Source organism: Mycobacteroides franklinii (genome assembly GCF_002013895.1).
Classification (GTDB): domain Bacteria; phylum Actinomycetota; class Actinomycetes; order Mycobacteriales; family Mycobacteriaceae; genus Mycobacterium; species Mycobacterium franklinii.
Genome location: NZ_MAFQ01000005.1, coordinates 458,193 through 515,161, shown reverse-complemented (window position 1 = coordinate 515,161; position 56,969 = coordinate 458,193). Strand labels below are relative to the sequence as shown.

The following is a 56,969-nucleotide window of genomic DNA, read 5'->3' as shown; positions in this document are numbered from 1 at the left end:
ACCTGTTCGGGCTTGTTTCAGCCTGGTCGAGATGCGGCTGCGATTGTCGTAAATGATCGACATCTGCAAAAGGGGGTCGACAGTGGAAGCGGGCACCCAGTACAGCGCGTCATCGGTCCATAGCGCCTCCCACGCGTCGTAGTCCGCCTCGTCGGCGTAGCGGGCTTCGCGGTACAGGAACTGCTCCACTTCGCAGCGGTCCAAGCTGTCCGGGACGGGCAATAACTCGGCAGAGACGGCGAGCGACATAGACATGGCGGCTAATCCTTAGTTATCAGGGACTTGTAGTGGGTCCAGAACCCACGCATGCCGGTTTCGTCTGTCGCCGAACCGATCGTGAAACCGTCGGCGTCCACCGACTCTCGATTCAAACCGCGTCGCACATCGAGCCATTCCGGGGACAGCGCGGCGATGCCGTGCTGGTTACGTTCGTACATTTCCGTATCGTCGGCAAGCAGCATGCCCGCGGGGCCCACCGAGCCGATGCACTGGGACACCATCCGCCGGTTCAATTCCGGGGCACCGGCAAGCTGAACCGCTGTCGAATACTGCACGCATTCATTGACGGCGACCGGCTGGATGTTGAACACCTGAATCTCCGCGATGAAGAGGTTGGGGAAGATCATCACGTGCGGCGCACCCTCAATGAGTATCTGCTCAGCGTCCTTCCCGTGCAGCTTCCGCATCGCCGCCACATAGTCGGGCACCCGCGATTCACTGGTACCGAACCACCGCATGGGCTGGCCGAACTTACGAAACTCCGGCCGCAGATCGTTCTCGCTGTGCCCCCCACCCAGGTCGCGAGTGACCGCGGTCGACGAATCGCTGTACAGCGGGGCTATGGTGCTGCCGGTCACTCCGAATATCGACCCGTGCACAAACTGCGGGTGATATCCGTCTGTTTCATTCTCTGCCAGCAATTTCCAGTTAGCATGCGTACGGTGCTGTAGCCACCCCGCGGTAAGTTCGACGCGTCCTTCTGGCGACAAGCGGGTAAGCCGATCAATCTCACCGGCCGCGGCACCAAGATGCTCGATCAGGCTGGGGCCATCGGCAGCGAAGCTGCCGAAAACAAAACCCCCATAGGAGTCCACCCGCGGAACCGTCCCCAGACCGAGGTCAAGCTTGCGGTCCCCATATCCCTTGAAGTAAGGAAAGCCAACCAAATCCCCGGTGTTGCGGAATGTCCACCCGTGATATGGGCAACGGAAAGTGCTCGAGTTGCCCTGATAGTCGTCACACACCTGGTTGCCACGATGTGCGCACCTGTTCAGCAATAGCCGTATCTCACCATCACGGTCGCGCGCCATGATGATGTCCTGCGGCCCAAGCTTTTTCCGGACATAGTCATTGGGTTCTGACACCTCGCTTTCGTGCCCCACAAAGACCCATGTTCGGTACCAGATCTTCTCAAGCTCCTCGGCGAAGATCGACGGATCTGTGTAGAGCGTCCCGTGGACCTTGTCAGGCCTGATCAACCGGTCGTAGCGGCTGGATGTCCCCGGGGTATGGGGGGCGATCGATGTCATGACACAACTCCTGGTCGTTGACCGAATCCGGGACTACGCCCTTCACGGAAGGCGGCGACTCCCTCCGCGAAATCTTCACTGCCGAAGAGCCTTGCCTGATAGTCCGCTTCCTGGTCGAGAACGTCGAATGGGCTGAGCGAGGGCGCTACGGCAAGCAAGGTCTTGATGACGCCCAGTGCCTTTGCCGGCCGTTGGACAAGGCGACCAGCGTCTTCCATCGCCACCGTTAGCGCCTCACCAGAGTCCGCCAACGCATCCACCAAACCCCATTCGAACGATGTTGTTGCACTGACTGGTTCAGGGATCATCAGCATCTGACGCGCACGTGCCAAACCAATCCTGCGCGGCAGCGAGACGTATGCACCCATGTCACCGGCGAGCCCCACATTGGTGAACGTTGCCGCAAAGCGGGCGTCACGCGCGGCGACAACACGGTCACAGGCTGCGGCCAGCGCTGTTCCCGCGCCGAACGCGGCCCCTTCCACGGCCGCTATCACGGGCTTCGGCGTAGTCCAGATAGCACGAATTACCCTCTGCGCCATCTGTGCCCGTTGCGCGGCCGCCTGTACTTCCATCACTTCCATGGTGGAAATATCACCGCCGGAACAAAAGACACTTCCAGCGCCGGTGAGCACAATGACACGGACCGCCGGCTCGGCATCGGCAGCTTCCAATGCCTCGGCGAGTTCCACGCGCAGGGGGATATCGATCGCGTTGCGCCTTGTCGGCCGGTTCAGAGTGACAGTACGGACCGCATCCTCATCACGCGTAACGACATTCATTAGCCAAACCTCGGCGATCGACGCTCGATTACAGCGCGCAGCCCTTCCAGGGCATCGGCAGTCCCCGACAACTCGGATACGATCCGCGCCTCTTCCGCCAAACGCGCCTCAACCGATGCGCCAAGGCCCGCCCAGACGAGCCGCTTGGTGGCTGAGAGTGCTTGCACTGGAAGTGCCCTCAGCTGGGCGGCGAGTTCCTCGGTGCGCGCAGTCAACGCCCCATCCTCGACCACCTCCGTGATCAATCCCATGTCCGCCGCTTCGTCCGCCCCCAAGGTCGGATTGGTAAGCAGAATGCGCAACGCCTGCCGAAGCCCCACCAGCTGCGTCAGTGTTACCGATGAGCCTCCATCCGGCGCCATACCCACCCGGACCGCTCCGGAGAAGAACTTGGCCGACCGGGCTGCCACGACGATGTCCGACGCACAGACAAGACCAAGGCCCCCACCGCCCGCCGCGAATCCTTGAACAGCGGTTACCACAGGGACTCGCAGTTGGATCAGAGCCGCCGTAGCGAGCTGGAGCCAGGCTGTGGCTTCCCTCAGATAGTCAGGCAACGCCGAGCCCTTTGATTCAAACGTATGGATATCGCCACCAGCGCAGAAGTTGCGGCCCGCCCCCGACAGCAGCACTACCCGCACGGCGGGATCCGCGTGGCACACAAGTACTGCCTCATGAAGCGCTCTGAGCGTTTCAACGTTGAGCCCGTTCGATGTTTCGGGGCGATTGAGCTGGATTCGGGCAATACCCGCAGCATCGACCTCACTGACGACAGCTGCCTCAACGGTTGTGGTCATGCGCGAACCTCTCTGTTCTTAAAGGATGCGACGCCGTCGTGGCCAACCGGGCTGCAAATGTGCTCGACCACGGCGTCGGTCTCGTTGGTCAGTGCCCGGCTCATCGAATAGGTCAGTCCCTCTTTGACCAGCTGCTTGATCGCCGTTACTGCGGAAGGATCGCGCCCCGCGAGCCTGACAAGAAATGCCTCGACCCCTTCGTCGAAACTCTCCGACGGAAAAGACCTGTACGCCAGGCCGCGTGCAACGGCGTCATTCCCGGACAGCCGCTCACCCGAAAGCAACAGCGCCATAGCCAACTGCTTGCCCACGATCCGGGGAAGACGAGCGGAACTGCCTCCTCCGGGGATCATGCCGAAGTTGATGTGATTGTCAGCGATCTTCGCGTCATCACGGACCAGCACGATGTCGGCGGTCTGCATCAGCTCGAATCCCCCGGCCATGGCCACCCCCTCAACCGCGGCAACCACCGGCACTCGGGCATTCTCGACGGCCTGACACGCGCAGCGAAAGGCCGCGAACAGCGAGTGCAAAGCAGTCGGGCCCTCGGCCTTCAGGCGCTGCACCTCATCAAAATCCCCTCCCGCGCAGAAGTTTCCGCCCGATCCACGAATAACCACCACCCGTACGTCACGGTGATTACCGACAACGCGGACGGCTTCTCCAAGTTGACGGGCCAGTGAAACGCTGATCGCATTCATCCGGTCGGGGCGATTCAACGTGATCCGCCCGATGGCTCCGTCGATCTCATGGTGAACGTTGCTCACATGTACCTCCCGCCACCGACTTCGATAACCGAGCCAGTGATGTAGCTGGAAAGCTCAGAGGCCAAGAACACCACCGCGCCCGCTACTTCAGCAGGTTCGCCCGCACGCTTCATGGGGACTGCGGCTTCTCGTTCGGCGAAAACCTCTGGTGACATCGCCGCCGTCATTGGGGTGCGGATCAGACCGGGCTGTATGGCGTTGATCCGAATGTTGTGGTGAGCCACTTCCTTGGCCGCCGCCTTCGTCAAGCCAACGATGCCGGCTTTGGCTGCGCTGTAGTTGGTCTGGCCGGGGTTGCCGGACTTACCTGACAGTGACGAGATATTGACGATGCTGCCGGACTTCTGTTCGCGCATCACCGCGGAGGCCTCGCGAACCCCCAACCAAGTTCCTCGTAGGTGCACGGTGATTACCGCGTCGAAATCTGCGACGCTCATCTTTCTCAGCGACTTATCTCGGGTGATGCCCGCGTTGTTGACGAAAACATCGAGATGCCCGTGCTCCCCCACTGCCCCCTCAACCAGGGCACGCACCTGTTCCTCCGATGTCACATCGCAGGCGACACCCGAGCAGTTTCCCTTACCTCCGTCGATCTCTGCAGCTGCCCGCTGCGCGGCGTCACCGTCCAGATCAGCCAGCACTACTCGCGCGCCCTGGTCATGCAGCGCCCGTGCGATCTCCTGCCCAATGCCCTGAGCTGCGCCGGTCACCACGGCAACCTTGTTGGCCAGTAGTGGCTGGGTCATCGGCGGCAACTCCCATCACATCGAGTGATAAATACGTTTAATCTAGATTTCTAATCTAGGTTAAACCAATAAACCTGTGGTCTCAACCACTTAGTCAGAAAGGCCGTTATGGATCTAGGACTGGCAGGCGCCCGCGTGGTCGTGACCGGTGGAGCGTCCAACATCGGGCGAGGCATCGTGCATGAATTCGCCTCCGAAGGCGCGCGAATTGTGTTGAACGACATTGACGAACCTCAGGCCAACCAGGTCCGCGAGGAAGCCCTCGAGCTGGGTGCAGCGGCTGTCGAGGTATCGATCGCAGACCTCACCACACCCGACGGCGCCGATTCCGCCATAGGGCGTGCACTTAAGTGTTGGGGTGGTGTCGACGTGCTAGTCAACAACGCCGGATGGAGCGTGCCTGGTTTTGTCGCAACCGATACCGACAGAGTCAAGTGGCAGCGCACCATCGAGATCAATCTCTTCAGCGCCATCGCGGCTACGCAAGCAGCAATTGGTCCGATGAAGGACAACGGCGGTGGCACGATCGTGTTCATCGCCAGTGAGGCCGCGTTCGGGCAGATCCGCCAAGCCATCTACGGTGCGTCGAAGGCAGCCATGGTCGCACTGGCCCGAACCACGGCTCGCGAGCACGGCCGACACGGGATCCGTTCGAATATCGTATGTCCAGGCCTGGTGATACCGGACGGCCCTGATGCCGTCGGGCAGAGCAGCCTGTGGTCCGTGGGACAAGACAACGTCTTCAACGACAAGCAGATCGACTTCATGCTCAAAGACACCCCGATGCGCAGGCTCACAACCGCCGAAGACGTGGCGCGCGCCGTACTCTGGTTCGCCTCCCCGTTGGCCTCGCGCCAAGTCACCGGCCAACTGATCTCGGTCAGCGGCGGGTACACCATGCCGTAGTCAGGCCATTCCGGCACCACCAGTCGACGGGAGACAGACATGATTTCGACGCCTGACGGAACCTCGACACTCGCTGATACTCAATTGCCACAACCGCTCTCGGACTTCTTCACAAGCTGGGGGGTGTCCTTCGACGAGCTGCTTGACTCCTTCGATCTGCTCACCGACCGGTGCCAGTGGATTCAACGCCCCATCCCGACGCTGACCGGGCCGCACGCGGCGCGCCGCTTCCTGCGGCTCGCACATCGCATCCTGAGCCTGACAACTATTGACGTCGACATTCTGCGGACCTCGGTCAACGGACACACCGTATTCGTTGAGCGGATTGACCACCTGCGGCGCGCCGACGGCAGCACTATTGCGTCAGCGCCCGTTGTGGGGATCATCGAATTCGTCGACGGACAGATCGTCCACTGGCGCGAGTACTTCGACAGCCTTGAATTCGCCTGCCGCGCGATGCAGACCGGCGCGGTGCACAGTGCTGGAGGTCTCGCACGACGTGTCACCCAGCCGTGGAAGTGACGCTCGGCAACGCACCCATCCAAGCTCGTCGACGATCAATTGACCTGCGCATCAACCAATCCGACTCACTTCCTGGGCCGGGGCCCGCCAATACCACTCAGTGACGTCACAGTTTCAGCCTCTCTCCAAATCTCAACGTGGACACTGAATGAATAAGTTTTCATGATTGAACTTCCACTCAGGTCCGGCTAGCGTTGCATCAGGTGATCCGGGTCACCGAATGAATCGGATTGTCAGAGAGGACATTTACCGTGGCATTGCAGAACGTCATCGATACCGAGCTGGCCGCACACCGGCTCACCGAATGGCTGGGCAAGAAGCTTGACGGAGCTCAGGACCTAAATGTCATTGATGTCAGTGTGCCCAAGGCTGGGGGCCTATCCAACGAAACCGTGATGTTCACCGCCACCTGGACTCAGGACGGTCGGCACACGACACGCCACATGGTGGCCCGGGTCCAGCCTTCCGGCCCGGGCGTGTTCCCCGAGTACAACCTCCACAAAGAGGCCCGAGTTCTCTCGGCACTCGCCAATCATTCGACCGTCCCGGTGCCGCGGGTCCATTTCGCCTCCGACGACCCATCTGTCTTCGGTGCACCATTTCTCATAATGAGCAAGGTCGACGGGCGCGTCCCGGCCGACGATCCGCCATTCACCTCGACGGGTTGGGTGCTGGAGGAGTTGAGCCCAGAGCAACGGAGACTCATGTGGCGCAACAGTATTGACACGCTCGCCGCGATCCACGCCGTCGACTGGCGGACATCCGGACTTGAGTTCCTGGACACCCAAGAACACCACAGTGGCCTGGACGCCTGCCTGGGCTTCTGGGAACGAACCTTCCAGTGGGCGGCCGAGGGCGAGCCGAACCCGACGATCGACGCCGCGTTGACGTGGCTGCGCAGCAACAAACCCAACGATGCATCGTCGCTCGTCCTCAACTGGGGAGACGCGCGTGTCGGCAACATTCTCTACGCCGGCGATCTGAACCCCACCGCGGTATTGGACTGGGAGATGGTCGAATTGGCCAGCCGCGAGCAGGACCTTGGTTGGTGGCTGTTCATGACCAGGTACTACAGCGAAGGGCTCGGTCTGGCGCTGCCGCCGGGTGTACCAGACCGAGACGAAACATTGCATTACTACGAACACATCACCGGCCATACCGTGCAGGACATCGACTACTACGAGACATGGGCAGGAACCCGACTGTCCATTCTCATGGTTCGTGCCGCACACATGATGATCGAGGCCGGACTCCTCCCGCCTGACGCACAGATGGCCCAGAACAACCCGGCCAGTCACTTGCTAGCGCGGCTTCTCGGGTTGCCCGCACCGGACGGCGCGACCACCAGCTTCGTCGGAAACCGGGAGTGAGAACAGCATGAGCAAGCAGTACGACGCTGCCGATGAGGGCAGCCACGATCCAGCCACCGACGACGCGGACTGGCAGGAGAGTGTGTTCGTGCACTGGTACGACCGCAACGCCGGGATCGGCGGGGTCAGTCGGATCGGCCACGAACCCAACCGTCCCGGTGGCGGCCGGTCAGCTCTGCAGTGCTTCGTGGCGACAGGACGTGGCATCCGGTTTCGGCGCAACGACTTCCAGCTCCCCTTCGTCGAAGCCTCCACCCCACGCGGATTTCGCGCGGGAGGATCGCAGTGGCACGTAGACAGCGGAGCACCTCGGCTGGTCATCGACGAACCCGGGTGCAGTGTCGACCTCACGATGGACAATTTCTATCCGCTCACTGATTTCTTCCCATCCGCCAGCAGCATGGCGCAGGATTTCGCCAAGGACCACTACGAGACGTCTGGGCGTATCCGGGGCATGGCACGCATTGACGGACGCAGCTTCGAGGTTGACGGTATGTACCACCGCGACCACTCCTGGGGCGTGCGGAAGACGATGACGCTCAAGAGCCACCGATGGATATCCGGGACGTTTGGGCCCGACCTGTCCTTCGGGTCAATACTGTGGCACGCATCGGACGAGTCATTGGTCAAGGTCGGATATCTAGTGCGTGACGGCGAGATTCACTACGCGACCGATGTCGATGCGATCACCTATCTCGAACCCGATGGACTCACACATCGGGGTGGCGAGGTCACCTGGTCCATGCCCGACGGCGAGGTCCTCACTCTGCAGGCTGATGTCATGGACGCAGTGGTCGCACATCTGCACAACGTGTACTACGTAGACTCAATTTGCGATGTCCGCCATCCCACCACCGATCAGCGTTGGGGAATATGCGATTTCGAGATCAGCAACAACGCGCGTCTGGGCACGAGTCCTGCCCTCACCGCGATCAACGCCGCTCTCGATGAGGGAATCACCAAACGCGCCTAGCGCTCTGGACCGCGGCCCCTCGTGCCCTGAGTATTTTCCAACTGAGACTGACGATTCTCGTAGCACGCCAGACAGACCGCAACCACCGAACACACACCGAACAGAACCGCATTGACCCAATCCGTCGCCAGCACCGACCCGACGCACAGTGCCACCGCCGCAAGAACAACGCCCCAAGGCGCACATATGAAGAAAAGACGCGTCACAGACCTCCTATCCGGGGTGACGACAGCGTCCACCCCGCCCGGCACCGGAGCAATGCCCCAGCCTTTCAGGACGATATGGCGGATACCCTGCTCAGCGATAGCACGGACCGCCGCCCGGGGGGCTGCAGGAAGCCGGCCCCAGCTCCCGCCAGCTCTGATCGGTCCAGGATGCCGACAGCCAGGTCTTGGTGGACTCGATGACGAATCGAAGGGGGCCACGTTCGCAGTAGGTACGGCCATCCGGCGTTGCCGCACAAGTCGTTCCTTCGTGGGTGATCTTGCTGCGTGGTGGCAGCGGCTGTTGACCTTGCGCGGCAGGGAATCTGGCCGCCACCGACCAGTCATAGTGCACTGCGCGATCCCCGTCAATCCAGCCGATGTGACTGACTCCAGGTGGAGCTCCTGGGACGTCACCCGCACAACCGAAACTGCCCAGGCCCCAGATGCCACAGTTTTGACCGGTCGAAGCCGTAAACCACACGCCACCGGGCTGCACGAAGTTTCCGGCATCCAGCTGGTCGTAATAACGGATGTCGGGATACGGATTCACGGCCGCATCCGAGGGCGGCGGGTCTGTGTGCGCCGTCGCGGCGCCGCCCAGGGCCACCACCACAGAACTCGCTGCCGCTATCGCACAGTGCAGAGAACTCATCGCCTATCTCTCCATCTCCCGAATTCACTCTGAATGACGTTGTACTGCTAGGTGATACGTCGAGTGATGCCGTAGCACGTCGCGTTGCCTAAATCCAAGGTGTTTTGGCAGATGACTTTTCCCTGGTAGATGATCCGTACAGTCACCCACTTACTGGGGGCTGCGCGCGTGTGCCAGTCGGCGCGGATCTGGCTGCCTTCCGGTGGTGCGCCCCGCGCGCTGCTCACCACCGCGTCCATTCGCCACGGGAGCGGCACATCCTCAATCAGGCTCCGATTGGCAGTACCCTGGTATTCGATACTGGCACTGTGGATATCGTCGGAGACGACTTCGTAGGTGACCAGGTCCTCTGCCCGCGCAACACTCGGATGTATCAGCGTCAGCATGCAGGCCGTACCCGCAGCCGCAGCTGCAGCTGCCGTCACAATGGATCTCATCACGCCCCCGCCAAGACCACAACTATAAGGGTGAAGCCTGACTGCTCCTCATACAGAAGGCTGGAGCCGAACTCGGTGTAGGAGCAGTCCGGGATATCGTCACGGCCCTCTAGAAGTACGCCTTTCAGCGCGTCAGCCTCATTGTGCCCTGCTCCCTGCAACGAGGTGACCTTGCTGCCTGCAATGCCAAGGTCCTTGGCGATCGCCGTGGGATGCGGCTCGTCGGCCGGCACGTTCTCGGCAGTGTGGTTGAGGAAGGCGTAGGTGGAACGGTTGACGATATCGGCCGCGCGTTCCACAGTCGGGTTGTATTGCAGCGGGCCACACTGTGCCGCGCTACGTGCCGAGGACACCGCCTGCTCGACTACGAGAGCACGGTCAGCCACCGCCGGCGGCGCGAACAGAACACTCACCAGCGGCAACGCCACCGCGACACCTGTTACAGCCCTCATCGCCCTCAGACATCTCACCGAAGGGAGCCCCGCCATGAGCACATCATCTCCTCGTTTTCTGTGGTGGCAGCGATCTCAGCCGCACACGTGCGAACGGTGAATCTTGCTTCCCCAGTGCAGCATCCGCTGATACGACGGCCCGGTGAACCACGTTGGCTGACGGGCCTTGATGCCGTTGCCGACATTGGACATCTGCTGCCACAGACCGAAGAACGCATCGCCCTGGTATATGGGGAAATAGATGTCTCCGGCACGGTCGCTGCTTTGAGTAAGCGCCTGCGCGCGTGGGGTCAAGAAGTCCAGTGACTGGTCGATATTGGCGGTGACAATATCGGTATTCTGCTGGACTTCGTCAGCACCGAAGTTGCCGTTGTTGCGTATCACAAGGTCGTTGAGCCCCTCGATCTGCCGCTTAAGGTCCTTGTATTGCGCGTTGTACCACTGGCACATCTCCCGCTCAGCGTTGATATCGGCGTCGGTGACCTCGCGGCGCAGCTGGTCATACGGGAAAGGAGATATCGGCTGCCAGTTGCTGGGCGAGGGCGCCACCACCGGGAGTCGTTGCGGGCGATCGTAGTGTGCAACCGGATCGTACGGCTCACGGTCACCATCGGGATCTGCACCCGCAGAGCCGCTTACGGCCAACGCGCACATGAAAAACGCGACTGCGCCAGCCATCGCCAAGACACCATGAAGGCGAAGCGAACTATGCCGCAGCTTCTTCAACATCGAATCTCCACTGCTGTGCACCTCTACTTGCCCAACGCGGAGTCGATACCGCCGACGTCGGTGATCTGCCAGTTGTTATTGCTGTCAATCGTGATGCTGTACGTGGCGGTCGACTGCAGGCCCTCGGGGGTTTGCATCGTCTTCGTCAACACGCTGACGAACGAGTCGACTACATAGACCCCACCGGCGTTCGATCGGGTCTTCGTGGCCAGTGGTTTGGCTGTCGATTTCCACTGCATCGGGGTCAGCACCTGTTCCATGGAGTCGGCCGCCTTCCCCAGCTTCTCCTTCAGTTCCGGCGACGTACCCTTGACCAGCTTAACTTTCCACGCGTTGAAATCCTGGTAGTCCATCTCCGCGGCATGCACCGCGTAATCGGCTGCGATGCCCTCGGCCCGCTCACTGTAGCCTGCTTGCCTGGTCGCAGTATCCAACTGGCCCTGCGCATCCGCGTACAGCCATCCCAGCACCCCGGCTGCAACAGCCAACAGACATATCACCGCCGCCACAACCACAGTGCGCAGGGAGAATGTCATCTGCCGGCGGGCCTTAGACGAATCTCGATCCGAATCCCCGGATTTCGACTTTGAGTCGGCGTTCCCGGACGCCGCTCCGTGGTCGTCACCCACCACATCTTCAACCAAGTCTTCTGTGTCGATCGCAGTCATCGAATTTCCTCTCTACAGGTGATCAGGGCGCATCCCCGGCCTAACGATCGGGGATACGGACATGCAATGTGATCGCGCCCTCCTCTGGTATGCCAGACAGTGCGTTCGAAAGAATTTGGGCGGTGTCAAAGTTCATCAACGCGCCACCGATACCTTGGAATTGCGGCAACAGAGCCTGCGTGATGACCTTGATATCAGGCCCTCTAGTATCCAAGAAATTCTGTATACGAACCAGAAAATTTCCAAAGAGCTTGATATTTTTGGGATTATCCCAAGCGATGGTGTTCATCATTCCCATGAAGATGTGGGATATGTTGGGGCCAGCGTCCCTGAGCGGCTGATCCGTCGCCGCAAGTGTAGGTCCGACCCAGCCTGCGTTCTGCAGCAGAACTTGGAAGTTGTCGAGTACTTCTCGCCCCTTTCCATGCATGCCCGCCACCATGTTTCGCGACAGCAGACTTGCCCGCGACAGGTTCGGCAGCACTTGCCCAGGGTCGGGCAAACCTGCATCAGCCTCGTTGAGGATCCGTTTGAGCTGCCCGGGGTCCATCTGGTTGAGCACCCGCACCACCGTGGTGGCCAACTGTGAAATCGACGGTGGCACAATGACCAATTCCGCTGCAATGTGCTGGCCGTCAGTCAACATCGGCCCCTGATCGGTACGTGGCAGAAATCCGACATACGTCTCCCCGAGGGCCGACAGGTTGTCCAGCCGCACATCACTGTCGACAGGGACACGCTGATCGGCGTCCACGTAGAAGCGGATATTCGCATCGCTCAACGATGCCGAGATGCCGGTGACCTTACCGATCGGAACACCACGCAAGAGAACACTCGAGCCGACCACAAGACCTTTGACATCGGGAACTGCCATCGAGAGATTGATGCGGTGCTCGGGCGGGCCAGCGTGCAGACCGAAGGATCCGATGTATACCGCAGCGACCGCAATGATCGCCGCGAATGCCCCGAACGATAAGACATTCTTCGCCGTCCTCATGGCGTCGCTCCCAAGATCCGCAGTACGTCCTGCACGTTGTTGACCATTTCTCGGCCATCGGGTCCGGTGATGGACGTGATATTGATCGCCGGGTTCTTGTCCACCGGAAAGAAGTCCTCCAGGAACAGTTTTCGCCACTTGGGCGCCTCAGCTTCGACATCCCATTTAGTCTGTTGCACCGCGCCCACCGCGTCGGCGAGCGAGTTGAGCAACGGAACCAACCAGAACCCGCCACTGTAGATGCTTCCAATCGAGGGCAATACCGTGCCGATGTAGCCCCCAGTGATGGTCGCCCGGTCGAAACCCGTCATACCTGCCGGCGAGAACCAATACCGATACACGTCAAGGTTACGATGCACGACGTCCACAGTGCCCGATACTCCGTCAAGCCACGTGTCGACGGTGTTTATACCGTTGGACAAGTCCGACAGATCGGTTGTGACCTGACTGACCATGGCTCGCAAGTCTTCTCGTTTCCTTGGCGTGACGTTGTTGATGCCGATGATGGTGTTCTGCGCACGCTGGACCGCACCGCTGCCCGCGAAGTTGGCCAGGTTGGCGAGCGTGTCCTCCAGTTGAGGTGGAGATGTCGTCTGCGCCAAAGGAATTCTGCCTCCAGCACCCACCGCCGCCACACCGGCCGCACTCGGACGTTCCATGGACAGATAGGTGTCTCCGAGCACGGTGGATTGCTGCAGCGTGGCGCGCGCATTCGCCGGCACTGACACCGACGAATCGATCTGCGACGTGACATCGACATGATCGTTTCTCAAATCTATGCGCGTCACAGTGCCAACCGCGGTGCCGTCCATGACCACCTTCGCGCGGTCGGGCAAGTTCAGGACATTCGCAAATTCGAGCACAATCTCGTAGCTCTCCGAGGAGCCGCGGCCAGGTTGGGGCAGCGAGTTCACCGATATCGAGGCGCATGACGAAACCAGCGTGACCATCGCGACGCTCACTGCCAGGAATATGCTGCGGTTCATCTGCGACTCGCTTCCTGGAGCACGTACTGCAGCAGCGCAACATCGACCGCGTAGGGCTGACCGTTCACATCGGCGCAGCTGCCCGGCATCGATGCATTCATCATGCCGCACAAGGCAAGTCCGTTGTGTGTCGGGACCCGGAACAGAGGTGGCCGATACGCGATGTTAAAAATATCGAAGTGCTTGTTGTTGTCACGATTCGCCATACCGTTGATCCACCAGGGCACTCCGTCGAACAGACCAGCCAGAGCGTTCGCGTGCGGGGCCACCTTCCTGACCGCGGCGCTCACCGAATCCAACGTGATCTGTGTTTCGTCCCCCAGTCTGGTCTCCAACACGGCAACCGTCTCAATCAACGGGCCCAACGTTCCATACCCAAACGGACCAGCAAGTCGCGAAGCGCCATTGATGGCGTTCACCAGATCGGGGGTAGTGGTCGGCATGTCATGAAGAATCTCTTTCATCGGCCCCCGCATTTCCTTCAAGGCAGTGGTGAGCTGTGCGGTGTTCTGGACGATGGAGCCAATATCGCTGACTGCTTGATCAGGGCTGTCAAGCAGGGCCGACGACACCGACAGCAGATCTCCAGCACGCCGGCCGTTATTGTGCGCCAACCGGTCCAGCCCACGAATGGTGTCGGCGACATTGGCCGATCCGCTGGAGTTGATGGCATTGAGGAAGGTGTCCGCCGACCCGATCACCTCCGACAGCGATTTCGGCGACATCGAACGAGTCAGCGGGATACACCCGCCCCGTTCCAGCCGTGGGCCATCGAAGTAGTTGCCCACCAATTCGAGGGACCGATCGGCCAGGATCGTGGGCGATCGGATGACCGCTTTGACGCTGTCGGGCAGTTCGCGCTGCTCGGTGACCGAGAAGTCAACTCGGACATGCGTCGGGGCCGGTTGTATCTCCGTGATCTTGCCAATGGGATAACCCATCTGGGTGACCGGGTTGCCGACATACAGTCCGACGGTGTCAGGCACGAATGCACAGTAGGAGGCATCCGGGCGGCTCGCGGGCGCGCAGGAGGAACCGATACCCATCACCGTCGCGGCCATGACGGCAGTCATGCTGGAACGAAGAATGCGGTCAGCGATACGTGTAGCCATCAGCAGGGGCTCCCCGGCATCGGGATGCACAGGTCGGTGGCGAGCAGTTCCGGACGGGCGTTCTGCGCATCCAGGACCCGTTCGATCTTGTTGCGTACGCTGCGCAGGCGGGGCACTAGCCGGCTGTTGTTGTCCACCCACCGGCGGACGCGGTTCTGCCATTCACGCACCCGCTGGATGAACTCCTCGCGGTGGTTCACCCAGAACTTGCCGAATGGCTCCAGGAATGCCTCACCGATATCGCCCATGCCGCCGAGCGCACCCGCGAATCCCTTGCCGTAGAGAACAAGAGTCTGCTCGAACACCGAAATCTTCGAGACGAGCTCTCTGAGTTTGCCTCGATAGTTCGCCAACGATTCGATGTATTCGTCAGAGAGATTGAGGATCTGGGAGATCTGGCCGCGTTGTCTGTCAATGGTGGATGTGAGCGCGTTGCCCGCATCGATGGCAGCCGTCAGGGTGTCCACGTTGGTCCCGTTAAGACCGGCTTGAATCTGATCCAGCGATTCGCGGATCGGCTTCGCGTTGATGCGCTCAGTGATCTTTGTTGAGTCAGCCAACGTTTTCATCAAGTTGTAGGGCATGGTCACCCGCTCTATCGGTATGGCCCTCGATCCCAAGGGTTTATCGCCAAGAGACACCAGGTTCACGTAGTAACCCCCGACCACGGTGAGCATCCGCACCTGGATCTGCGACTGGTCTCCAACGAATGCATCGTCGTCCACGGTTGCACGAACTTTCACCTGATTCTGCTCGATCGCGAGGCTTTCCACCTTTCCTATCGTGATGCCAGCTATGCGCACACCGTCGCCGGGCTTCACCGCCGCGGCGTCGTCCGTGAAGAAGACGACTGCTCGCTGCCCGGGCGGCCGCACATAGACGGCAGCAGCTGTAAGTGCCAGTGCACCTACCAGCGCCAGCACCGCCACACCCCAGAACATTTCACTTCTGAGCATCTTCATCGGTTGCACAGAATCACCCGCTGTCCATTGAGTAACACGTCCATGGATTGAGGCAACTGCGCCCGCCCCCGTGAACAGGGCAGCGGCGTCCCCGGTTCAGCAGGAGGTTCAACGTTGTCCCAGAACACCGGCACGCGTTTGAACGCATCACTGTTGTCATCGAACACGGTGATCGCACGGTCGATGCCTTTGTCCATGTCTGCCTTGCCCGGCACAAAACCGGCGTTGTGCAGCAGCCGCACCGCAGCGGCGGTGAATCCGGGCCCATACAGTTCCGACTTCCGGAATTCGTCCATCACCGAGATGGCCGCATCGATCGGCCGGTTCATCCACTCCAACACTTGCACAAGATCTTTGGAATGACCGCCGAAAACATCGGCGATCGCCGACAGGTTATTCATCAATGTCGCGATCACCTGTTGGCGATCAGCGACGAACTCTGTCAGCTTGTGAATGCTCTCGAGCATCGGCCCCAGGCCTCCGCCGTCACCCTGAAAGAACGACGCAGCGTTCTCGGTGAACGTGTCGATATCGTTGGGGCTCAAGGTCGCAAGAACGGGCTGAAGACCATTGAACAGTGTTGTGATATCGAAGGACGGCTGCGTCATGCTCAACGGAATATGAGCCACCGGATCCTTCCCGGATGCCTGTTCAGCAGGATTGGACACATCGAGGTAGCGCAACCCAGTCAATGCCTGATACTTGATCGCCAACCTTGTAGCCGACACCACCGTATAGCGCCTGTCCAGGCTCAAATCGACCTCCGCGAGGCTCTGGCCTGCCCGGCGCACCAGCCGCAACTCCTTGACCTTGCCCACCCGCACCCCGCGGACGCGGACGTCAGCGTCGATATGCAGACCCGAGACATCAGTGAACTCTGCTGTGTAGGTACGTGTTTCGGCAGCGACCGGCTGCTGCAACACATTGACTATCAATATAAGAACCAGCACGCCAAACACGCTGGCCGCCGTAAAGCGCCACAACGCAGCTCTAGGCTTGATCACGGTATGCCCCCCATCGCCAGCACCGGCGCCTGCACACCCGGAATCTGATCGAGCACGAGGTGCACCTGCAGTGCCCGCTGCTCCGGCGACCCTCCGTACAGTTTTTCAAAACGAGAACGCAATTCCCCCATCATGTCGTTGATGCCCACCGGCGTGACCAGTCCGGGGACAGTGTCGCTGATGGTCTGAACCAGGTTCACTGCCGGAAGCAGATCACTTGTGTGGGAAGACAACACCTTGCCCAGAGCGCCAAAGAATGAGTTCGCAAGCACATCCAATGTTGCCCGCGACCGGTTCTCCCAGAAATCCTCGGTGTGTGGTTGTCCTGGCTCCGGGACAACATCTTGTCCAGGCATGGCATCCTTTCCGGACACATTGAACGTCACAAATCCAGAACCTTGGTTAAAGCCATATCCCGCAGTTGTCGCAGCATCGACGAATCCGGGGAACGCCACGCTGATCCCGGTGGCGTTCCTCATCAGTTGGTCAGTGCTGACCCTCTGCACCGCCGCCACCGACTCCGAAGTGGTGACCATCGTTTCTATCAACGGGTTGAGGCCATCGGTGTACTGCGTGGCCCGGTTCATCACATCAACCAGCTGAGGTGTCACAACCCCACCGGTGATCTCCCCCATACGGGACAGCAACGCCTGGAGTGTGAAGTTTCCACTCGGTGTCGTGGTGATCTGCGTGCCATTGCGCAACGGTTGCCCGCCCTGCCCCGCAGTCAGATTTATGCCGGTGACACCAAAGTAGTTGGCTGGCCGGAAGTCAACTCCCAGTGTGTCAGTGAGCCCTGCGGTGGGAGCGGACTCGAGATCGGCACTGAGCCGAACCGTGCCGTTGGCGAGGCTCGCCACCGATGTCACCTTTCCCACGGTCACACCGTGCATCACCAGCGGCGAACCGACGGAGACTCCCTGCCCGACGTAGGGCATGTCCATGACGACCGAAAGTCGGTTAACTTGTTTATCGGCAAATGGATTAAAGACTATGAGCAGAGCTGCCACGGCGAAGCACAGCATCACCGACAGCCCAATGATGGTCAGCCTGCGCGCCTCGGCTTCGGCCGACATTCGGAATAACAGCACTGCTCTCCTACCCTCTGAACACGAACTGTGGCCGCAGGCCCCACAGCATGATCGTGGTTGCCAAGTCCAAAACCATGATCGTCACCAGACTGGATCGAATGGCGCGGCCCGACGCCTCGCCGACACCCACCGGCCCGCCGGAAGCGAAATAGCCGTAATAGCAATGGATCACCGTCACCGCGGTGCAATACACCGTCGCCTTCAGCAGCGATGCTCCGATATCGGCGGGGGTCAGAAACTGAACAAAATAGTGGTTATAGGTGCCCTCCGGCTGATGATAGAAAGTTCGGATCACGATGCCGCATGTCAGAAAGCTCACTACCAGGGTCAGCAAGAATCCCGGTATCACGCACATCAATCCGCCAACGAGTCTGGTACCGACCACGAACGGTATCGACCGCAAGCCCATCGCCTCGGTGGCATCAATCTCGTCAGCAATCCGCATCGAGCCAATCTCGGCAGTCATGCGGCACCCAGCCTGTGAAGCGAAGGCAACCCCAGCCACTAGCGGCGCCATTTCTCGAACATTGCCCCATCCGCTGATAATTGAGGACAGTGCTCCCAACCCAATGAGGTCCAGCGTTGCGAAGGCCTCGATAGCGACGATCGCCCCCACCGTGACACCCAGAATTGCCAACACACTGATCGAACCACCGTCGACGATGAGCGATCCTCGACCCCAAGCCAGGTTGTTCATCACCTGGAGCGTTTCCCGCCGGTAGCGGCGCACCGTGATGGGCAGCAGCCAAAAGGTCTGCCCAATGAACGCCGCCCATTGCCCTGTCGCCCGAAACGGCTCGCGCAGAAATCTCATGGCCTTCGACACGGTGCTGAAATATGTTGAGGGAACCGCGCTTCGATGTGACTTGGTCGTCATCACGCCACCGCCATCGGGAAGAACATCGTCTGCAGCTGGGTCACCGCAAGATTGACAACAATGATGGAAATGACGTTCAGCACCACCGATGCGTTCACCGCATCGGCCACACCCCGCGGTCCACCCTTGGCTTCCATACCGCGCTGGGCAGAAATCACCGCCACGATCGCTGCGAAAAGAAAGCCCTTCCCCATGGTGAACCAGAGATCAATCAACTTCGCAAACGACCCAAACGACAGCCAGAAACTACCCGGCGTCACGTCGTTCACCAGGGTGGCAATGAGGAACGCGGCGCCCACCCCCATCGCGATGACAATCACCACCAAGATCGGGGTGATCAGCAACAATGCCAGGAAGCGCGGCACCACCAACCGCCGCACCGGATCAATCCCCAACGCCCGCAGCGCATCCAGCTCCTCGCGAATCGCCCGAGCCCCAAAGTCCGATGCGATCGCCGCCGCCGCCGCGCCACCCATCAATAGACCCGCGGTCACCGGCGCACCCTGCCTGAGCACAGCCACACCTGTCACCGAACCCACCAGCGAGTTGGCTCCCACCTCGTTGACAAGGCCGGAAATCTGCACGGCCACCATCGCACCGAAGGGAATCGCCATCAGCACCGCCGGCAGCGCCGTCACCTTGAGCAGGGACCACGCCTGGACGATGAGCTCGCCGAACGCCAACCGCAACGTCAGCGTGTCAATCACCGCATATCTGAACACCGATGCCGCGAGAATCGCCGCGCGCCCCGCCGTACCCGCACTGCGCGTTGGAATGGACACAACCTTCGAGACGGCCTTCGTTCCTGCGGCGACCGCCCTAGCCGGGATGGCCCACACCCCGTCGCGTTGCGTCTTGTCATCGACAACACGACGACGGTCCGCCTCGCTTCCGTCGTCAGGATTCACAGGAAGCGAGGAGCTGTCCCACACACCCTCATCATCGGAGACGTGGACATGCCCGCCGACTGGAGTTGATTCGTCGAGCTCTTGTTCGATGCGCCTCGTCAAGTTCCAACCTCCGAACGGCACACCAGCGCCATCCGTTGGCGGCAACACGCGGCCGAGGCCTGGAGCGGGAGAACCCAATCGTCATACATTGTCATAGCGGCAGACCCATACCAACGCTCTGCGCTATGGCTGAGATGTTGATAGTCAAAACCTTCTCCTCTTGACACCAGAACGCACGACTGCCCGGCGATCGGCCAGTCCGTCCTGGACATCATGGACCATCCGACACCCATCCGGGCCGATTTATGAAAATTGATTCAAAAAAATTAGTGAATCGCGATCACCGCCCGAACTCCGGCCGGTCACCTCCCTGAACAATCGGCCCACTGGCCGATATATCCCGTTTTTAAGCCCAATTCAACAAACATCTGGAGTATCGCCGTGCACCACAACCTCGTGTCGTGCAGCTATTTATCTGACGTTCGAAACATCGGTATCGCGGTGCGACACGCACGCCAGACACACCGTCCGTGACGCCGTACGAACGCCCGGGCGCGATCCACATCCCAAGTCCGCCAGCCCACCCATGCACTCATTACCGCAACCCAACAGTCGCGGGAAAATGCGCCCGAGCTGGTCGCTCGAGTGAACGACGTACATCTCTGCGTCCTCAAACGACGCCCACCAAAGTCCGAGGGCAGGCCCATGACGGGACTGCCCTCGACGTCTTCCCTGACCGCTTCCTCAAAGCCTCAGTTAAACAACCACGTGCATGGCTACTTTGCGCTCACGTCAACGATTTCCGATGAACGAAGTGGTGACCCCCTGCGGGGCAGGCAGGCCGAGCATCTTGGCCAGCAACTGACTGGCCGGATTGCTCAGAGCCATCGGCGCATCCGCGGGCAGCAGACCCGCAGCGATCATCATGTGTGCGGCGCGCACCATGATCGCCGAGAGCTTCGTGGCGGCCAGAACCTCGTAGTAGTCAAGATTTTCGGGTGTATGGCCGGTCACCGACTCGTAATAGGCGACTGTGGCGGCGCGGTCGGGGACACCTTCGGGAAGCGGCAGGCCGATGCCCTCGGTGTGGTGCCTCATCAGGAACAGCCACCAGCCCAGATCAACCTCGGGGCTGGCTAACGTCACCATCTCCCAGTCAAGCACAGCAGATGCACTGAGATCCTCGGCAAAGAGAATGTTACCGACCCGAGCGTCACCCCAATTGAGGACCTTCTTACCCTCGCTGGCCGGCCGGTTGGCTAACAACCAGTCAAAAGCGCGCTCAATGGTTGGATTGGCCTCACCCTCGGCTGCCCAGTCAAACGTCTTGCGCCAGTTAACAATCTGCGCATCCAACCCGCTATGATTGGCATCGGTGTCCAGGAAATCCAGACCCAACGAACTCCAGTCCACGGCGTGAATCCCGGCTAGAACTTCGATACTGTTCTGCCACATCAGCTTCCGCTTCTCTGGCGTCAGATCCAGAACCCAGCCGCCCGCTGTAAACGGAGGATCGTCAGAAGGTACGCGGCCCTCGACACGAGACATCACCAGGAAGGGTGATCCGAAGACAGCCGGATCCGTTTCATAGAAGTAGATCTCAGGAACGGGCACATTGGTGTGCTCATGTAGTGCGCTGATCACGCGCGCCTCCTTGCCGAGATCATACGAGGGGAACACACCAGCACCATCCGGTTGCACTCGCGCGACCATGGCCCGCGTCTGTGGCTGCCCATCCTGTTGCCACGCGGCACTGAACAGCACCGTCTCATTGGAAAGACCGGCAGATGCAGGCGCCAGGAGGTCGGTTACCTCAACCTGCTGCGCACCATCGATTTTCGATTCGAGCCACCTAGCCAGCCGAACAGCTGCAGCCTCCGTGTCGATCTGATTCTTCAAGGCCATGTGTTTTTCTCCCTACTATCTCGGTTCAGAATGTGAACGGTTAGCCATCGCACGTTGATAGGTGTCGAACCAGATCTCCTGGTAAGTACTGTGAGTCACCCGCCCCTGCTCGTCCTCCCAGCGGTAAACACTGTCGCGGAACGACGCATTGGGCCATGAGGGAATGGACGCACTCGCGATGGCCTCTCCCCTGAATCGATAGGTCTCGCCTTGGTCGTCACGCGCGGTGATCTCTTGGCGCATCGCCATATGCAGGCGCGGGTGGTACTCGAGTACATTCCGCTCGACCGAAGTTATCGACCTGGTCTCGTCGCCTCGCTGGATCCAAGCGAAGTGGTGCGATGGGCGGTCCCCCACCTCGTACAGGCCAGCCCAACGCGGACCGGTGTCAAGAGATTCGAAACTGATCTGGTTGAAGATGAGGTCAGGGCCAAAGTACATGGGCGACCACCCAACTGGAGGAGTCGGAACCGCACCGCGCTGCTCCACTCGAATCTGCCGCCATGATCGGTCTCTCGGTGCGTAGCAGTCGATATCGTACGTTGCACCGTCCAACTGCAGCTTCCCAGTGACGTGCATGAACTGCTCGCTGCCGCCCGGCCTCAAGGACTTGCCATGGTGGTCCTCTTCACCTGGCATCACGTGCCCACGCGCCAACAAAGGCGTGACGCCCTCGGCAAGAATGTCGAAGGACATCCGTCCGTCAGACGCCGCGTATGAAAGCTTCGCCGTCTTTCCCGGTTCGAGGAACTCCACTGACATCCCGTTGTCCGTGGTGATGAGGCTGCCGTCAACCCGCGGCCAAGGCATCGTGATCTCGTAGTCCAGATAGGCCATATCCGTGTACTCGACATTGTCGTTGCCCTGGAACAAGCACACCCCGCCCTGCGACAACGGGAACGCGGGCTGGTATCGGATGTACAAAAACGCACCAATAGCGGCTTCCGGGACTGAAAAGCCGAAGTAGTGGGTGTGAATCAAATGCGGATCCCACTGTTCCCCGGGTTTCGGCAACGGCAGCAGCAGATCGGTGTCACCGTAATGGACACCCAGACGGGCTGCGACGGGATTCGAAGTCACTAGTACCTCCATATCGTGAGCCAGCTCACTGCCGGCGATCTCAACGTAACGCGACATGAATGAGAGATCAAGTCTGAAAATATTTTCATTTTGAGATAATGGTTCAGTGACTTCAGACGACAAACAGATGACCCGTACAGAGCGTCAGCGTCGGCGCACCCGACGTCAGTTGTTGGACGCCGGCCGCACCCTTATCGCCGCTAAAGGCGTTCCGGGACTTCGCATTCAGGAGATCACCGACGAAGCCGACATAGCCCTGGGCTCGTTCTACAACTACTTCGACTCCAAAGAAGCCTTCCTGGAGGCGGTGATCACCGAGAGCCTTTCCGAGCTGGCGGCAGCCATCATCGGCGACGCCGACAACGAGACAGATCCGGCAGAAGTCGTAGCACTCGCCTGTCTGCGAGTGGTCCGCCTGGCCCATACCGAACCCGACTTCGCCCGGCTGATCGTCAACATCAGCCACTCCGAAGCCGTGTTCGGTGGCGCCCTGCACCCCCACGCACGCGTAGCCGTTGAGCGCGGCATCGACAGCGGCCGATTCATCGTCGCCGATGTTGAAGTTCTGTTGACCACCGTGATTGGAGGAGCATTCGCCTTGATCGGCCAGATCCTCGACGGAAAACACGGCGCGCGTGCCGAGCAGGCCTTCACCCGGCACGCGCTCGCCTCTCTTGGAGTAAATCCTCAGGAAGCTGAAGCCGTCGTCACTAAATTGGTTGATTCCGAACAGCTTTGAGCCCGCTTGCGCGGAACTAACCGCGCGAACCGGCCATTGCTGGCGGGCCCTGTGCGCCCGCACCGAAAATCGCGGCTTTGAGTACCCCAACTTTGGACTTGATGAACACCTCGTCGTCAGGCCGCGCTACCACAAACGAGAGAATCCACACCGATGTCAGCGCCAAGCCCAACGTGACAAGCCATGCCAAGTGCGTAACCAACAACGGCGCATCGAGATTCAGTGCCGTCCACACTGGCCACGCCGTGGCGCCATTGGCAATACCGTCCGCCATCGGAATGAATGCGATGACCATCGCCAGCCGCCAACCCGGAAGATGCGGACTCAGGCGATAAATCAAGGCTCCCGCAGTCATCGGCATCACCGGATTGACGCACACCCACCACAGCGGCAGCCCCCAGAAATTCAACGGCTGCGGGCCGTAGTACTCGTACGCACCCATCAGCACACCCGGACTCTCGAGCCAGATGTTGATGAACACGTCGATCACATAGAGCTGAAATACCGCCTTGCGCGTCACACCGGTTGAATAGATCCGGTACGCAAGGTAGGCCAAGCCGCCTACGTACCAGATGTAGACGAAGTTGATGAAGACGGGAAAATCGCGGCCCATGGACGAGAACGTCGTCATGACCGCTCCCTCCCGGATGTAGCAGAGGCCCAAGGTGTCAACGATCGGCTCGAACAGACACGCGATGCCGCCGCCGATAAGGCAATAGGCCAGCAGCGGACCGCGCCCGGTGATCAGGTGCTTGATCGCAAAGAACACACCGATCACGACCGGGATGCCCAGGAAGATCGTGAACAGCACCTCAGGCATAAACGGCATCGGCGTAGTTGGATGCGCCGGTATGTGCGGCGCTGCCAGCACATGGTCGAGTGTGGTCATGCTTCCCCTTCATCATCGTGTTTTCCGCCCTCGGACATGAGCAAGCGGTCTCACGCCAGGCGGGAGCATGGCGTGAGTCAGATCACTCGCACGCTACTCCACAATGAACGTATGCTCAAGTATGAAACATCATTCATTCTGTCGATGGGAGGCTCGAACCTTCCAACGGCGTGCATTGCGACTGCAGCAGAACAACTCTCGCGCCGACGGCGGTCCAGCCCTATCAATCGTCGACCAACCGACAACGTGGCACCGACCTTTCGTCGCGGCAACGCAGCGGCGCTGTCGGGGCCGGTATCGGGTCGGCAACCGTGACGGAGACTCATCTCGCACTCATGCCGGACACGCGTTCAACGTCCGGAGCCATTGGCGGACGACTGCGCGGCAATACGCACCATGGTCAGCGGACCCAGACCATCGGGCGCCTCGCCGAAGAGGCTTTCGCCCAACGGGATACCGAAAACTCGATTGATTAATCGATATTGATTTTTAATTCAGTTTAGGCAACCATCACAGTATGACTTCCAACACATCGACACTTCCGAGCCCCATCCCCGACGCTCCCGACTACGTGGTCATCGGCGCCGGTCATAACGGGCTCACCGCGGCTTGTTACCTGGCACGCGCCGGCCACAGGGTGGCCGTAGTGGAGGCTTCACCGTCGATCGGCGGGATGACCACCACCAATGCGATTCTGCCGAAGGCTCCTCAGCATCTGTTCAACGAGGGTGCAATTCAAGCAACGGGCATCTTCGGGCTCTCCGGTGTGACCGAGGATCTAGAACTGCACAAGTACGGGCTGCAGATGATCCCCGTCGATCCCGCGCACGTTCAGCTTGCGCCTGACGGAAGCTCGCTCGCGATTTGGAAGGACGCGAGTAAGACCGCCGACGAACTCCGGCGGTTCTCCCCGAACGATGCGCGTGCGTGGCTGGACTTGGCTAACGCGTTAGATCCGGCAATGGATTTGGTTGTGGCATACATGAAGGCACATCCCCTGCGCCCGTGGACCAAGGAGATGGCTTCCGCGGTGGCAAGGGCGGTACGCCACCCCAAGCGGCTGTGGTCGTTGCGGCACTTCGCCACCGCATCGCACACCGAATTCCTCGAAGAAACCTTCGAATCAGAGCTTCCCAAGGGCGCACTGGCGGCAATGGCCGCGTTCTCACAGATGCGCCTGGACATGACCGCATGGGCGATGATCTATCTCGGAATCGTCCAGAAGACACCCAATCTGATGCCCGTCGGCGGCACCATTTCGCTGCCGGCAGCGATGCACCGATGCCTCATCGCGCACGGAGGAACGGTGCACACCAGCAGCCGCGTTGCCGAGATCGTCGTCTCCAATGATCGCGTCACCGCATTGCGTCTCGACAACGACAAAGTCGTCCGTCCACGCCTCGGGGTGATCAGCACATGCAACCCGGTCATCACTCTCAACGAGCTGTTGCCCGAAGGCACACTTGGCCGGAAACTGGCCATCCGTGCCAAAGACATTCCGATTCGCAAGACTCACGCCACCTCACTGAAGATCAATGTCGCACTCAAGGGTCACGTCTCGATGGCCCGCCATGAAAAGTGGCGCGGCAACGATATTGACCTGCGGCGTCACCTGGTTGCCTGGCACACGTTGGAGGAACAGGACGCCGCGTGGAACGCGGTAGTACGTGGCGAATGGCCGGACCCCGTTCCGGTGAGCTGCTCGATGATCCCGTCGGCGGTCGATCCCTCTCAAGCGCCTGAGGGCGGCAGTACGTTCTACCTCTGGTCCGGAGTCATTCCCGTAACTCCGAACGAACCGTGGGAAGACGTGCGCGACAAGGTCGGCGACTCTGTCCTTCGCAATTGCGCGGAGTATTACGAAGGTATCGACAGCCTGGAGATTGACCGCGCAGTCCTTGGCGGACCCGACATCGAGGAGCGCTTCAACGCACCTGCCGGCAACGTGTACCACGTCGATCCCCTGATCACCCGATTCGGCCCACTGAAGCCCGCCCCCGGGCTCGGTGCGTACAAGACTCCCATCGACGGCCTCTACCTCAGCGGAGCCGGCACACACCCGGTGGGCGGTGTATGTGCCCTGCCCGGAAAGTTGGCAGCCCAGACAGCACTGCGCGCGCAACAGTCGCGGAAACGGTGAAATCCCCTCGCCCCCATGACAAGTAATGCCTGTTCATCGATGCACCCGTATACGATCCCCTCCCTATCTTGAGGGCACGCAGACGGCGGTCTCGCATTTCGTAGGTTTCGCAGCGGGCGACAGGGCACTCGCCCGCTGTGAACGACGTCAAGATCTACGAGTCAAACACCGCAAACATCTCACGATGCGCAATCTGATGGGCCTCCTCGGCATCGAGCCCGAACGAACGCAACATCATCTCCGCGCCGGCACTCTCGGTATGGGCCCCCGGCGAGATCCGGCCGGACAAGATCGCCCTGATTGCCGACATGGCCGACGCTTCTAAGGTCGTCAGACAGAGTTCGATTTCAGGAATGGTGAACCGACCAGATTCATTGCCACGCAACAGTATATCGCGCGCCCATGGCTGTATCGCCGCGTCGAACCTGCCTTCCGCGCCGTCGAGGGCGACCAGAATGCTGGCGAGCTCCGGCTCATCCTGCCCGAAGCGCAGAAACCTTCGGTACGACATCGCCGCACCCTCAGCCGGATCGGATTCCTCCTGTGCTGCACCGCCAATCGCCGCAGCAAGCGTCTTCAGCACTTCGCCCACGACCGCTTCCACCAACGCATCTTTGGTATCGAAATACGTATAGAATGTCCCGAATCCCAGATCAGCACGGGCAGTTACGTCACTGATGCGCAAACTGCGCAGCCCGGTGTCCGCGATCACCTCGCGTGCAGCAGACATCAGTCGCTCTCGCGCTTCAGCTTTCCTGCGCTCACGCCTGCCCAAGGGGGCTGATTCTGCACTCATCGCCCGAGTATCCCATCACCGCGGCTAAGATCATCACGATGCCTAGGCCAGGCTGATGAATACTGTTAGAGCATTACAATTTTGGCTCACTTCCACCGTCTCCTCAAACAGCACAAGGTCGATGACCCCTCCAGGAGCCACCGACCTTGTGCTGCCGAAGCTAGACAGCCACCGCTTGCGAGGCCCGGGCCTGATTGGCGTTGTTGCCGACGAACGTGGGTCCAACGATCAGAGCCTGCGACGGGTCCTCAGGGTCCGTCGCCAGCCCATCACCGGCCTTGACCCCTCCTTCCTCACACATCTTCTGCCACATGGCCGCACGCACCGCGCGGGAAGGTGTGAACTTGCCATAGGCGAAGACACGCCAGACAGTCCACTTAGGAGCCGCCAACGAGGCGGGGCGCCCAACGAGCCGGTGCAGGATCACCATCCACCCGATCATCATTGCCATCATGACCGCGGTCGCGACCCAGCGCATCCAGACCGGAATGGTCGAGTTGAGCGCAAGGATGTGGATCGAGCCGACACCGAAGTAGGCGACCATCATCCCGAACGGTGCGGCCAAGAGCAGCAACAGCTTCCGGGCGCCCTTCAATCTCGGAACCGCGTATGCCAGGACGGCGCCGACTGTCACGAACGAGCCGCCGTTGATGAAGCCCCACCAATACGGGAAGCCAAAGAACTCAAACGGCTGCACGCCGTAGTACAGGTAGACACCCAGGTTGATCCCGATGGTCTCCATCAAGGCATCGGTGGCGATGCCCAGACCCAGCAGCATAAAGAAGACGTTCTGGTGTGCGCCGTTACGGATCACGAAATAGCAGAAGTATGACTCGAGGCCCAGAAATGCGACGTAGCAGAGCGGAATTAATGCGGGCACAGTGATGCCGAAGTTTGTGAAGGCCGGGACCAGGTTGTGGGCCCAATGCAGGTGGCCGAGGAGGTCGAGCATCGGTTCCAGGAGACTGCAGAGCAGTCCACTGCCCAGCACAATCAGCGGGACGTAGTTCCGGCCGCGGACGCCGGCGCGGATCGCCCAGGGCAGGGCGAAGACCACAACCGCAGCACCGGCCACGAAGAAGAAGATGACCTCCGCGGTGGTGCTGGCAGCGAATTCACCTGGCGCAGGCTGCATCTGCGGCGGCCACCCCTGGTCGTCACTCACTAAGGGCCACCAGCCGGTGGCGAGCATTTGATTCATCGCGTTTGACCTCCTCAAGAGTCGGTGGCTGGGCAGGTTGCGCTGCACAAGCGCAGGCTTGCGGCGACTGCCGCCACAACCGCAGCCACGTGTGGACCAGCTCACACTAACACCATGATCAGACATTGTGTATACCAGTCAGAATCTCAATTAAATTAAGGCGTACGCGGGCGCCAAGAGAGGAGACCAACAGGCTCCGAGGAGCATCGTTGCCGCGACTACAAAGAGTTCCGACGGGGATTCACTGCGTCGGAAGATAGCCGGTGACAAGCCGCTCGAACGCCTCGCGAAACACGCTGTCATCCTCACTCGCCGCCGAGAGGCGATCTCTCAGCCGCAGTACGGTCGGCGCTTGGACCCCGGCCTGAGGCCACCGAGAAAAGGCGCTCAGCCCGCGGCGCGAAGCGCGGTAGAGCGCGCATCCCAGCGCAAGGCTGAATGCCGACACCAGCAGGTGCGCTGCCTCGTTCTCACCAATTCCGTTGCGTTCCAGCAGTGTCAGCACCTGTTCACCGAGTCGGGTCGCCACCGGACCTTCCATCGGGCGTTCGCCGACCGCACGCGCCAAACTCGGGTGGTCCAACAGCAGCTCGTAGAGACTCCCGAAACAGCGAAGCAGCTCGGCGGACATCGGTGCAGATGGATCAGGCACCGGAACATCACGCAACGACTCATCTACGACCACGTCTATGAGCGAGTCCTTGTCCGGGAGATACCGATACAAGGCCATCGGCGTGACGCCAAGGGCACGTGAGACATTGCGCATGCTGATCTTCTCAATGCCCTCGGTGTCGGCAATCCGCAATGCGGCCCGCACCACCACCTCAAGCTTCAAACCCGCACGGGCCATTGGCGATCACCTCATTGCAGCTAACTTCCACCGAAACCTTGCACCCAAGCAAATATACACCGTAGACTTCAGTTTCTATTCCGAATTCGAAAATGACGGGAGCCGCAGTGCACGCCCACCCGGCACACCAACTCTCCGAGGACAACGCGCTGCACGCGACCTCACCACCGGGAGCTACATGGAGCTCGATCAACCTCGCCGAAGCCGTGCCCGGCGTCATGACCCCTCTCTGCGCGAGCGTTTGGGTGCCCGCCAGCGAGCTGGGCCTGCGCGAGCCGTTCGTCGCGATGGGCGCCTTGCCCGCCAAGCGAGGCATCATCCCGTCCGACCCCTTCGAACGCATCACCAATGCGTTCTTCGGACGCATGGCAGTGCGCGTGGACTTTCTTTGCGAGATGGGCGACCTCATCCCCGGCCAGTCCGGTGAGGCGCTCTCCCGCGACTTCTTCGGATTCGTCCCGCCGCACTTTCACAGCAAGCCTTCGGCCCGACGGTTACCATTCATAATCAGCCGCTATCCGCGGACCGTCGCCACGATAGGTCGGCGAATCGTACAGCTGCGCATCAGCACAGACCTCTGGTGGCGACGTGAAACCTCGCGCGCCGCCGACCTCGATCTCGCCAGCGCCCAGCAGATGGCCGCCGGAGCGCGCGACCGGTTCTTCACCACTCTGGCGGCGCAAGCGGTCATTAGTGCCACCGTGATACAGCCTGTCCAAGAGCAATTCTCCAACCTCTGCGCGGCCACCGGCGCGGACCCAGCAGTGCTGCTGCGTGGATCGCCACACGAAGAAAGCTCCGTGCTCGACGACCTCTGGGCCACATCTCGTGGATCCCTCGATGTGGAGGAGTTCGTGCGACGGCACGGGTATCACGGACCCGGCGAAGGCGAATTGGAGACCCGCGTCTGGCGGGAAGACTTGGCCGCCGTTCACGGCTTGGTCCGTCGATACCAAGCGAAACCTGATACCGCGTCGCCGCGCGCGCATGCCGCCGAGCATCGGCACCATAGACAACAGGCCGAGCGTCGGCTGATGTCCGCGCTGGGCCCGGCGAGCAGACTACGGGCACATATCATTCTGCGTCTGGCTAGGCACTGGATCCCATTACGCGGGACCGGCAAGGTCGCCTATCTGCAAAGCCTTGACGTACTGCGGGCAGCCGCGCGACGCATCGGTTCACTGCTGTTCTCCGCCGGGCGACTGGCGGCGACAGAAGATGTCTTTTACCTCACCATCGATGAATTGACGGGTGCCATCGCAACCGACTCCACCGTGGACCTACGCAGCGTCGTCGCTAGCAGGCGCGAAATACGTTCTCAATACCAATCATTGGCGGTTCCCAGGGTATGGACCGGACAGCCCGAACCCGAATCGGTAGGTGAGCCTACGGCGATGCGCGGCATGTTGTCAGGCATCGGTGCGTGTACGGGCGTCGTCGAGGGGCGTGCCGTCGTAGTCACCGATCCCCTCGACACAGACATCACCGACGGGGATGTTCTCGTCGCTCACACCACCGATCCGTCGTGGGTCTCCTTGATGTTCCTCAGCTCAGCCCTCGTTGTCGATATCGGGGGAATGATGAGCCACGCCGCTGTCGTGGCCCGCGAACTGGGCATCCCGTGCGTGATGAACACGGGCACCGGCACCACGACGTTGCGCACTGGCGACCGTATCCGTGTCGATGGCACCGCCGGAACCATCGAAGTCATCAGTCGAGATCTCCACCCGTCCCACACCAACGAAAGGACTTCCTTGTGACCAGTTCCGTCCGAACCATCTCACCGCATGCGGGCGGCGCCGAAGTGTGGGGGCCATTGGCCACACCCATACACACCGACTCAGCCGGACCCGACGACCCGACATGGAAGGACAACGGCTACCTGTCATTCTGGGATGTCACATCGAATATCTATGGCACAGTCCACGTATCGACATCGCCCAATGACGATCAGGCACGCCGCGCCCGTTTCTCGGTGTACCTTGACGGCCAGATCATCGAGCTCATCGAAACGCTCCCTTCGGGTTCCTTCACAAGCGAATCGATTTCCTTCGGGCTGGACGGAACCATCGCCGTCGATCACCCAAACCTGAAGGTGCTCATCGGCAACACCGCGCTGTGGGTACCGGCCGACTTCAGCGTCAACGAACTCATCCCACCGCTGGTTCCCGGGAAGCCACTGCAGCACTTTCAACAAGCGTGCGATGTACAGGGAACCATCGCGCACAACAGCCGCACCTGGTCCCTTGCGGCCACCGGAATGCGCGACCGCACATGGGGCTTCCGTGATGAGGCCGCACAGTGGATCGAATATGCCGGCCTGGTGTGCGTAGTCGACGGCGCATTCGTCTCCGCCATGAAGTTCCTGGGGACGGACGGAACCCTGCGATCGGATGGCTACTGGGTCGACGGCACAGGTGCAGTGCTGATCACCGACATCGCGTTCCGACGCAACGCGGCAGCACAGTTCTTGGCCGGCACCCTCACCCTTGCCGATGGCCGGATCAAGACTGTCGCGATGACGGCGCGACAAGCTGGATTCTTTGTACCGATGGGCCGCGAGACCGACGGTCCGGCGTTCGGAACGTACGACGACTTCATGACACTGCGCTGCGGCGAGCACGAGGGCGCAGGGTTTGTCGAGCAAGGCATCGTTCACCGCGTGCACTGACGGTCACCCACGCGAAATCCTCAACGACACAGGAGATGACAATGGAAATCAATCGGCTCCGCATACTCCGGGCACTGCGATTGAAGGGCAGGATTCCTGGCAACGAAGTGCCGGGGGCCGCCGGCATGAGCGAAAGCCAAGCCGCCGACCTGGTCCAAGAGCTGACCATCGACGGCCACATCGAGGAAGTGTGCGGCAGGTTAAAACTCTCGATCCGTGGTCGCGAACATCTCGACGAGCAGCTCGCCCTTGAGCGACTGACCCTTGATGAGGCACGCATGATCGGCCTCTACGAAGAGTTCGACGCGCACAACAGTGCGCTGAAGTCATTGATGACACGCTGGCAGCTCAAGGCCGACAACACGCCGAACGACCACAACGACCCCGACTACGACCGGGCTGTCATCGACGATCTGGCGGCCGTGGACGCGGACTTTCAGCCCTTGCTCACACGCATGATCGAGACCGCGCCGCGCCTCGGGCATTACCCGGAACGGTTGAGCGGCGCACTCGAACGCATCACGGCGGGCGATCACAGCTGGTTCGCCAAGCCTCTGGCCGACAGTTACCACACGGTCTGGTTCGAGCTGCACGAAGAGTTGATCGGCCTCGCCGGCCTGTCCCGCACCGAAGAGGCCGCCGCAGGACGCGCCGAATGAGCGCCCCCTGCCCACCTGGAATCGGATATGTACAGGCACTTTCCGGTGTCGGTCAGCTGACTCGTGACCAGATCGGCGGCAAGGCTTGGAGCATCCAGCAGATGCTGTCTCTGAACATCCCAGTACCGCCCGCATTCGTCCTGACCACGGCCGTCTGCCGGGAGTACCACGAGAACGGCCTGGAGATCCCCACGGGCCTGAGCGCCGAAGTAGCCAGTGCGATGGAGCATTTGGAGCAGCGCACCGGACGGCACTTCGGCCAGATCGACCGCCCCCTGCTGGTGTCGGTGCGTTCCGGGGCATCCGTCTCGATGCCCGGAATGATGGATACCGTTCTCAACCTCGGAATGAACACTGCTATCGAGAACGCACTGGGCTCCGAAACCTCCGATCCCGCATACGCCGCCGACACCCGCAGTAGATTCATCGATCAGTTCGAGAAAATCGTCGGCATCGTCCCGCCTGAAAACCCTTGGGAACAGCTTGATCTAGCAATACGAGCGGTCCTGGAATCCTGGCATTCCACGCGTGCACGCCAGTACCGCAGCTCCCGCGGCATCTCTGACGAGGGCGGCACCGCGGTGACCATACAAGCGATGGTCTTTGGGAATCTCGACGACCATTCGGGAACCGGTGTGCTGTTCTCCCGAAATCCATTGACCGGGGCCTCCCAGCCGTACGGTGAATGGCTGCCGCGCGGCCAGGGCGAGGATGTGGTCTCCGGACGTAAGGACGCCCAGCACCTTGACGCTCTTGCAACAACCATGCCGGCAGTGCACCGCGAGCTACTCGCCGCCACAGCCGTACTTGAGCATCACGGTCGCGATATGCAGGACATCGAATTCACCGTGCAGTCGGGGGCCCTGTGGCTGCTGCAATCCAGAGCAGCTAAGCGTTCTCCTCAGGCAGCGCTCCGATGCGCGGTGCAAATGCGCCACGAGGGCCTCATCAACACCGATGAAGCATTGAATCGCGTGACGCCCGAACATGTCCGGGCCCTACAGCGCCCCCGCCTGGATCCCGCGGCCATCACTGGCTCTGTGCCCGCGGCTTCCGGGAAACCTGCTTCGCCGGGCATCGCCGTGGGAACCGTTGTCACCGACGCCGACGAGGCTGAGCGCCTCGCCGATGAGGGGCAGGACGTGATCCTGGCGCGGCCCACCACCGATCCAGACGACGTTGCCGCGATGTCCATGTCGGTGGCTGTTCTCACCGAGTTGGGCGGCTCGACCTCGCACGCCGCCGTTGTGTGCCGCGAGATGGCGGTCCCATGCATCGTCGGGTGCGGCCTCGACACGGTGACATCCCTTGCTGGCGAGGTCGCCACCGTCGACGCCGACAACGGCACGGTGTACCTGGGCGCGCTGCCCGTCGCCCCCCCGGTATCGACGCAAGACGAGGATCTGCAGACCGTGGAACGGTGGCTGCGCGAGGAACTTTCAGACTACGGGCCTTCCGACATCATCGCGTTGATCGAAGGACGTCAACAACGCGGAGGAACTCAGTGACAACCGTAAATTCCATGTTGGACGCATTGGACACCCTTGAAGCCCGGCCCGGCGTCATGTGGACGACCGGCAATGTTGCCGAGGCATTTCCGGGGGTATTCACCGCGCTGGGGCTGAGCTTCGGCTTCGCCCCCATGGAGATGGCATTCCGGCGAATGTTCCACGACCTGGGCGTCTACTCCGCTGCCGAACTGGCGGTGCCCGACGAAGCCGAAGACTGTTTTTGGTCGGTGTTCAACGGACGAGGCGCCGGCAACATCGACAAGTTCCGCGAGATTGCCAACCGCATGCCCGGCACTACTGCCAGCGCCGTCGAACAACAGTTGTTCGGCTTTGCGCGCCCCGAAACGGTCAATGAAAACACCTACAGGCGATACCCGTTCATCTTTTCCAAAGCACCACGCTGGCTGACGCTGACGCCGCACCGTCATGACGCGATGTTTGCGACGCTGCGCCGATGGCGGCTGCAGCAGCTTCCCCGCGTCAACACGCTCGACGAACAAGGTTGTCTCGCGGTACTGGCCGACGCGCGAGCGCGGTTCGAGGACATTATGAGCTTGCATATGGGTGTTGCGATGATCAGCTCATCCCTGGCCGAGAAGGTCGCCGAAACTGCGCGGAAGGCCGGGCACGAAGGCCTGGAAGCCGCCCTGTTGTCCGGTGTCGGCTCCGACGAGAACGAGGTTGCCCACGATTTGTGGGCACTGGCTCACGAACGAATCACCCTGCGTGAGTTCACCAGCCGCCATGGATACCATGGCCCCAACGAAGGCCAGCTCTCCGGTGTCACCTGGCGCGAAGACCCAGCGCCGGTGATCGCCCGTCTAGCCGACTACCGTGCAATCGGTCCCGACAGCCCACGCACTCCGCGTGCGCGCAGCGCAGCGCAGGCCCGAATCCGCGACGATGCACTGCAACAACTGCTGGATAGCATGCCAATCACCAAGCGCGCCACAGTCAGATCCCTTGTCAGGCTGACGGCCCGCTACCTGGCGCTGCGCGAGCAAGGTAAATCTGGGTACCTGCTGACCTACGATGTCGCGCGGGCTGCCGCCCGCCGGTTAGGCACTATTCTGGTTGAACGCGGAGTCATGGATGACGTCGAGGATGTCTTCCACCTCGACTACGAAACGCTGGCAACCGGAATCCAGACCGATCAACGCGCCACCATAGTCGAACGCAAAGCGCGCTATGGCCGCCAGCAGCAGTTCCGTCTACCGAAGTCTTGGAGCGGTCTGCCCCAAGCGATCTCATCCACCGAAATGGACCAGGCCCGCCTCGCCGTAGGAGACACACTCACCGGTGTCGCCGCCAGCGGCGGTGTGGTCACCGGACGCGCCCGCGTGGTCCGAGACCCGGACGAGATCGACCTTGACGAAGGCGACATCCTCGTCTGCGAGACCACGGACCCTGCCTGGGTTCCACTGTTCCTGGTTGCCGGAGGCGTAGTCACCGACCATGGCGGGCTTCTCAGTCACGGCCCCATCGTGGCCCGTGAACTCGGAATCCCTTGTGTATGTGGCACCGAAAGCGGCAGTCGACGGATCGTCGACGGTGATCTCATCACCGTCGACGGAAGTCTCGGGACAGTCCACATGGTCAGCGTGAGTCCGCTCGGGTGAGCGGCCCCCAGCACAGCCCGCGTCGGACCATCCTGTCCGTCATCGATCAAGCACGGTGACGACCCCGGTGTTGGCGTCCACCCGCACTCGCATTCCGTTGCGGAGCATCGAGGTGCCGGTGCGAGTATTGGCGATGCACGGCAACCCCAACTCCCGGCAGACGATTGCGGCGTGACTCATCTGGCTGCCCACATCCGTCACCACCGCCACCGCGAGCGGGAAAAGAGACGCCCAGGAGGGGTCGGTTGCCCTACACACCATGACAATGGGCTCGTTCCCATCAAAGCAATCAGCCTCATCAAGATCCAGCACAACGTGAACAACACCCTCAGCTACTCCGGCGCTGACACCAATCCCTGTGATTTCCCGGCAATCCCGGGGACTTTCACCGCCGTCGCGTTCCGGCACCTCGACCGGGGGAACGCCGCGCCACACGTGAGGCAGGTGGATCGAGGAGTACGCCTGATGATGCTGCCTGCGCTGCGCGACTAGCGCCGGAACAGTCCCGGGCTCAAGCTTTCCGTTGCTGAACAGATTTAGCTCGTCGATTGTCAGGAAACGGCAATCGGCAGGGTCGTCAAGAAGACCTCGTTCGGCCATGTCACGACCGATCACTCGGTGAGCGTGCCGTGCGACATCAACTGACTTCAGAATGCCGGCCCGTCCGGTCTCGCGCCACTCCGGGATACGACTAGCGAAGCTGATGATTTTGCGCGACAACGAAATACCGATACGCCCAAGACCGGACTCAAGGCGATCCTGAGCGATCCTCTGCTCGTGCCTGCGGCGGATCGCCACCTCGTCAATTCCTTCGGAGCCCCTTCTGGACCGATATGCCTCAGCCAACTCGTGCAGCGACGACGGCTTCTCGCGCCAGACCACGGAGTCCACGAGTCCCTCGCGTGGACCGTGGTATCCGTGGGTTCTCAGGAAGGCATCGAGAGTCGTGGTGCCGTCGGAAAGTCGCCACAGATCGCGCACCAGCCCAAACTCGGTAGTCCCCTCTTCGCTCTTGATCACCTCACCTCCCAGACCCGGATGGCCAGCTCGCGCCGCCAGAGCCTCCACTTGAGTAAAGATGGCCTGCGCGGCCATGCTAAGCACCATGTGCACCCCGAGCACCCGCTCGAAGTGTTGCCTCGCCCCGACCAAGGCGGCCACCGACTCACGAGGACCGAGTTCGGTATCGAATACGCTGCGTCGCCACCAGATGTCGGTCTCAGCGGCCAGAAGCGCGTGACGCTTCAGCGCCCGCCGTATCGCGATGGGAGACTTGACCAACACCTGCGGATACCGCCTGATCTTCGCCAGACCCTTCGGTTCGCCCACCTCGCCCGAGACCGACCCGAACAGCTGTTCTTCCATGGCCGCCGCCCTGCCGCCGGGAACGGCTGCCGCCATCTGCCCCATGAGATCTACATTGCCAATGGCATGGCCGAATACCACCGACAGGAATCGTCCATCAATCTCCTCAGGAATCGCGCGTTTCGATTCCGGCAGCACTCCGAGGTCCACCCAGCAGTCCCGCATGGTGGACTCCGTAGGAGGAAAGTACATCGACCAGGTGATGGGCGTAATAATGCCCGGCAGACCCTCGTCAACGTTGGCGGTTGTCCACCGCAGCGCGCGCCCGGGCAGATGAACCGGGCTGGCAGCCAATGCGGCCGAGTCCATTTGAGAGAGGGCAGCCATCTCTCAACGCTCCTGCGGCGAAGGCAACATTGCGGGACGGTAGTCACGTTCGATCACTCCGTATCCGATTTCGCCATCAGGCGCGACTGCACGCACCGTGCTCTGCGTGATGACGAGCGCGTCCGGCTGCGAGCTCAGATCCACGCCGTTGATGTTCTCGTTTGGGGAAAGGAGGGTCAGGGAGTAGCCGTGCAGCCACTCCGCTTCCAGGCGATATGCACCCGACTGCCTTGCCATCGTGACGATCAGTCGATGTGGCTGATGCGTCAGGTAAGACTGCAGCCCCGTCACACGAACGTCGTAACCCGTCTCGCAACGGCCGTTCTCCTGGACCGAGAACACCCGGTGATCGACTGTGCCGTCGGGCTTCCAATTCACCAACCCATTGGCCACTCGACCGGACTTAGGAAACACCAGGAAAAAGAACTGCAGGCCACCAAGATCTGTCACATCTCTGACACCCCTGGAGTGGTCACGAGACCCGACACCGCTTATCCGCCAACGCCGGTCAGCGCTGCGCAGTTGTCCGGTGGCATAGAAACCCTGTGCATGATGAAACGCCGCCCACGACAGATTATTGATCTGTGGTGTGTATCCACCCAGTGCGGCACCCATATCCCATACCGGCGCTGCTGCACTGAGTTCGACGTCAAAGGAAAGGGACCGGACGGGCCCGGCGCCCACCGGCCCGATCGCCATGCTTCCCAGGCCGGCTACCGCGCCAGTACCGTCGAAGTTCAAGCACCACAAACGAAGTGGCTCCACACACGTGACCCGCAAGTTACCGGTGGCCGGACCTCGATCATCAGCGGCCCTACCCCACGAGCGATCCACCAGGAGCTCTCCGTCAGGGAGCATCGCTATGGTCTGCGCCCACCACAAGTCGAGATCCCCCGGCCACCTGCCGGTGTGCACAAACACGCCAACACCTTCTTCGGGCGACCACACATGGAAATACATCGTCTCGCTCCAGCGGGTTTGATGTCGCGGCACCGAACACAGAAGATCGCCGGCAGGCTCAACCTCGAAGGGATTGTCACCCTCCCTCATGTCGTTATCGACCGCACCAGCCATCGGCTTTATCCTCTCTGAACATTCGTGAGGGGGACACGTGCTCTCGGGATGGTCTGATCAGGCCGGGAAAGGGTCGTTCTGCCCCGACGCGTAAGGATCGCGGGCGTTCCTGCGGTTGGTCACCAGGTCTTTGAAAGCCCCCAGCCGACCGCCCTTGTCTTCCAGCCGAAGGTGCTTGAGCATGATGCGCGCCGCATTCTGACCCGGCATACCGCTGATGCCAGCGACCGGATGCGTACCCGAGCCCGTCAGGTAGAGACCGTCCACCGGGGTCTTGTACCCGGCGAATCCGGCGACCGGCTTATTGGGCCCGAACCGGGTGATTGTTGGGTCAACGTGGTACACCGAGCCGTCAATGGCCCAAAAACGCTCCTCGATATCGGGAAGGACCAACGGCCGCACCGCAACCTGCAGATCCTCGACACCCTTGTAGTAGTCGTCGGCGTCCTTGATGATGCTGTCCGTGATCTTCTTGCGGGCGATATCCCAGCCCTCCTCGGGATAGGAGGGAGTGAGCCCGGTCCAGAACCACCAGAGATCCTTTCCGGGAGGCGACATCGACGGATCGAACGAGTTGGTTACCTGCGCCAGACCTGGAATCGCGTCAGGCACCTGCCCCCGCACGCATGCCCGCGCAGCCTCCAGGGCTTGCTCATAAGTGTGGTAGCAGTTGCACGCCTGGCGCAGGTCGATCCCGTCACCACGCCACTTCTCATGCTTCGACATATCCACTCGGCCCGACAGCGCGACGTTGACCTTGGCGTCGGCGATACCTCTTTTGCGCGTGGGGATGTGGTCGGCCGCATTCTGCTTCTTGGGCTCCAGAACGCCCCGCGGCAACAACCTCGTCAACGTCGTCTTCGGGCTGCACGCCGTCAGCACCCCTCGGCGTGCCCGGATCTCACCACCTCGGGCGATGCGCACACCTGTACACCGGTTGTTGGTGATGATCAACTCCTCCACCGGCGAGTTGGTGATCACATCACCTCGGTGATCCTTGATGACTCCGATCAACGCTTTAGGCAGCGAACCGGTGCCTCCGTGGAACATCGCCACGCCATACTTGCTGAGCACGCCCAAGTAGATCAGCGACCACCCTGACATATCCGCGTCAAATGGCATGAAGGGCAAGGACGTTAACAACGGCGCCCGGATCATGTCGTGCTCGAAGCTCTCCTCAACCGCCTCCGCCTGCGAGGAGGACATCCATCGGCCCAACGCAATCAGCTGCTTGCGATTCTTCGCGAGGGCGCGTGCCGATTTGAGGATGTTTTTGACCTCGGGCTCAGTGACACTGGTCTGCATCATCGGCAGCCCGATCTCCACCGCCGCATCAATCACCTCGTAGAGCTCGATCAGTGCGCGCGCGTCCTTCTTGGAAAAATATGCCAGCTCTGCGGCCGTCTTCCGGGGATCGCGCCACAGCCCAAGCGATGCACCGTCGGCTGCCAACTGAAAGTGCGCCGGGTCAATGACGGTCTGGCGCAGCCCGTAATTGCGCGAGAGCCCAAGATCCCGGTCGATCGTGGTGGTGCGGAACAACGAAGCCTGAATCGACGCCTCATTGATCATGTACTCCGGCGCTTCTGGGGCAAATGGATTCGTCGACGTCATCCCGCCAGCGGTCGCCGCCGCCTCCACCACCAGGACATCCAGACCGGCCTTAGCCAAATAGGCCGCGGCCACCAACCCGTTATGTCCGGAGCCGACAACGACAACATCAACCTCGCGCGGGAGCAGATTTGCGCTCATTCACCATTCCTTAGCAATCGAACCGATCAGACCGGAGACTGATTTGAATGTAGATTAAAACAGTCTGACTAGACAGACTGTACGTGGAGGTGACTTAGCGCACAACCCCTTCGAGAATCATCGAAACGCTCTTGTGCGCGTGGACCGTTGTGCAGCCCTGAAGTCGCGCCACCATGGATAGGATCAACCCATGTCAGCCCTGCTCCCCGCGCCACAGCAGCCGGCTGATCGCTTCCCTGGAAGGGATGAAGCGGCCGCCCGGTCGTTCCGGCTGAGACTCTCGACAGCAATCGAGCGCTTGGCCGGAGAGGGAACCACATACGCCGAACTCAGCGTCGAACGCCTCATCCGCGAAGCCGGAGTATCCCGCTCCACGTTCTATAAGTACTTCGGCGACAAGACCCGGCTGCTATCGAGTTTGGCCGAGACGGTACAAGTAGAATTCCTACGGGCAGCGAACTCATGGCTTGAGCTCCCCAGTGCCGCTGAACAATCTGATTACAGGGCGGCGTTCGCCACGATCTTCCACACCTATCGATCACACAGAGTTGTCATGCGTAGCATTTCTGAGCAGGCCAATCATGATCCCGTGATTCGTGATCATTTCGCTCGGATGATGGACGCCTTCGTCACCGCAGTCGAACAACACATCCGCCAGGGACAGAACGCCGGCTCAATCGTCGGTGAGCACTCCGCACATGATTTGGCGGTGTGGCTCACGTGGATGCTCGAGCACGGCCAGCTGCTGTTCGTTGGCCCAGCGACCGAATTTGAGTTGGAGCAATACACCTCAGCGGCGACCGAAATCGTGTGGCGAGCGCTATATTCGCTCCCCAACGATGAGTAAGCAGGCCAGGCGTCAGCTTCCCAACAGGACCGCCAGACGCAACGACACCCTGGCCGCCTTGGCGGTGGCCGCGGCATCATGTGCCGATGGGAACCAGTCGAGCTTCCCAAATCTGACCGTCGACCGGCTCGCACGCCGCGCAGGGATTTCCCGAGCGAGTTTCTACATCTACTTCGAAGACAAGGCCGAGCTGGTCCGCGCCTGGAACCGCGATCTCGATGAACGGGTGAATACCGTTCTGGCGCAGTGGTGGCCGGCGACGCCACCCACGCCTTATGCCCTCCGACGGATGCTCGACCAACTGACGGATATCTATCGCGGAAACCGCGTGGTGCTCACCGCGATCCACGAGATGACCGCACACGATCCGCTGCTGCGCCAGGCTCGCGCCGACAGCTCCGCCATCATCTGCGGAGCACTCCGTCAGCACATCGTGCGCGGACAGCAAGAAGGCTGGGTTTCGGACAGTCTCCAGCCCGCAACAACGGCCGCGTGGATAGTCTCCATGCTGGAGCGGGTCCTTCAGCAGGTGGTTCCCGCACGCCAGAACGCCATGTCACTTTTGGACACCGGAGCAGACGTCATCTGGAGAACGCTCTACCAGCTGTAGACGCCGCGCCGCTCCGGGTCATCGCCCGCTGCAGCGTCGGCGACATCAACTACACCCCTCCCTGGACCGCAGGCTCGCACACAGCAGTTTGCGTTCCAACCGTTGCATCATTCGCGAAAATGCCCTTATAGCAAGCGAAGAGCCCCCCGACCAGACCAAGGACCGCCGCTTCCACCACGCCGATGACAACATTGGACGGCTGTGCCAACAACATCAAATTGCCGATGAATTGACTTATCGGTGTGTGCTGGCCAAAGACCGAGAAGAAGAAGACCCCGGTCGCTGCAACCGTGATGAACGACAACAGCACTGCTGCCACCGCACCCGCCAGCACCCGCGGCACCACCAGCGCCCGTACGGGATCGACACCTGCCGTCCGCAGTGCTTCGATTTCCCCCTGTATCGCGTACGAACTCACGTCAACGCAGACCACCGTGGTGCCTACTGCCGCCATCACCAAAACGGTGTCCGGCGCGAGGTGCGCTATTTCAAGCAACATGACCTCAAAGATCACCATCACTGCGAAGGGTATCGCCAACATGAGCGTCGGCAGGGCCGCCACTCGCACGATCGAAGACACCTGCAGGAAGAACTCTCGCCACACAATAGGACGACGCACCATGACAGAAAGCGTTTCTCGCGTCATGGCGATGAAACCACCGAGGGTACGACCTGGCCCACTCGCAGGCTGAGCGATCTCGCCGTCTTCTCGATCAACGGCGGAATCAGCAAATTCCGCCGTATCCCTGGCCACTACCGGTCCAACCTTGACAACATCACAGCTCTCCCCTCGGCCCGCGCTTTGCACTCACGGGCAATGATCTAATTTATATTAGATTATCTCATCACTCCAGTCGGGCGCAGCTGTTCCATGCAGAACGTGCTTCGAGTTCAACTGGCGCATAGGAAAATTTCCCCATGAGCTCTCCCACTCGAGAGCCTGAACGACCCGCGTTGGGCATGCCGTATCCATAAGCGTGAAGTTTTTTATTTTCATTTATCCGAGGATCGGGCGGCTCATCCTTGAAAACTCCTGCTTTCCTGTCACCCTCACGAGTCCGCCGCACCGAAGATCCAACGCCAGAATGCCCAGACTTTCTGGTTACCCAGTCGTGCAACAGATTTCACGTTTACAGCGAGCTAGAAGAATTGTACGGCTGTCGAACAGTCATGGCGACAAACTCGCGCCGGCAACCGGCCCGGACCCGTTACGTGTCATCTCAATTCCTCAAGCGCGGTGCCCGAGCGGTGCGGTCTACCGAAGAGCCACGTCGGCCCGGGATCGCGCGGTAGATTGATCAGGCACTCGAATCCATCGACGGTGGCCCCGGTGCGATCCATGGTCACGACGGCGACCTCCACCACGCTGTCCGCGCTGAACAGGGCCAGTGGTCTCAACGTCGATGACCGCTACCCGCTCGGAGTCGCCCAGCAGCAATTCAATGCGACTATCCAAGCATCGCAACGACGGCCCTACCCCACCGGACTTGGGGGGAAGGATCATCGATGGTGTCCGTTTCCGGGACGTGTGTCCAGGCCGTCCATCGAGTGCCATCGAACCACCGAAGTGGTGCCTGACGCCACGGATCGGCGTACCAACCGCAAGCGACCGCCATAGTCCCCTCTGACAGCATTTCAACCAGACGCACGGCAGATTACTGAAGATCCGAGATGTCACGGCGATTTCAATCAATGCCGCCGCGATGCCGGTCACATTAGACAAAGCGGCGTAGGTATCACCTTACGGTCAAGGCGATCACGAATGTGAGTCTGGCTGTTCTATGCAGACCAGGCCTGATCGTGTTCTTCAACATGTCCCAAGCCCTACACCAACGCGCCAGCGGCCGCGACCACTGCGTCCGAAACACACCGACCCACAACACTATCCAATTTCCAGGACTGCCAGAACAACGGCACGTCGAGGTACACGTCCGCTGCACGAACGAACTCGCCGTCAGACAGCACTTGTTCCGCCAACAGCTCCGGACACATACCCCACCCCAGGCCAGAACTCACTGCAGTCGCGAATCCTTCGGCCGAAGGTATGTAGTGAACTCGTCTTGAGATTGCGCGGCGAAAGGCCTTGTACACAAGCTGGTCTTGAAGACCATCATCTCTGCTCCATGCGAGCGAAGGCGCGGCTGCCACTGCCTCTACCGTGAATCCGCTGGCCAGATAGCGCTCAAAATACGCCGGAGACGCCACCGGTACATACCGCATCGCGCCAAGGCGCCGCACCCGGCAGCCCGGTACTGCCACTCGCTCCGTCGTTACTGCTCCCATCACGACACCCTCGCGCAGGAACCGCGATGAAAGATCTTGATCCTCAATGCGGATGTCAAACAATACATCGAGCCCAGCGCTAAGCACGGCAGGAAACCAAGTCGCCATAGAATCCGCATTTACGGCAATTGCTACCCGCCTTTCGGTCGAGATTTCGACCCCGGATTCGGCCAACGCCTCGGATTCCAGTAGTGCCGTCTGCGCCGCCAAACGTACCAGCGGAATCCCAGCAGCTGTTGCCTTGCATGGCTTTTCACGAACAACCAAGACCTGACCGACATGTTGTTCAAGTGCCTTGATCCGCTGACTCACCGCGGAGGGCGTCAACTTGAGCTCCGTTGCAGCCATGTCAAAGCTACCGAACTCGATCACGGCGGCAAGCGCCGCCAGCTGGCCGGTATCCAGTCGCGTTCTTAAGGCAGCGAGCTGCTGCGAGTCCAAATTCACATTAGGAATTCTAATGCGGCATAATAATTATTAGCTGGATTACATCTCGCTACGCTCTTAACGTCGTCTTCGTGACCGTCCTTTTTCTCGGCTTTCTGACCGGGATGTCCCTGATAGCCGCCATCGGCGCCCAGAATGCATTCGTGCTCCGCCAGGGCATCCGCAGCGAGCACGTATTGCCGGTGATCGCCGTCTGCATCACCGGCGACTTCCTGCTCATCACGGCGGGGATCGGCGGACTCGGCGGCCTGATCACCGCGACTCCGAGCCTGCTCACAGTCACCAAAGTGGGCGGCGCGGCGTTTTTGATCGGCTACGGGTTGATGGCCGCCCGTCGTGCCGCACGCCCCGGCACTCTGGTGCCGGCCGAATCCAATCCGGCCCGGCTCGGCGCGGCGTTGTTGACCGCGTTGGCGATTACCTTCCTGAACCCACACGTCTACCTCGACACTGTGGTGTTGCTCGGCTCGCTCGCCAATGCGCACCGGGATTCGCGCTGGGTGTTCGGCGCGGGCGCCCTCATCGCGAGTGCCACCTGGTTTGTCGGACTCGGATACGGCGCGCGGCATCTCGCCGGAGTGTTCCAGCGGCCAGGAACGTGGCGGGTGCTCGATGGCGGGATCGCCGTGGTGATGATCGCCCTGGGCGCCTCGCTGCTGGTCAGCTAGGTAAAACTCATCCTTGCCGAACCATTTGGTTCGGTGTTAGCGTCCTTGCCGAACCAACTGACTTGGGAGAGACATGGACGTCGACAAGGCACGCACTCGTTTCGCCGAACTCCGTGGTCAGCGGGACGTCAACCCCGCCGATCTCGACGAGATCTGGGCGGTGCTCGACACCGTCCGCCCCGGGGACATGCTGGGCAGCTGGAAGGGCGATGAGTTCCACACCGGGCACAAGATGAACGGCCAACTGGCCGCGGTGCGCTGGTACGGAAAGATCTTCACGTCCATCGACGATGTCGAACCCATCGTCTGTTACGACGACGACGGAAACCTGTTTTCCAACAACGCGTTGAGCCTGGGTGGCGCGACACTGTGGGATATCGAGTTCCGCGGCGAGGTCACCGGCACCATGGTCTATGACGGTCAGCCCACCTTCGATCACTTCAAGTGGGTCGACGAGAACACGCTGATGGGCATCATGAACGGCAAGCGCCAGCGCGCCAGCGGCAACTATCTCTACTTCCTCCTCGAACGCGATCAGTGAAAGTCACTGCAGCACTGAGCCGCTCGGCCCAGTCTCCGTTCACGCTGGAAGAGGTCGAACTCGATGAGCCGCGCGCCGATGAAGTACTCGTCAAGGTCCACGCCACCGGTCTGTGCCATACCGATCTGACCTTCAAAGCACAGGTTCCGATACCGGCGGTGCTGGGCCACGAGGGCGCGGGAGTCGTTGAAGCGGTGGGCAATCAGGTGATCGGCATCAAACCGGGCGATCATGTGGTCTTGAGCTACCGCAGCTGCGGTCAGTGCCGACAGTGCGGCGTGGGCGAGCCTGCGTACTGCTCACGGGCCAACCGGCTCAACCTCTCCGGCTCCCGGCTCGATGGGTCATCGACACTTTCCCAGGACGGAACCACCCTGTTCGGCTCGTTCTTCGGGCAGTCCAGCTTCGCCCAGTACGCACTGGCCGCGGCAGACAACACCGTCGTGATAGATCCGTCCACCGATCTCGCCATCGCCGCACCGCTGGGGTGTGGTCTGCAAACCGGCGCCGGTGCGGTGCTCAATGTGCTCGCACCCGAACCTGATTCACGGCTCGTGGTGTTCGGCGCGGGCGGCGTGGGCCTCGCCGCGGTGATGGCCGCCAAAGCCATCGGGGTGCAGACAATCATCGCTGTCGACCCGGTGGCCTCGCGCCGCGACAAGGCCATCGAACTGGGCGCGACCCTCACCGTCGATCCGGTGGCCGAGGACGCAGCCGCCGTCGCCCGCGGAGCCACGCACGCCCTCGATACGACGGCGAATCCCGATGTCATCGCGACCGCACTCGGCCTGCTGCGACAACGCGGTGTGCTGGTTCTGGTTGGACTCGGCGCCTCACGCGGAACGATCGACCTCACCGATCTCATGTTCGGCGGCAAGGTGATCCGTGGATGCATCGAGGGAGACGCCGACCCGCAGGAGTTCATCCCCGAGCTGTTGCGATTGCACGCACAGGGTCGCTTTCCCATCGAATCGCTCATCAGTACCTACCAGGCACGCGATATCGATCAAGCCGTCACGGACGCGCGATCCGGTAGCGCGATCAAACCGGTGCTGCTCTGGTGAGCGCCATGCGGGCCGCGGGCCAGGCGACCCACGACAGGATCATGACCGCCGCCAAGGCCGAGTTCACCGAGTACGGCCTCGCCGGCGCACGGCTGAACCGCATTGCCACCAATGCGAACGCCAGCAAGGAGCGCTTGTACAGCTACTTCGCGAGCAAGGAACAACTGTTTGAAGCCGTTGTGGCGCAATGGATCGATGACGCACCGTACAAGGTGCCACTGCGGGCCGACGACATTCCCGGCTACGTCGCGGGCCTGTTCGACAACATCATCGCCGACCCGCAGGGCGCACGGCTACAGCGCTGGATCGAGCTGGAGTCCCCCGAGGGGATGTTCGACAACCACGTATTGCGCCGCATCTTCCAAGCCAAGCTCGCTGAGGTCCGCAGGGGGCAGCAGACCGGGCTCATCGACCCCACATGGGAGCCGAGGAGTCTGCTCATGATGCTGATCGACATCGCCTATTCCATGGCGGCGAGTGGATTCGGCATCGACCGGATTGTCGGCGAACCCTTGGGCGAGGAGATGCTCGCGGATCGTCGCGCGGCCGCCGCCGAGGCGGCACGGCGGCTGGTCTGCCGTTCGTAGGACAGTGCCGCGAATCGCAACAGCCCCTGGGTTGCGTGCGCCAGCTACTCTCGATGTGTGCCACCTGGGATGATCACTCGCCGCGGACTTCTTGCCGCCGGTGCCGCCCTCGCCGCGGGCAGTGCGCTGGCCGCCTGCACCAAGGACGCAACCCCCACATCGGAGCGCGACGGCACCGCCGTCATCACGCACGCATTCGGTAAGACCGAGGTCAAGGCACCGCCGAAGCGCATCGTCAGCGCCGGCTACACCGGCCACGACTACCTGCTGGCGTTGGGAATCATCCCGATAGCGGTCACCGACTGGTACGGCGGCTTCCCCTTCGCAACCTGGCCATGGGCCACAGCGCGGCTCGGTGGCGCCACACCCGAAGTGCTTACCCTCACCGACGGGCTGATGGTCGACAAGATCACATCCCTGAAGCCCGACCTCATCCTTGCCGCCGACGCCGGGCTCGACCAGGACACCTACACCACGCTCTCGGGGATCGCTCCGACCATCGCCCAGTCCGGTCGATACGCGTTTTTCGAACCCTGGAAGGACCAGGCCAAGGCCATTGGCCAGGCGGTGTTCAAGCCCGCGGAGATGGACGCGGTGGTTCAGGCAGTCGACAGCAAGTTCAGCTCCGCCACGTCCACACACGCCGGGTTCAAGGACAAGAAGGTCGTCTACCTGCAGGGCGAATTGCTCGACGGACAGGCCATCGCCTACCGGTCCGGACCACGCACCGGATTCCTCGCCGGCCTCGGGCTGACCACGCCTACCGAGCTGGAGACCTACGCCAAGGGCGATCAGCTCGCGCATCTTCCGGCCGACCAGCTCGCCACCGTCCTCGGCCAGGCCGACGTGCTGTTGTGGGGCACCGAATCCGATGAGCAGACCGCCGCGCTCAAGGCCGATCCCGTGATCACCAAGCTGGGCCCCTCGCTGGTGGATCGCAGCATCTTCACCACCAAGGAGCTGGCCGGGGCCATCAACTTCAGCTCACCGCTGAGCCTGACCTACGTGGTCGACAACCTGGTTCCGCAGCTGGCCCGAATTTCGGGGTGATGACCTACCCACCCGCGCGCCCGCAACCGTATTGGGCTGACGTCGCGATTCGCGTGGTTGGCGGTGTCATCGGCGCCACCGCCCTCGGCATCTTCGGGCTGGCGGCATTCATGGTGTTGTCGTCCCGGCTGTCTTCGGATCCGTTCGCCGATCCGCACGGCTACGGCCTGATCTTAGGGATGATGCTCGCCATCCCGTTCGGGCTGCTGGCCGCAGGCACCTTGCCGCTGGTGTTTGCCCGCGGACAGCGGCTGCGCGCCGTCATGATCGCCTTCATCGTGTATCTGGCCGCGGCGGCACTGCTGATCTACTCGGCTGCCACCGTGCCCAACCGCCCACGGCCCTGCGCGACAAATCCACCCGCACCCCAGTGCAAGCACGCACCCTAGACTTCGCGGAATGGCGACAAGCGACATCGAGAAGAGTCCGCAAGAGCAGGTGGTCTTCGCCCAGGTAGGCCGCAGCTACTATCCGCTACTGTCCGCCGTCTTTGTCGGAGTCGTACTTATCTCGAACGTGGCTGCCACCAAGGCAATTGGTTTCGGGCCCGTGGTCGGCAGTTGGTCGCTGATCACCGATGGCGCGTTTGTGCTGTTTCCCCTTAGCTACGTGATCGGCGATGTGCTCAGTGAGGTCTACGGGTATCGCGCCACCAACCGGGTGATCCTGCTCGGGTTCGCGATGGAGGCACTCGCGTGCTTGGTGTTGTGGACTGCCAAAATACTGCCGCCCGCCGAGTTCTACCCCAACCAAGAGGCCTTCGCCACCATCGTGGAAAGCATCACCACGCTCATGGTTGCCGGGCTCGCCGGATACCTTGTTGGACAAACACTTAACGCGCTCGTCGTGGTGCGGATGAAGAAGCGCTCCAAGGAACGGCATCTGTGGGCTCGGTTGGTGGGCTCGACGGTCGTCGGCGAATTCGCGGATTCGCTGGTGTTCTGCTCCATTGCGGCCACCGCCCTCGGTATTCACACCTTCGGCCAGCTGGCCACGTACACGGCGTTGGGCTGGGTCTTCAAGTCGGTGGTGGAGATCGTGATGCTTCCCGTTACCTATCGGGTGATCGCCTACATCAAGCGGAACGAGCCGACTTATACACAGGCGGAATAAATGCGCCCCTAGGCGCAGCCACGGGGGTACCGTCGAAATATGAGTACCGCAACGGATTTGAAGGTGCGGGATCACGGGGATCGGGCGTTACTGCTCGAATGCGCATCCGTGCAGGAAGTGCTGGCGTGGACGTCAGCACTGAATGCCGACCCTATCGACGGCGTCACCGACATCGTTCCCGCCTCCCGCACCGTCCTCCTCAAGCTCCGCGCCCCGGCTGACCAGCCCATAGTTCGTCACCGGCTGACACAGCGCACGGCACCGCCCGGCACGCTGGATGACACCGCGGCACCACCGGTGACCATCCCGGCCCGGTATGACGGTCTCGATCTCGAGGAGGTCGCCGAGCACACCGGGTTGAGTGTGGACGGCGTCATCGCAGCGCACACCGGAACGGTCTGGACGGTCGGATTCTGTGGATTCTCACCGGGATTCGCGTATCTCGTGGGAGGTGATCCCCGCCTTGCCATCCCCCGCCGCGCCGACCCGCGTACCAAGGTGCCCGCCGGCGCGGTGGCACTCGCCGGCGAATTCAGCGGGATCTACCCACGCGAGTCCCCCGGCGGCTGGCAGCTGATCGGCACCACCGACGCCGTCGTGTGGGATCTCGACCGCAACCCGCCCGCTCTGCTCACCCCGGGCACTCGTGTCCAGTTTCGGGAGGTGACGTCATGAGGCCCACCCTGGAAGTGATGCGCACCGGCCCACTCGCCCTGGTCCAGGACCTCGGCCGCGTCGGCAAGGCGGCCATGGGTGTCGGACGCTCGGGGGCGGCGGACCGCCGTTCACATTCCCTGGCCAACCGGCTGGTGGCCAATCCCGACAACCTGGCGACCATCGAGGTGACCCTGGGCGGTATGTCATTTCGGGTGTCCGGCGACGATGTGGTGGTGGCGGTCACCGGCGCCGATACCGACCCATCCGTCAACGGAATTCCCTTCGGCACCAACAGCATCGTCATGGTCCAGCACGGGGATGTCGTGTCGCTAGGCGCACCACGCAGCGGATTGCGCAGCTACGTGGCGGTGCGCGGCGGGGTCAGTGTGGCACCGGTGATGGGCTCACGCAGCTTCGACATCATGTCCGGCATCGGACCCAAGCCGCTGCAGGCCGGCGACAGACTGCCGGTCGGACCACGATCCCCCTCCTTCCCGGAGGTGGAGCAGGCTCCCGTGGCGACGATCTCCGATGATGTCGTAGAACTCAAGGTGGTGCCCGGCCCGCGTGACGATTGGTTCGCCGACCCCGATGCGCTGATCCACGGAAACTGGATCGTCTCCGACCGCAGCGACAGGGTGGGTACCCGGCTGATCGGCAAACCGTTGGAACTGCGCGACCCGGCGCGGCAGCTGCCTAGCGAGGGCGTGGTGCGCGGTGCCATCCAGGTGCCGCCCGGCGGCCAGCCCGTCATCCTGGGCCCCGACCATCCGGTGACCGGAGGCTATCCGGTCATCGGCGTGATCACCGATCACGACGTGGATCTGGCCGCCCAGGTGCGGCCAGGACAATCCGTCCGGTTCTATTGGTCAAGACCGCGCATAACTTAGGAGATGTGTGCTGTGTCCAATATGCCAACCGTCCCCGTCATCCGGACCCACACCGCACGGCTGATTCACACCGCCGACCTGGATAGCGAAACACGTTGTGCGGCACGCGATTTACTCGTAGAGGCATTCGAGGGCGACTTCACCGAGGAAGACTGGGAGCATTGCCTCGGCGGGATGCATGCGCTCATCTGGTACCACGGCATACTCATCGCCCATGCCGCGGTGATCCAGCGCCGGCTGCTGCACCAGGGGCGTGCGCTACGCGCCGGGTATGTGGAAGGCGTTGCGGTAGATAGCGACTGGCGCGGACATGGACTTGGCGCGGCAATCATGGACGCGGCCGAACAAGTCTTGCGGGGCGCCTACGAACTAGGCGCGCTGAGTGCCGGCGACGACGTCGCTCCGTTCTATCGTGCGCGTGGCTGGGTGCCCTGGGTCGGAACTACGCCTGTGATGACCCCCGAAGGCATCGTGCCGGCCACCGACGAGGGCGTGCACGTACTGCCGATGAGTTCAGGAGTCGATCCCTCTGGCTCACTGACCTGTGATTGGCGCAGCGGCGACGGCTGGTGATGGCCGCGGCGGCGCAGGAAGATCCAGATCATCGCGATCACGAACGCCAGCCGCGCGGCGCTTCCCACCGTCGCCAATAGGCCGTTGAGCACCTGCGCGATATCCACCGGGTACCGCAAGATCACGCCCGCCATCACGGCGGCCTGCACCAATTCCAGCGAGCCGACGATCACGCAGAGCCGCACATGCATCCGGTGATAGGCACGCAAGTCCGCATCGCTCCAGTGATGACGTGCCACCCAGCCCGGGCGAATCATGTCGACGATGACCTCGGTGAGTGGTCGTTTGGTCAGGCAGCTACCCACATAGAACAGGCCGAACAGCACCACCGGGACCACGTGAGTGAGCTGCGCCAGCTGCGGCGAGCTGGTCAGCAGCGCGACCACAAGTGTCGCACCGTGCATCAGCATGATGAATCCCGCGACAATGTCGAAGCGCTTGTCCCGCAATGCGGTGTAGATGACGCGCAGCGCCGAGACTACCGCCGCAGCCATCAGGGCATGCAACTCCGAAGCGCCCAGCAGACGCATGCCGTAGTACGTTCCCAGTCCGAGCCCTGCGCTGACCAATGCATGGCCGAGTGTGAATTTCCCTGCACCCTTACCCAACCCACTCACCACAGCGACGGTACCGACGCAATCTGAGAGAGCCTGAGAAACATACGCCTACCGGCCCGACAGCGCTCGTTCCTTGCGCCGCAGGTACATCCGGATCGCGACGACCACGCCCACGATGAGCCCACCGGTGGTGAACATGGACACCACCGGATTGACGGCCTGCACCACGTCGACCGAGAAGCTGTAGATGATCACGACCATCAGGGCACAGAACAGCAGGCTGAAGATCCCGCACCAGAAACTGACAAGTACATGCAGCCGGTGGTACGAGCGTTGGTCCTCGTCGGTCCAGCCCTGTTCCGCTGCAAGTTTCTCGACACCGCCGGGCCACAGCTTGGTGACCAGCAGCTCGGTCAGTGGTTTACCGATGAGTGCGCTGACCAGGAAGTACGTAGCCAGCAGCATGCCGGGTACCTCGTTGGTGACCTGCGACAAGCGGGGGTCGCGGGTAAGCCACGCCATGATGAGGCTGACTCCGAAGATCGGCACCACCAGTAGCGAAACCGGGTCGAGTGCCCGCTTCCACGCCATCTTCACCAGTGCCTGGGTGGCCGACACCGCGGTCGCGGCCATCAGCGCATGCAGCTCCGAGAATCCGACCAGGCGCAGCCCGAAATAGGCGCACAGCGCCGGTCCGATATTGAGCAGTCCCTCGATCAACAGCTGCCGGGGCGAGATCCCGTTCTCGGTATCGGGCTGCTCGGTGGTCAGGGACACCGCGCGACTGTATCCGTTCGTTACGCCGCAGGCGAGTCGTACGTCACGCGCTGCAGGTAGCGACGGATAACCACAATCATGCCGATGATCAGGCCAATCGTGGTCACCAGGGAGAAGATTTGGTTCACCGCCTGGGCTACATCGACCGAGAAGCTGTAGATGATGACGATCGAGATGACGGACAGCAGCAGGCTGATGACACCGCACCACAAAGTCACGTGCACATGCATCCGGTGATACGACGTGACGTCCTCATCGGTCCAGTGGTGTTCGGCCGCGATCTCGTCGATTCGCCCGGGCCGAGCTTTGGCGATCATCAACTCGGTGAGCGGTTTACCGACCAGGGCGCTGCCTATCAGGAACAGCGAAAGCAAGATCCCGGGAATGGTGTTGGACACCTGAGCCATGCGCGCGTCAGAAGTGACCAGCGCGATGACCAGGCTGAGCCCGAAGTTGAACATCAGAAAGCCCGACAGCACGTCGAATTTGCGGTTCTTGGCGACCTTGAACAGCACCTGGATGCCGGAAACCACGGTGGCCGCGATCAACGCGTGGATCTCGGGCTGCCCCGCTGCACGCAAGAGGTAGTAGGTCCCGAGAGACGGTCCCGCGCTGGCCAGGGCGTGCCGGAGCACGACGCGTGCTGACGCCTTCTGGTTCTCTGCTGGCTGCTCGGGCACGCGGCGAGGTTACCGGGCCAACCTTGGAATTGGCCTCCGGCGCGCAATACCGAAACACCTTGCCTATCGAGGCCTATCGAGGCCTATCGAGATCACCGCGCCACTCGACAGGTGGCTCACCGATATTCCGCGGGGCCAGATAAACCCCGTTCGCCCTGGGCGTACCGAAAAAGGAACTTAAGCGCGTGGCGCTCAAGTTTGAAGGAGTGACGGCCGGTCCGAGATTCCGGCCCACAGATGAGGAGAGAGCTATGAGCAATCTGGTGTGGACGCGTCGCGGCCCGTTCGCCGAGTTCGACGCCCTGGTACGACAGTCCTTCGGCCCGGCGACGAGCTGGCCCACCCCCGGTTTCGTCCCATCCGCCGAAGTGGTGAAGGACGGAGATGACGCCCTGGTACGTCTCGATCTTCCCGGCGTCGACGTCGATAAGGACGTCACGGTCGAGGTCGAGCGCGGCAAGCTGGTGGTGTCCGGTGAGCGTCGTGACGAGCGCGCCGAACAGACAGAAGGACGCGTGCTGCGCGAGGTCCGCTACGGCACCTTCCGTCGCAGCTTCACCCTGCCCAACCATGTGACGGGTGACGCGATCTCGGCGAGCTACGACGCGGGCATCCTGACCATCAAGGTCGCCGGTGCGCACGCCAATGCCGAGGTGCAGAAAATCGAGATCACCAAGTAATCCGAGACGCCAGACGAGGAGCCCGCGCTAGCCGGCGTGGGCTTCTCGTTTCTTGGCTTCGCGGGCGAGCATGCGGTCGCGCTGTTCCTCGAACTTGACCACTTGGCATTTCAGGTCTTCCACGTAGGCGGCCAACTGATCGCGACGCGCTTCGCCCTTGGCGCTGAAATCGTTGCGATCGAAAATGCGCCACTTGCGGAGGTTCGGCGTGACCACCTCTTCGAGATGCTGACGCGGGTCGTAGATACCGTGCTTGGCCATCAGCACGCCGTTACGACGGAAGTTGGGCATGCCCTGCCCGGGCATCCGGAAGTTCTCGATCACCGCGCCGATCGCTTCCAATGCCTGATCCGGAACGAGATCCAGTGCGGCACTGCACATATTGCGATAGAAGATCATGTGCAGGTTCTCGTCGGCGGCCACGCGCTGCAGCATCCGGTCGGCGACGGGGTCATTACACACTTTGCCGGTGTTGCGATGGCTGACTCGGGTCGCCAGTTCCTGCAGCGTGGTGTAAGCGACCGACAACAGGAAATCGGTCTTGTGTACCGATTCCTCTTCGTCGGTGGCGTCGAAGCCCGCGGTCATGTGCTCCATGCGTGCGCGTTCCAGGGCCACCGGATCCACTCCACGCGTGACGACGAGGTAATCGCGGATGACGATGCCGTGCCGGTTCTCCTCGGCGGTCCAGCGGCCCACCCAGGTCCCCCAGGCGCCATCCAGACCGAAGTATTTGGCTGCCTGACGGTGATAGGACGGCAGGTTGTCCTCGGTGAGCAAATTGGTGATCATCGCCGCTTTTGCGAGCTCGCTCAGCTGCGACTGCTCGGGATCCCAGTCTTCGCCGCCCATTTGCGCGAAATTGCGACCCTGATCCCAGGGAACATAGTCGTGCGGATGCCACTCCGTGGTCACAGACAAATGCCGGTTGAGGTTGGCTTCAGCAACGGGTTCCAACTCGCTGAGCATCTCAAGGTCGGTCAACTCTCTTGACATTTCACCTTGTCTTTCGCGTTGGAACCCCGAGCCCACGGACAGGGTAACTTATCTGAGCAATGCCTTGACGTGCTCGTATGTTGCAAGTCATGACAGGCAACTTCCACCCCACCCCACCGCCGGACGGGCCACCATGCCTGTTTCCGCCGCCACAACTGGGCAACCGCTTGCTACAGACCCGATATTCGAACCGGCTTCGCAGCACCATATCCCGGTGAGAGCAACATCACTAATTCGGCCGTGTCGCAACCCCGTCACATATTTGATCCGCTGAGTGGCCAATTCGGGCGCTCGGTACGTTGGATTGGACGAATAACGCGATTGTCCACGCAGTCCACCACGAAAGGCATAGCGAGTGCGAACCGCAATGTGTCGGGCGGCCTCTGCCGTCGCTGCATTCCCCATCCTGTTCGGCGGCTATGCAATGCAGTCGCCGGCGCCGGCGCACGCATCGAGCTGCGCCGACATCGACCTGGCATTCGCGCGCGGTACCAACGAGCCGGCGGGACTCGGGGATGTCGGCAAGTCCTTCACCGATGCGGTGAAGAAACAGCTGCGGGGCGCCAAGGGAATGAGCATCGACACATACGGGGTCGACTACCCCGCGAGCATCGACTTCCTCCAGGCCGGCAAGGGGTCCGATGATCTGAGTAAGCACATCCAGAAGACGGCCGCCGACTGCCCGAAGATGAAATTCGTCGTCGGCGGGTATGCCCAGGGAGCGGCGGTGGTGGACGTGCTGTTGGGCAACACTCCGCCGGGGACCTACACCTTCACCAATCCCCTGCCTGCCGGACTGGAAGACCGCATCGTCTCCATCGTGCTCTTCGGGGATCCCAAGAACGTCCGGCCACCCGGCGTCGACCAGAGCCCTTCGATCCGTGAAGACCTGCTGCACAAGGTGATTGACGTGTGCAACCCGGGCGACTTCTTCTGCGACCCACAAGGCGGAGACATCGTCTCGCACACCACTTACGCCAAGGACAAGCTGACCGACGGCGCGGCCGAGACGGTGGTCCAGCGACTGGTCGCGCTACTGGGACACCGCTGCAAAGGCCCCGACGGTCAGGTCCCCGACAACACCACAACCTGCTCACCCAGCGCGTAACCGGGAGTTTCCCGAAACCCGGCGTCTCCCGCCAGGAGATTTCACCGGTATCACATGCGCGAACGCCCAGGCGCAGGACAATCGAACCACCCCCTGTTCCGGGCCACACCGGGGGCCGTAGTCATATGTGTACAGTGATGGTCGACGCATGATGTAGACATTTGACTACACCGCCGGAAACGAAGGGTGGACACACATGAGCCGCGATATTCGAGTGGTGGAAACGGGCGAATACACATCACCCGCGCTCCCTCCGGAAATCGACGGGATTCCCTGCGCCGACGGACGAACACTGCCATCCGGCCCGCTGCCTGGCCGACCGTACGCACTGCCCGCAGATCTGCTTGTCGAAGAGTTCGGACCGCTCTTCTACGCGGACTTCGGGGTTTCACGGCGGCTGTACGCCTGTTCGCTGGATCTGGTCGAGGAGCTCTGCGACGAGACCCGATTCATCAAGGGCATCACCGACCGATTGGATCGATTCCGTCCCCTTGCTGGCGACGGGTTGTTCACTGCCTACCCGGGCGAGCCGAATTGGCAGAAGGCCCACGATGTCTTGCTCCCCGGCTTCAGCTACAGCGGTCTGCGCAACTATCACCCCGCCATGCTCGATATCAACCGCCAGCTCCTCGCCCGCTGGGACGAGTGCGCCGGCGGCCCGTTTGTGGATGTCGCCGAGGATCTGGCAAAACTGGCCATGGACACCGTCGGGCTGGCCGGGTTCGGGACACGGTTCGACTCCTATCAG

The 56,969-nt window shown here is 61.4% G+C and carries 61 protein-coding genes and 1 pseudogene (2 of these 62 cut by a window edge); 26 read left to right on the top strand and 36 right to left on the bottom strand.

Annotated features, from left to right (window positions below; genetic code table 11):
* The 6 genes in view from B4393_RS09405 to fabG are tightly spaced (at most 5 nt apart) and all read right to left on the bottom strand, a layout consistent with a single transcriptional unit that may run on beyond the window.
* On the bottom strand, positions 1–255 hold the start of the coding sequence (locus B4393_RS09405; RefSeq protein WP_078333877.1) for an aromatic-ring-hydroxylating dioxygenase subunit beta. It extends 273 nt beyond the left edge of the window; the window shows 255 of its 528 coding nt (coding positions 1–255); it begins with the start codon at positions 253–255; the stop codon falls past the left edge of the window.
* 5 nt (positions 256–260) lie between these two features.
* Positions 261–1,529, bottom strand: a complete 1,269-nt coding sequence (locus tag B4393_RS09400; RefSeq protein WP_078333876.1) for an aromatic ring-hydroxylating oxygenase subunit alpha — start codon at positions 1,527–1,529, stop codon at positions 261–263.
* Positions 1,526–2,311, bottom strand: a complete 786-nt coding sequence (locus B4393_RS09395; RefSeq protein ID WP_078333875.1) for an enoyl-CoA hydratase/isomerase family protein — start codon at positions 2,309–2,311, stop codon at positions 1,526–1,528. Before B4393_RS09395 ends, B4393_RS09400 begins: the two co-directional genes overlap by 4 nt.
* Positions 2,311–3,108 (bottom strand): enoyl-CoA hydratase/isomerase family protein, encoded by a 798-nt coding sequence (locus tag B4393_RS09390; protein WP_078333874.1) that lies wholly within the window; start codon positions 3,106–3,108, stop codon positions 2,311–2,313. The genes B4393_RS09395 and B4393_RS09390 overlap by 1 nt, the downstream gene beginning before the upstream one ends.
* Positions 3,105–3,875 (bottom strand): enoyl-CoA hydratase/isomerase family protein, encoded by a 771-nt coding sequence (locus B4393_RS09385; RefSeq protein ID WP_078333873.1) that lies wholly within the window; start codon positions 3,873–3,875, stop codon positions 3,105–3,107. The genes B4393_RS09390 and B4393_RS09385 overlap by 4 nt, the downstream gene beginning before the upstream one ends.
* Positions 3,872–4,621 (bottom strand): 3-oxoacyl-ACP reductase FabG, encoded by a 750-nt coding sequence (gene fabG / locus B4393_RS09380; protein WP_078333872.1) that lies wholly within the window; start codon positions 4,619–4,621, stop codon positions 3,872–3,874. The genes B4393_RS09385 and fabG overlap by 4 nt, the downstream gene beginning before the upstream one ends.
* A gap of 108 nt (positions 4,622–4,729) precedes the next feature.
* Here fabG and B4393_RS09375 point away from each other — a divergent pair, with 108 nt between their 5' ends.
* The 4 genes from B4393_RS09375 (at position 4,730) to B4393_RS09360 (ending at position 8,392) form a co-directional block, all read left to right on the top strand.
* On the top strand, positions 4,730–5,527 hold the full coding sequence (locus tag B4393_RS09375; protein ID WP_078333871.1) for an SDR family NAD(P)-dependent oxidoreductase: 798 nt from the start codon (positions 4,730–4,732) through the stop codon (positions 5,525–5,527).
* Between the two features lie 39 nt (positions 5,528–5,566).
* The gene (locus B4393_RS09370; RefSeq protein ID WP_078333870.1) at positions 5,567–6,049 is read left to right on the top strand and encodes a limonene-1,2-epoxide hydrolase family protein; all 483 of its coding nucleotides are present in this window, start codon (positions 5,567–5,569) and stop codon (positions 6,047–6,049) included.
* A 251-nt stretch (positions 6,050–6,300) separates the two neighbouring features.
* Positions 6,301–7,419 (top strand): phosphotransferase family protein, encoded by a 1,119-nt coding sequence (locus tag B4393_RS09365; RefSeq protein ID WP_078333869.1) that lies wholly within the window; start codon positions 6,301–6,303, stop codon positions 7,417–7,419.
* Positions 7,420–7,426: 7 nt separating this feature from the next.
* Positions 7,427–8,392, top strand: coding sequence for a DUF7065 domain-containing protein (locus tag B4393_RS09360; protein ID WP_078333868.1), 966 nt, complete (start codon positions 7,427–7,429; stop codon positions 8,390–8,392).
* Positions 8,393–8,689: 297 nt separating this feature from the next.
* Here B4393_RS09360 and B4393_RS09350 read toward each other — a convergent pair whose 3' ends face one another.
* The 15 genes from B4393_RS09350 to B4393_RS09275 form a co-directional block, all read right to left on the bottom strand.
* Positions 8,690–9,250, bottom strand: coding sequence for a hypothetical protein (locus tag B4393_RS09350; protein WP_078333866.1), 561 nt, complete (start codon positions 9,248–9,250; stop codon positions 8,690–8,692).
* Between the two features lie 47 nt (positions 9,251–9,297).
* On the bottom strand, positions 9,298–9,636 hold the full coding sequence (locus B4393_RS09345) for a hypothetical protein (RefSeq protein ID WP_078333865.1): 339 nt from the start codon (positions 9,634–9,636) through the stop codon (positions 9,298–9,300).
* A gap of 50 nt (positions 9,637–9,686) precedes the next feature.
* A complete protein-coding gene (locus tag B4393_RS09340; protein WP_078333864.1) occupies positions 9,687–10,139 on the bottom strand; it encodes a hypothetical protein in 453 nt (150 codons plus the stop codon).
* A gap of 75 nt (positions 10,140–10,214) precedes the next feature.
* Complete coding sequence (locus tag B4393_RS09335; RefSeq protein ID WP_078334003.1) at positions 10,215–10,817, bottom strand: hypothetical protein; 603 nt, start codon at positions 10,815–10,817, stop codon at positions 10,215–10,217.
* 74 nt (positions 10,818–10,891) lie between these two features.
* A complete protein-coding gene (locus tag B4393_RS09330) occupies positions 10,892–11,536 on the bottom strand; it encodes a hypothetical protein (RefSeq protein ID WP_078333863.1) in 645 nt (214 codons plus the stop codon).
* 40 nt (positions 11,537–11,576) lie between these two features.
* Positions 11,577–12,533 (bottom strand): MlaD family protein, encoded by a 957-nt coding sequence (locus B4393_RS09325; RefSeq protein ID WP_078333862.1) that lies wholly within the window; start codon positions 12,531–12,533, stop codon positions 11,577–11,579.
* Positions 12,530–13,519 (bottom strand): MlaD family protein, encoded by a 990-nt coding sequence (locus tag B4393_RS09320; protein ID WP_078333861.1) that lies wholly within the window; start codon positions 13,517–13,519, stop codon positions 12,530–12,532. Before B4393_RS09320 ends, B4393_RS09325 begins: the two co-directional genes overlap by 4 nt.
* A complete protein-coding gene (locus tag B4393_RS09315; protein WP_078334002.1) occupies positions 13,516–14,631 on the bottom strand; it encodes an MlaD family protein in 1,116 nt (371 codons plus the stop codon). Before B4393_RS09315 ends, B4393_RS09320 begins: the two co-directional genes overlap by 4 nt.
* On the bottom strand, positions 14,631–15,593 hold the full coding sequence (locus tag B4393_RS09310) for an MlaD family protein (RefSeq protein WP_078333860.1): 963 nt from the start codon (positions 15,591–15,593) through the stop codon (positions 14,631–14,633). Before B4393_RS09310 ends, B4393_RS09315 begins: the two co-directional genes overlap by 1 nt.
* Positions 15,590–16,597, bottom strand: a complete 1,008-nt coding sequence (locus B4393_RS09305) for an MlaD family protein (protein WP_078333859.1) — start codon at positions 16,595–16,597, stop codon at positions 15,590–15,592. The genes B4393_RS09310 and B4393_RS09305 overlap by 4 nt, the downstream gene beginning before the upstream one ends.
* Complete coding sequence (locus tag B4393_RS09300) at positions 16,594–17,688, bottom strand: MlaD family protein (protein WP_236743138.1); 1,095 nt, start codon at positions 17,686–17,688, stop codon at positions 16,594–16,596. Before B4393_RS09300 ends, B4393_RS09305 begins: the two co-directional genes overlap by 4 nt.
* Positions 17,689–17,695: 7 nt before the next feature.
* A complete protein-coding gene (locus B4393_RS09295) occupies positions 17,696–18,565 on the bottom strand; it encodes an MlaE family ABC transporter permease (protein WP_078333857.1) in 870 nt (289 codons plus the stop codon).
* Positions 18,565–19,596, bottom strand: a complete 1,032-nt coding sequence (locus B4393_RS09290) for an ABC transporter permease (protein WP_109558267.1) — start codon at positions 19,594–19,596, stop codon at positions 18,565–18,567. The genes B4393_RS09295 and B4393_RS09290 overlap by 1 nt, the downstream gene beginning before the upstream one ends.
* Before the next feature lie 711 nt (positions 19,597–20,307).
* Complete coding sequence (locus B4393_RS09280; protein WP_078333855.1) at positions 20,308–21,420, bottom strand: phosphotransferase family protein; 1,113 nt, start codon at positions 21,418–21,420, stop codon at positions 20,308–20,310.
* Between the two features lie 15 nt (positions 21,421–21,435).
* The gene (locus B4393_RS09275) at positions 21,436–22,557 is read right to left on the bottom strand and encodes a DUF7064 domain-containing protein (RefSeq protein ID WP_078333854.1); all 1,122 of its coding nucleotides are present in this window, start codon (positions 22,555–22,557) and stop codon (positions 21,436–21,438) included.
* A 49-nt stretch (positions 22,558–22,606) separates the two neighbouring features.
* On the opposite strand from B4393_RS09275, the gene B4393_RS09270 reads away from it, so the two are divergent.
* On the top strand, positions 22,607–23,239 hold the full coding sequence (locus B4393_RS09270) for a TetR/AcrR family transcriptional regulator (protein WP_078333853.1): 633 nt from the start codon (positions 22,607–22,609) through the stop codon (positions 23,237–23,239).
* A gap of 16 nt (positions 23,240–23,255) precedes the next feature.
* Here B4393_RS09270 and B4393_RS09265 read toward each other — a convergent pair whose 3' ends face one another.
* Positions 23,256–24,128: a hypothetical protein gene (locus B4393_RS09265; RefSeq protein ID WP_078333852.1), complete on the bottom strand. Its 873-nt coding sequence runs from the start codon at positions 24,126–24,128 to the stop codon at positions 23,256–23,258.
* A 517-nt stretch (positions 24,129–24,645) separates the two neighbouring features.
* Here B4393_RS09265 and B4393_RS09260 point away from each other — a divergent pair.
* Complete coding sequence (locus B4393_RS09260) at positions 24,646–26,268, top strand: phytoene desaturase family protein (protein WP_078333851.1); 1,623 nt, start codon at positions 24,646–24,648, stop codon at positions 26,266–26,268.
* A gap of 154 nt (positions 26,269–26,422) precedes the next feature.
* Here B4393_RS09260 and B4393_RS09255 read toward each other — a convergent pair whose 3' ends face one another.
* From B4393_RS09255 to B4393_RS09245, 3 genes are all read right to left on the bottom strand, one after another.
* Entirely contained in the window at positions 26,423–26,998 is a 576-nt protein-coding gene (locus tag B4393_RS09255; RefSeq protein ID WP_078333850.1) for a TetR/AcrR family transcriptional regulator, read from the bottom strand.
* A 226-nt stretch (positions 26,999–27,224) separates the two neighbouring features.
* Entirely contained in the window at positions 27,225–28,265 is a 1,041-nt protein-coding gene (locus B4393_RS09250) for a hypothetical protein (RefSeq protein WP_078333849.1), read from the bottom strand.
* A 241-nt stretch (positions 28,266–28,506) separates the two neighbouring features.
* Positions 28,507–29,115, bottom strand: coding sequence for a TetR/AcrR family transcriptional regulator (locus B4393_RS09245; protein WP_078333848.1), 609 nt, complete (start codon positions 29,113–29,115; stop codon positions 28,507–28,509).
* 245 nt (positions 29,116–29,360) lie between these two features.
* Between B4393_RS09245 and B4393_RS09240 the strand changes: the two genes are divergently transcribed.
* Genes B4393_RS09240 through B4393_RS09220 form a run of 5 tightly spaced genes read left to right on the top strand, consistent with a single transcriptional unit; the run spans position 29,361 to position 35,575 of the window.
* Entirely contained in the window at positions 29,361–30,875 is a 1,515-nt protein-coding gene (locus tag B4393_RS09240) for a PEP-utilizing enzyme (RefSeq protein WP_078334000.1), read from the top strand.
* Complete coding sequence (locus B4393_RS09235; RefSeq protein ID WP_078333847.1) at positions 30,872–31,786, top strand: DUF7065 domain-containing protein; 915 nt, start codon at positions 30,872–30,874, stop codon at positions 31,784–31,786. Before B4393_RS09240 ends, B4393_RS09235 begins: the two co-directional genes overlap by 4 nt.
* A gap of 41 nt (positions 31,787–31,827) precedes the next feature.
* A complete protein-coding gene (locus tag B4393_RS09230) occupies positions 31,828–32,445 on the top strand; it encodes a hypothetical protein (protein ID WP_078333846.1) in 618 nt (205 codons plus the stop codon).
* Complete coding sequence (locus tag B4393_RS09225; protein WP_078333845.1) at positions 32,442–33,953, top strand: pyruvate, phosphate dikinase; 1,512 nt, start codon at positions 32,442–32,444, stop codon at positions 33,951–33,953. Before B4393_RS09230 ends, B4393_RS09225 begins: the two co-directional genes overlap by 4 nt.
* Before the next feature lie 14 nt (positions 33,954–33,967).
* Positions 33,968–35,575 carry a PEP-utilizing enzyme gene (locus tag B4393_RS09220; RefSeq protein WP_078333999.1) on the top strand — a complete coding sequence of 536 codons (1,608 nt, stop codon included), beginning with the start codon at positions 33,968–33,970 and terminating at the stop codon, positions 35,573–35,575.
* Positions 35,576–35,614: 39 nt separating this feature from the next.
* Here the strand turns inward: B4393_RS09220 and B4393_RS09215 are convergent, their stop codons facing one another.
* The 3 genes from B4393_RS09215 to B4393_RS09205 are packed head-to-tail and all read right to left on the bottom strand — an operon-like array spanning position 35,615 to position 40,093.
* Entirely contained in the window at positions 35,615–37,267 is a 1,653-nt protein-coding gene (locus tag B4393_RS09215; RefSeq protein ID WP_078333844.1) for a PEP-utilizing enzyme, read from the bottom strand.
* A 3-nt stretch (positions 37,268–37,270) separates the two neighbouring features.
* Positions 37,271–38,341: a hypothetical protein gene (locus B4393_RS09210; protein ID WP_109558268.1), complete on the bottom strand. Its 1,071-nt coding sequence runs from the start codon at positions 38,339–38,341 to the stop codon at positions 37,271–37,273.
* A 57-nt stretch (positions 38,342–38,398) separates the two neighbouring features.
* Positions 38,399–40,093 carry a phytoene desaturase family protein gene (locus B4393_RS09205; protein ID WP_078333843.1) on the bottom strand — a complete coding sequence of 565 codons (1,695 nt, stop codon included), beginning with the start codon at positions 40,091–40,093 and terminating at the stop codon, positions 38,399–38,401.
* Positions 40,094–40,283: 190 nt separating this feature from the next.
* On the opposite strand from B4393_RS09205, the gene B4393_RS09200 reads away from it, so the two are divergent.
* Together B4393_RS09200 and B4393_RS09195 are read left to right on the top strand one after the other, a co-directional pair.
* The gene (locus B4393_RS09200; RefSeq protein WP_078333842.1) at positions 40,284–40,940 is read left to right on the top strand and encodes a TetR/AcrR family transcriptional regulator; all 657 of its coding nucleotides are present in this window, start codon (positions 40,284–40,286) and stop codon (positions 40,938–40,940) included.
* The gene (locus tag B4393_RS09195; RefSeq protein WP_236743136.1) at positions 40,933–41,550 is read left to right on the top strand and encodes a TetR/AcrR family transcriptional regulator; all 618 of its coding nucleotides are present in this window, start codon (positions 40,933–40,935) and stop codon (positions 41,548–41,550) included. Before B4393_RS09200 ends, B4393_RS09195 begins: the two co-directional genes overlap by 8 nt.
* A gap of 49 nt (positions 41,551–41,599) precedes the next feature.
* On the opposite strand, the gene B4393_RS09190 is transcribed toward B4393_RS09195, so the two are convergent.
* From B4393_RS09190 to B4393_RS09175, 4 genes are all read right to left on the bottom strand, one after another.
* Positions 41,600–42,196 (bottom strand): ABC transporter permease, encoded by a 597-nt coding sequence (locus tag B4393_RS09190; RefSeq protein WP_078333996.1) that lies wholly within the window; start codon positions 42,194–42,196, stop codon positions 41,600–41,602.
* Between the two features lie 569 nt (positions 42,197–42,765).
* Positions 42,766–42,948, bottom strand: coding sequence for a hypothetical protein (locus tag B4393_RS09185; RefSeq protein WP_078333841.1), 183 nt, complete (start codon positions 42,946–42,948; stop codon positions 42,766–42,768).
* 50 nt (positions 42,949–42,998) lie between these two features.
* On the bottom strand, positions 42,999–43,166 hold the full coding sequence (locus tag B4393_RS28445; protein WP_191987111.1) for a DUF2510 domain-containing protein: 168 nt from the start codon (positions 43,164–43,166) through the stop codon (positions 42,999–43,001).
* A gap of 208 nt (positions 43,167–43,374) precedes the next feature.
* A complete protein-coding gene (locus B4393_RS09175) occupies positions 43,375–44,274 on the bottom strand; it encodes a LysR family transcriptional regulator ArgP (protein WP_413816142.1) in 900 nt (299 codons plus the stop codon).
* A 77-nt stretch (positions 44,275–44,351) separates the two neighbouring features.
* Here B4393_RS09175 and B4393_RS09170 point away from each other — a divergent pair, with 77 nt between their 5' ends.
* The 10 genes from B4393_RS09170 (at position 44,352) to B4393_RS09125 (ending at position 51,423) form a co-directional block, all read left to right on the top strand.
* Positions 44,352–44,948 carry a LysE/ArgO family amino acid transporter gene (locus tag B4393_RS09170; RefSeq protein WP_078333838.1) on the top strand — a complete coding sequence of 199 codons (597 nt, stop codon included), beginning with the start codon at positions 44,352–44,354 and terminating at the stop codon, positions 44,946–44,948.
* A gap of 73 nt (positions 44,949–45,021) precedes the next feature.
* Complete coding sequence (locus B4393_RS09165) at positions 45,022–45,489, top strand: DUF4334 domain-containing protein (protein ID WP_078333837.1); 468 nt, start codon at positions 45,022–45,024, stop codon at positions 45,487–45,489.
* Entirely contained in the window at positions 45,486–46,553 is a 1,068-nt protein-coding gene (locus tag B4393_RS09160) for an NAD(P)-dependent alcohol dehydrogenase (protein ID WP_078333836.1), read from the top strand. Before B4393_RS09165 ends, B4393_RS09160 begins: the two co-directional genes overlap by 4 nt.
* A 41-nt stretch (positions 46,554–46,594) precedes the next feature.
* Complete coding sequence (locus B4393_RS09155; protein ID WP_191987191.1) at positions 46,595–47,140, top strand: TetR family transcriptional regulator; 546 nt, start codon at positions 46,595–46,597, stop codon at positions 47,138–47,140.
* A gap of 69 nt (positions 47,141–47,209) precedes the next feature.
* On the top strand, positions 47,210–48,190 hold the full coding sequence (locus B4393_RS09150) for an ABC transporter substrate-binding protein (RefSeq protein WP_078333835.1): 981 nt from the start codon (positions 47,210–47,212) through the stop codon (positions 48,188–48,190).
* Complete coding sequence (locus tag B4393_RS09145) at positions 48,190–48,579, top strand: hypothetical protein (protein ID WP_078333994.1); 390 nt, start codon at positions 48,190–48,192, stop codon at positions 48,577–48,579. Before B4393_RS09150 ends, B4393_RS09145 begins: the two co-directional genes overlap by 1 nt.
* Positions 48,580–48,589: 10 nt before the next feature.
* Positions 48,590–49,303: a queuosine precursor transporter gene (locus B4393_RS09140; RefSeq protein ID WP_078333834.1), complete on the top strand. Its 714-nt coding sequence runs from the start codon at positions 48,590–48,592 to the stop codon at positions 49,301–49,303.
* A gap of 39 nt (positions 49,304–49,342) precedes the next feature.
* Complete coding sequence (locus B4393_RS09135; RefSeq protein ID WP_078333833.1) at positions 49,343–49,978, top strand: 5-oxoprolinase subunit B family protein; 636 nt, start codon at positions 49,343–49,345, stop codon at positions 49,976–49,978.
* Positions 49,975–50,850, top strand: coding sequence for a 5-oxoprolinase subunit C family protein (locus tag B4393_RS09130; RefSeq protein ID WP_078333832.1), 876 nt, complete (start codon positions 49,975–49,977; stop codon positions 50,848–50,850). The genes B4393_RS09135 and B4393_RS09130 overlap by 4 nt, the downstream gene beginning before the upstream one ends.
* Positions 50,851–50,853: 3 nt before the next feature.
* Positions 50,854–51,423 (top strand): GNAT family N-acetyltransferase, encoded by a 570-nt coding sequence (locus B4393_RS09125; protein ID WP_109558271.1) that lies wholly within the window; start codon positions 50,854–50,856, stop codon positions 51,421–51,423.
* 56 nt (positions 51,424–51,479) lie between these two features.
* Here B4393_RS09125 and B4393_RS28365 read toward each other — a convergent pair.
* The 3 genes and pseudogenes from B4393_RS28365 to B4393_RS09115 all read right to left on the bottom strand — a co-directional run.
* Positions 51,480–52,040: pseudogene (locus B4393_RS28365) on the bottom strand (VC0807 family protein); the annotation flags it as partial.
* A gap of 48 nt (positions 52,041–52,088) precedes the next feature.
* Entirely contained in the window at positions 52,089–52,757 is a 669-nt protein-coding gene (locus B4393_RS09120; protein ID WP_078333831.1) for a VC0807 family protein, read from the bottom strand.
* A gap of 20 nt (positions 52,758–52,777) precedes the next feature.
* Positions 52,778–53,437 carry a VC0807 family protein gene (locus B4393_RS09115; RefSeq protein WP_078333830.1) on the bottom strand — a complete coding sequence of 220 codons (660 nt, stop codon included), beginning with the start codon at positions 53,435–53,437 and terminating at the stop codon, positions 52,778–52,780.
* Positions 53,438–53,688: 251 nt separating this feature from the next.
* Here B4393_RS09115 and B4393_RS09110 point away from each other — a divergent pair, with 251 nt between their 5' ends.
* Positions 53,689–54,117, top strand: coding sequence for an Hsp20/alpha crystallin family protein (locus tag B4393_RS09110; RefSeq protein ID WP_078333829.1), 429 nt, complete (start codon positions 53,689–53,691; stop codon positions 54,115–54,117).
* Between the two features lie 27 nt (positions 54,118–54,144).
* Here the strand turns inward: B4393_RS09110 and B4393_RS09105 are convergent, their stop codons facing one another.
* Positions 54,145–55,113 carry an acyl-ACP desaturase gene (locus tag B4393_RS09105; protein ID WP_078281183.1) on the bottom strand — a complete coding sequence of 323 codons (969 nt, stop codon included), beginning with the start codon at positions 55,111–55,113 and terminating at the stop codon, positions 54,145–54,147.
* Between the two features lie 355 nt (positions 55,114–55,468).
* Here B4393_RS09105 and B4393_RS09100 point away from each other — a divergent pair, with 355 nt between their 5' ends.
* Positions 55,469–56,221 carry a cutinase family protein gene (locus B4393_RS09100; RefSeq protein ID WP_413816138.1) on the top strand — a complete coding sequence of 251 codons (753 nt, stop codon included), beginning with the start codon at positions 55,469–55,471 and terminating at the stop codon, positions 56,219–56,221.
* A gap of 196 nt (positions 56,222–56,417) precedes the next feature.
* Positions 56,418–56,969, top strand: partial view of a bifunctional cytochrome P450/NADPH--P450 reductase gene (locus B4393_RS09095; RefSeq protein WP_078333828.1) — the 5' end (the start) only. 2,634 nt of this gene lie beyond the right edge of the window; the window shows 552 of its 3,186 coding nt (coding positions 1–552); it begins with the start codon at positions 56,418–56,420; its stop codon lies off the right edge, out of view.

Coding starts and splice junctions, on each gene's coding strand:
- B4393_RS09340 (WP_078333864.1), bottom strand. CDS start 10,139: ATGAGGGCTGTAACAGGTGTCGCGGTGGCGTTGCCGCTGGTGAGTGTT.
- B4393_RS09400 (WP_078333876.1), bottom strand. CDS start 1,529: ATGACATCGATCGCCCCCCATACCCCGGGGACATCCAGCCGCTACGAC.
- B4393_RS09135 (WP_078333833.1), top strand. CDS start 49,343: ATGAGTACCGCAACGGATTTGAAGGTGCGGGATCACGGGGATCGGGCG.
- B4393_RS09350 (WP_078333866.1), bottom strand. CDS start 9,250: ATGAGTTCTCTGCACTGTGCGATAGCGGCAGCGAGTTCTGTGGTGGTG.
- B4393_RS09200 (WP_078333842.1), top strand. CDS start 40,284: ATGTCAGCCCTGCTCCCCGCGCCACAGCAGCCGGCTGATCGCTTCCCT.
- B4393_RS09275 (WP_078333854.1), bottom strand. CDS start 22,557: ATGTCGCGTTACGTTGAGATCGCCGGCAGTGAGCTGGCTCACGATATG.
- B4393_RS09325 (WP_078333862.1), bottom strand. CDS start 12,533: ATGAGGACGGCGAAGAATGTCTTATCGTTCGGGGCATTCGCGGCGATC.
- B4393_RS09250 (WP_078333849.1), bottom strand. CDS start 28,265: ATGAATCAAATGCTCGCCACCGGCTGGTGGCCCTTAGTGAGTGACGAC.
- B4393_RS09145 (WP_078333994.1), top strand. CDS start 48,190: ATGACCTACCCACCCGCGCGCCCGCAACCGTATTGGGCTGACGTCGCG.
- B4393_RS09190 (WP_078333996.1), bottom strand. CDS start 42,196: ATGACGCGAGAAACGCTTTCTGTCATGGTGCGTCGTCCTATTGTGTGG.
- B4393_RS09205 (WP_078333843.1), bottom strand. CDS start 40,093: ATGAGCGCAAATCTGCTCCCGCGCGAGGTTGATGTTGTCGTTGTCGGC.
- B4393_RS09280 (WP_078333855.1), bottom strand. CDS start 21,420: ATGGCCTTGAAGAATCAGATCGACACGGAGGCTGCAGCTGTTCGGCTG.
- B4393_RS09315 (WP_078334002.1), bottom strand. CDS start 14,631: ATGGCTACACGTATCGCTGACCGCATTCTTCGTTCCAGCATGACTGCC.
- fabG (WP_078333872.1), bottom strand. CDS start 4,621: ATGACCCAGCCACTACTGGCCAACAAGGTTGCCGTGGTGACCGGCGCA.
- B4393_RS09390 (WP_078333874.1), bottom strand. CDS start 3,108: ATGACCACAACCGTTGAGGCAGCTGTCGTCAGTGAGGTCGATGCTGCG.
- B4393_RS09225 (WP_078333845.1), top strand. CDS start 32,442: ATGAGCGCCCCCTGCCCACCTGGAATCGGATATGTACAGGCACTTTCC.
- B4393_RS09320 (WP_078333861.1), bottom strand. CDS start 13,519: ATGAACCGCAGCATATTCCTGGCAGTGAGCGTCGCGATGGTCACGCTG.
- B4393_RS09295 (WP_078333857.1), bottom strand. CDS start 18,565: ATGACGACCAAGTCACATCGAAGCGCGGTTCCCTCAACATATTTCAGC.
- B4393_RS09345 (WP_078333865.1), bottom strand. CDS start 9,636: ATGCTGACGCTGATACATCCGAGTGTTGCGCGGGCAGAGGACCTGGTC.
- B4393_RS09105 (WP_078281183.1), bottom strand. CDS start 55,113: ATGTCAAGAGAGTTGACCGACCTTGAGATGCTCAGCGAGTTGGAACCC.
- B4393_RS09155 (WP_191987191.1), top strand. CDS start 46,595: ATGACCGCCGCCAAGGCCGAGTTCACCGAGTACGGCCTCGCCGGCGCA.
- B4393_RS09140 (WP_078333834.1), top strand. CDS start 48,590: ATGGCGACAAGCGACATCGAGAAGAGTCCGCAAGAGCAGGTGGTCTTC.
- B4393_RS09215 (WP_078333844.1), bottom strand. CDS start 37,267: ATGGCTGCCCTCTCTCAAATGGACTCGGCCGCATTGGCTGCCAGCCCG.
- B4393_RS09265 (WP_078333852.1), bottom strand. CDS start 24,128: ATGACCACACTCGACCATGTGCTGGCAGCGCCGCACATACCGGCGCAT.
- B4393_RS09370 (WP_078333870.1), top strand. CDS start 5,567: ATGATTTCGACGCCTGACGGAACCTCGACACTCGCTGATACTCAATTG.
- B4393_RS09310 (WP_078333860.1), bottom strand. CDS start 15,593: ATGAAGATGCTCAGAAGTGAAATGTTCTGGGGTGTGGCGGTGCTGGCG.
- B4393_RS28445 (WP_191987111.1), bottom strand. CDS start 43,166: ATGGCGGTCGCTTGCGGTTGGTACGCCGATCCGTGGCGTCAGGCACCA.
- B4393_RS09195 (WP_236743136.1), top strand. CDS start 40,933: ATGAGTAAGCAGGCCAGGCGTCAGCTTCCCAACAGGACCGCCAGACGC.
- B4393_RS09150 (WP_078333835.1), top strand. CDS start 47,210: ATGATCACTCGCCGCGGACTTCTTGCCGCCGGTGCCGCCCTCGCCGCG.
- B4393_RS09375 (WP_078333871.1), top strand. CDS start 4,730: ATGGATCTAGGACTGGCAGGCGCCCGCGTGGTCGTGACCGGTGGAGCG.
- B4393_RS09245 (WP_078333848.1), bottom strand. CDS start 29,115: ATGGCCCGTGCGGGTTTGAAGCTTGAGGTGGTGGTGCGGGCCGCATTG.
- B4393_RS09255 (WP_078333850.1), bottom strand. CDS start 26,998: ATGTCTGCTGCACGCGAGGTGATCGCGGACACCGGGCTGCGCAGTTTG.
- B4393_RS09335 (WP_078334003.1), bottom strand. CDS start 10,817: ATGGCTGGCGCAGTCGCGTTTTTCATGTGCGCGTTGGCCGTAAGCGGC.
- B4393_RS09125 (WP_109558271.1), top strand. CDS start 50,854: ATGTGTGCTGTGTCCAATATGCCAACCGTCCCCGTCATCCGGACCCAC.
- B4393_RS09395 (WP_078333875.1), bottom strand. CDS start 2,311: ATGAATGTCGTTACGCGTGATGAGGATGCGGTCCGTACTGTCACTCTG.
- B4393_RS09210 (WP_109558268.1), bottom strand. CDS start 38,341: ATGGCTGGTGCGGTCGATAACGACATGAGGGAGGGTGACAATCCCTTC.
- B4393_RS09130 (WP_078333832.1), top strand. CDS start 49,975: ATGAGGCCCACCCTGGAAGTGATGCGCACCGGCCCACTCGCCCTGGTC.
- B4393_RS09330 (WP_078333863.1), bottom strand. CDS start 11,536: ATGACTGCGATCGACACAGAAGACTTGGTTGAAGATGTGGTGGGTGAC.
- B4393_RS09165 (WP_078333837.1), top strand. CDS start 45,022: ATGGACGTCGACAAGGCACGCACTCGTTTCGCCGAACTCCGTGGTCAG.
- B4393_RS09220 (WP_078333999.1), top strand. CDS start 33,968: ATGTTGGACGCATTGGACACCCTTGAAGCCCGGCCCGGCGTCATGTGG.
- B4393_RS09360 (WP_078333868.1), top strand. CDS start 7,427: ATGAGCAAGCAGTACGACGCTGCCGATGAGGGCAGCCACGATCCAGCC.
- B4393_RS09230 (WP_078333846.1), top strand. CDS start 31,828: ATGGAAATCAATCGGCTCCGCATACTCCGGGCACTGCGATTGAAGGGC.
- B4393_RS09260 (WP_078333851.1), top strand. CDS start 24,646: ATGACTTCCAACACATCGACACTTCCGAGCCCCATCCCCGACGCTCCC.
- B4393_RS09110 (WP_078333829.1), top strand. CDS start 53,689: ATGAGCAATCTGGTGTGGACGCGTCGCGGCCCGTTCGCCGAGTTCGAC.